Source organism: Pseudomonas sp. 30_B, from assembly GCF_017491605.1.
Taxonomy (GTDB): domain Bacteria; phylum Pseudomonadota; class Gammaproteobacteria; order Pseudomonadales; family Pseudomonadaceae; genus Pseudomonas.
Genome location: NZ_JAFGYY010000034.1, coordinates 1 through 40,706 on the forward strand (window position 1 = coordinate 1; position 40,706 = coordinate 40,706).

General features: G+C 66.5%; 37 protein-coding genes. 23 read left to right on the forward strand and 14 right to left on the reverse strand.

The window, feature by feature from the left end; all coding sequences use genetic code 11:
• The first annotated feature begins 35 nt into the window (after nucleotides 1-35).
• Together creD and J5M67_RS25035 are read left to right on the forward strand one after the other, a co-directional pair.
• Nucleotides 36-1,481 (forward strand): cell envelope integrity protein CreD, encoded by a 1,446-nt coding sequence (gene creD, locus J5M67_RS25030; protein WP_207888123.1) that lies wholly within the window; start codon nucleotides 36-38, stop codon nucleotides 1,479-1,481.
• A gap of 11 nt (nucleotides 1,482-1,492) precedes the next feature.
• Nucleotides 1,493-1,792, forward strand: coding sequence for a hypothetical protein (locus J5M67_RS25035; RefSeq protein WP_207888124.1), 300 nt, complete (start codon nucleotides 1,493-1,495; stop codon nucleotides 1,790-1,792).
• 272 nt (nucleotides 1,793-2,064) lie between these two features.
• Here J5M67_RS25035 and J5M67_RS25040 read toward each other — a convergent pair whose 3' ends face one another.
• Together J5M67_RS25040 and J5M67_RS25045 are read right to left on the reverse strand one after the other, a co-directional pair.
• Nucleotides 2,065-2,688 (reverse strand): glutathione S-transferase, encoded by a 624-nt coding sequence (locus J5M67_RS25040; RefSeq protein ID WP_207888125.1) that lies wholly within the window; start codon nucleotides 2,686-2,688, stop codon nucleotides 2,065-2,067.
• A 16-nt stretch (nucleotides 2,689-2,704) separates the two neighbouring features.
• Nucleotides 2,705-3,664 (reverse strand): lyase, encoded by a 960-nt coding sequence (locus tag J5M67_RS25045; protein ID WP_207888126.1) that lies wholly within the window; start codon nucleotides 3,662-3,664, stop codon nucleotides 2,705-2,707.
• Between the two features lie 80 nt (nucleotides 3,665-3,744).
• Here J5M67_RS25045 and J5M67_RS25050 point away from each other — a divergent pair, with 80 nt between their 5' ends.
• Entirely contained in the window at nucleotides 3,745-4,602 is an 858-nt protein-coding gene (locus tag J5M67_RS25050) for a protein phosphatase 2C domain-containing protein (protein WP_207888127.1), read from the forward strand.
• Nucleotides 4,603-4,837: 235 nt separating this feature from the next.
• Here the strand turns inward: J5M67_RS25050 and J5M67_RS25055 are convergent, their stop codons facing one another.
• From J5M67_RS25055 to J5M67_RS25065, 3 genes are all read right to left on the reverse strand, one after another.
• A complete protein-coding gene (locus J5M67_RS25055; protein ID WP_207888128.1) occupies nucleotides 4,838-7,234 on the reverse strand; it encodes a TonB-dependent siderophore receptor in 2,397 nt (798 codons plus the stop codon).
• A gap of 243 nt (nucleotides 7,235-7,477) precedes the next feature.
• Complete coding sequence (locus J5M67_RS25060) at nucleotides 7,478-8,440, reverse strand: FecR family protein (RefSeq protein ID WP_207888129.1); 963 nt, start codon at nucleotides 8,438-8,440, stop codon at nucleotides 7,478-7,480.
• Entirely contained in the window at nucleotides 8,437-8,955 is a 519-nt protein-coding gene (locus tag J5M67_RS25065) for an RNA polymerase sigma factor (RefSeq protein WP_207888130.1), read from the reverse strand. The genes J5M67_RS25060 and J5M67_RS25065 overlap by 4 nt, the downstream gene beginning before the upstream one ends.
• A 173-nt stretch (nucleotides 8,956-9,128) precedes the next feature.
• On the opposite strand from J5M67_RS25065, the gene J5M67_RS25070 reads away from it, so the two are divergent.
• Nucleotides 9,129-9,881 (forward strand): glutathione S-transferase family protein, encoded by a 753-nt coding sequence (locus J5M67_RS25070; RefSeq protein ID WP_207888131.1) that lies wholly within the window; start codon nucleotides 9,129-9,131, stop codon nucleotides 9,879-9,881.
• Here the strand turns inward: J5M67_RS25070 and J5M67_RS25075 are convergent, their stop codons facing one another.
• Nucleotides 9,882-10,757 (reverse strand): LysR family transcriptional regulator, encoded by an 876-nt coding sequence (locus J5M67_RS25075; protein ID WP_207888132.1) that lies wholly within the window; start codon nucleotides 10,755-10,757, stop codon nucleotides 9,882-9,884.
• 97 nt (nucleotides 10,758-10,854) lie between these two features.
• Here J5M67_RS25075 and pcaD point away from each other — a divergent pair, with 97 nt between their 5' ends.
• The gene (gene pcaD / locus J5M67_RS25080) at nucleotides 10,855-11,652 is read left to right on the forward strand and encodes a 3-oxoadipate enol-lactonase (RefSeq protein WP_207888133.1); all 798 of its coding nucleotides are present in this window, start codon (nucleotides 10,855-10,857) and stop codon (nucleotides 11,650-11,652) included.
• A 43-nt stretch (nucleotides 11,653-11,695) separates the two neighbouring features.
• On the opposite strand, the gene J5M67_RS25085 is transcribed toward pcaD, so the two are convergent.
• Together J5M67_RS25085 and J5M67_RS25090 are read right to left on the reverse strand one after the other, a co-directional pair.
• Nucleotides 11,696-13,225 carry an NCS1 family nucleobase:cation symporter-1 gene (locus J5M67_RS25085; RefSeq protein ID WP_207888134.1) on the reverse strand — a complete coding sequence of 510 codons (1,530 nt, stop codon included), beginning with the start codon at nucleotides 13,223-13,225 and terminating at the stop codon, nucleotides 11,696-11,698.
• A 557-nt stretch (nucleotides 13,226-13,782) separates the two neighbouring features.
• A complete protein-coding gene (locus tag J5M67_RS25090; protein WP_207888135.1) occupies nucleotides 13,783-15,960 on the reverse strand; it encodes a malate synthase G in 2,178 nt (725 codons plus the stop codon).
• A gap of 294 nt (nucleotides 15,961-16,254) precedes the next feature.
• On the opposite strand from J5M67_RS25090, the gene J5M67_RS25095 reads away from it, so the two are divergent.
• Both J5M67_RS25095 and J5M67_RS25100 read left to right on the forward strand, forming a co-directional pair.
• Nucleotides 16,255-16,704 (forward strand): N-acetyltransferase, encoded by a 450-nt coding sequence (locus J5M67_RS25095; protein ID WP_207888136.1) that lies wholly within the window; start codon nucleotides 16,255-16,257, stop codon nucleotides 16,702-16,704.
• Between the two features lie 13 nt (nucleotides 16,705-16,717).
• Nucleotides 16,718-17,236 carry a glycine cleavage system protein R gene (locus tag J5M67_RS25100; protein WP_207888137.1) on the forward strand — a complete coding sequence of 173 codons (519 nt, stop codon included), beginning with the start codon at nucleotides 16,718-16,720 and terminating at the stop codon, nucleotides 17,234-17,236.
• A gap of 658 nt (nucleotides 17,237-17,894) precedes the next feature.
• Here J5M67_RS25100 and rarD read toward each other — a convergent pair.
• The 6 genes from rarD to J5M67_RS25130 form a co-directional block, all read right to left on the reverse strand.
• A complete protein-coding gene (gene rarD / locus J5M67_RS25105; RefSeq protein ID WP_207888138.1) occupies nucleotides 17,895-18,782 on the reverse strand; it encodes an EamA family transporter RarD in 888 nt (295 codons plus the stop codon).
• A 296-nt stretch (nucleotides 18,783-19,078) separates the two neighbouring features.
• Complete coding sequence (locus tag J5M67_RS25110) at nucleotides 19,079-20,053, reverse strand: serine/threonine protein kinase (RefSeq protein WP_207888139.1); 975 nt, start codon at nucleotides 20,051-20,053, stop codon at nucleotides 19,079-19,081.
• A gap of 128 nt (nucleotides 20,054-20,181) precedes the next feature.
• Nucleotides 20,182-20,946, reverse strand: coding sequence for a TOBE domain-containing protein (locus tag J5M67_RS25115; protein WP_207888140.1), 765 nt, complete (start codon nucleotides 20,944-20,946; stop codon nucleotides 20,182-20,184).
• Nucleotides 20,947-21,039: 93 nt separating this feature from the next.
• The gene (locus J5M67_RS25120) at nucleotides 21,040-21,762 is read right to left on the reverse strand and encodes a ComF family protein (protein ID WP_207888141.1); all 723 of its coding nucleotides are present in this window, start codon (nucleotides 21,760-21,762) and stop codon (nucleotides 21,040-21,042) included.
• Nucleotides 21,763-21,786: 24 nt separating this feature from the next.
• Entirely contained in the window at nucleotides 21,787-22,080 is a 294-nt protein-coding gene (locus J5M67_RS25125) for a hypothetical protein (RefSeq protein ID WP_207888142.1), read from the reverse strand.
• 57 nt (nucleotides 22,081-22,137) lie between these two features.
• A complete protein-coding gene (locus J5M67_RS25130) occupies nucleotides 22,138-23,055 on the reverse strand; it encodes a LysR family transcriptional regulator (protein WP_207888143.1) in 918 nt (305 codons plus the stop codon).
• A 130-nt stretch (nucleotides 23,056-23,185) separates the two neighbouring features.
• Here J5M67_RS25130 and J5M67_RS25135 point away from each other — a divergent pair, with 130 nt between their 5' ends.
• The 16 genes from J5M67_RS25135 to J5M67_RS25210 all read left to right on the forward strand — a co-directional run.
• Nucleotides 23,186-23,944, forward strand: coding sequence for a 5-oxoprolinase subunit PxpA (locus J5M67_RS25135; protein ID WP_207888144.1), 759 nt, complete (start codon nucleotides 23,186-23,188; stop codon nucleotides 23,942-23,944).
• A gap of 71 nt (nucleotides 23,945-24,015) precedes the next feature.
• Complete coding sequence (locus tag J5M67_RS25140) at nucleotides 24,016-24,264, forward strand: acetyl-CoA carboxylase (RefSeq protein WP_207888145.1); 249 nt, start codon at nucleotides 24,016-24,018, stop codon at nucleotides 24,262-24,264.
• Nucleotides 24,265-24,274: 10 nt separating this feature from the next.
• Nucleotides 24,275-25,639, forward strand: coding sequence for an acetyl-CoA carboxylase biotin carboxylase subunit (locus tag J5M67_RS25145; protein ID WP_207888146.1), 1,365 nt, complete (start codon nucleotides 24,275-24,277; stop codon nucleotides 25,637-25,639).
• A 1-nt stretch (nucleotide 25,640) separates the two neighbouring features.
• Nucleotides 25,641-26,519 carry an allophanate hydrolase subunit 1 gene (locus J5M67_RS25150; RefSeq protein ID WP_207888147.1) on the forward strand — a complete coding sequence of 293 codons (879 nt, stop codon included), beginning with the start codon at nucleotides 25,641-25,643 and terminating at the stop codon, nucleotides 26,517-26,519.
• Nucleotides 26,509-27,486 carry a biotin-dependent carboxyltransferase family protein gene (locus J5M67_RS25155; RefSeq protein WP_207888148.1) on the forward strand — a complete coding sequence of 326 codons (978 nt, stop codon included), beginning with the start codon at nucleotides 26,509-26,511 and terminating at the stop codon, nucleotides 27,484-27,486. The genes J5M67_RS25150 and J5M67_RS25155 overlap by 11 nt, the downstream gene beginning before the upstream one ends.
• A 105-nt stretch (nucleotides 27,487-27,591) precedes the next feature.
• A complete protein-coding gene (locus tag J5M67_RS25160; RefSeq protein WP_243434873.1) occupies nucleotides 27,592-28,908 on the forward strand; it encodes a cytosine permease in 1,317 nt (438 codons plus the stop codon).
• A 151-nt stretch (nucleotides 28,909-29,059) separates the two neighbouring features.
• On the forward strand, nucleotides 29,060-30,118 hold the full coding sequence (gene bioB, locus J5M67_RS25165) for a biotin synthase BioB (protein WP_207888149.1): 1,059 nt from the start codon (nucleotides 29,060-29,062) through the stop codon (nucleotides 30,116-30,118).
• Between the two features lie 117 nt (nucleotides 30,119-30,235).
• Complete coding sequence (gene bioF, locus J5M67_RS25170) at nucleotides 30,236-31,441, forward strand: 8-amino-7-oxononanoate synthase (RefSeq protein WP_207888150.1); 1,206 nt, start codon at nucleotides 30,236-30,238, stop codon at nucleotides 31,439-31,441.
• Nucleotides 31,434-32,159, forward strand: a complete 726-nt coding sequence (locus J5M67_RS25175) for an alpha/beta fold hydrolase (protein ID WP_207888151.1) — start codon at nucleotides 31,434-31,436, stop codon at nucleotides 32,157-32,159. The genes bioF and J5M67_RS25175 overlap by 8 nt, the downstream gene beginning before the upstream one ends.
• Nucleotides 32,152-32,955 carry a malonyl-ACP O-methyltransferase BioC gene (gene bioC / locus J5M67_RS25180; protein ID WP_243434874.1) on the forward strand — a complete coding sequence of 268 codons (804 nt, stop codon included), beginning with the start codon at nucleotides 32,152-32,154 and terminating at the stop codon, nucleotides 32,953-32,955. The genes J5M67_RS25175 and bioC overlap by 8 nt, the downstream gene beginning before the upstream one ends.
• 192 nt (nucleotides 32,956-33,147) lie before the next feature.
• Nucleotides 33,148-33,831 carry a dethiobiotin synthase gene (bioD, locus tag J5M67_RS25185; protein ID WP_207888153.1) on the forward strand — a complete coding sequence of 228 codons (684 nt, stop codon included), beginning with the start codon at nucleotides 33,148-33,150 and terminating at the stop codon, nucleotides 33,829-33,831.
• Between the two features lie 74 nt (nucleotides 33,832-33,905).
• Complete coding sequence (locus J5M67_RS25190; protein WP_207888154.1) at nucleotides 33,906-34,136, forward strand: hypothetical protein; 231 nt, start codon at nucleotides 33,906-33,908, stop codon at nucleotides 34,134-34,136.
• Between the two features lie 308 nt (nucleotides 34,137-34,444).
• Nucleotides 34,445-36,250 carry a phenylacyl-CoA dehydrogenase gene (locus J5M67_RS25195; protein ID WP_207888155.1) on the forward strand — a complete coding sequence of 602 codons (1,806 nt, stop codon included), beginning with the start codon at nucleotides 34,445-34,447 and terminating at the stop codon, nucleotides 36,248-36,250.
• Nucleotides 36,251-36,430: 180 nt separating this feature from the next.
• Nucleotides 36,431-37,711 (forward strand): diguanylate cyclase, encoded by a 1,281-nt coding sequence (locus J5M67_RS25200; protein ID WP_207888156.1) that lies wholly within the window; start codon nucleotides 36,431-36,433, stop codon nucleotides 37,709-37,711.
• A 126-nt stretch (nucleotides 37,712-37,837) separates the two neighbouring features.
• Nucleotides 37,838-39,634, forward strand: coding sequence for an acyl-CoA dehydrogenase C-terminal domain-containing protein (locus J5M67_RS25205; RefSeq protein ID WP_207888157.1), 1,797 nt, complete (start codon nucleotides 37,838-37,840; stop codon nucleotides 39,632-39,634).
• Nucleotides 39,635-39,842: 208 nt separating this feature from the next.
• Nucleotides 39,843-40,706 (forward strand): acyl-CoA dehydrogenase family protein (locus tag J5M67_RS25210; RefSeq protein WP_207888158.1); only part of this gene is annotated, 864 nt, incomplete at its 3' end.

Consider the following 40,706-nt stretch of genomic DNA (forward strand, 5'->3'; position numbering starts at 1 on the left):
GCTCTCCCCGTCATTCCTCCACGGAGAGCCCTCCCATGAATCGCCAACTCGGCATCAAGCTCGGCGCCATCGCCCTGCTGATCGTCCTCCTGCTGATCCCCCTGCTGATGATCGACGGCCTGGTCGACGAGCGTCAGAACTACCGCGACGAGGTCCTGCAGGACATCGCCCGCAGCGCCAGTTACAGCCAGCAGCTCACCGGCCCGCTGGTGATCGTGCCCTACAGCCGCACCGTGCGTGCCTGGCGCCTCGACAAGGCCAGCCAGCAGCGCGTGCTGCAGGAGCGCGAGGTGCGCGGTCGCCTGTATTTCCTGCCGGAAACCTTCCTGCTCGACGGACAGATGCGCACCGAGCTGCGCCATCGCGGCATCTATGAGGCGCGCCTGTACCACGCCGAGAGCAAGGTCAGCGGCAGCTTCGTGCTGCCGGCCAACTACGGCATCGGCAGTGACCTGGACAGCTATCGCTTCGATGCGCCGCTGCTGGCGGTGGGCATCAGCGACGTGCGTGGCATCGAGAATGCGCCGAAGCTGAAGGTGGGCGACGAGCTGCGCGACTTCCAGCCCGGCACCCAGAGCCAGTTCCTCGGCAATGGAGTGCATGCGGTGCTGCCGTTCAAGGCCAGCGACCGCGAGCAGCGTTTCGACTACGCCTTCGACCTGTCGCTGCTGGGCAGCAGCCGACTGGACATTACCCCGGTCGGCCGCGACAGCCAGGTCAACCTGGTCTCGGACTGGCCGCACCCCAGCTTCGGCGGCGAGTTCCTGCCCACCGAACGCAGCGTCAGCGACCAGGGCTTCAGCGCGCGCTGGCGCACCAGCTTCTTCGCCACCAACCTGGAAGACCAGCTGCGGGGCTGCACCGCGCCGGCCCAGGCCGATGCCGCCCGCGCCGTGACGGCGGAAGACCCGGATGCCGTGCGCGCCGCGCCCGCCCTGTGCAACGAGTTCGGCAATCACCGCTTCGGCGTGGCGCTGGTGGACCCGGTGGATCAGTACCTGAAGACCGATCGCGCGGTGAAGTATGCCTTGCTGTTCATCGTCCTGACCTTCGCCGGCTTCTTCCTCTTCGAGGTGCTCAAGCGCCTGGCCGTGCACCCGGTGCAGTACGCCCTAGTGGGCATGGCGCTGGCGCTGTTCTACCTGCTGTTGTTGTCGCTCTCAGAGCATCTGGGCTTCGAGCGGGCCTACCTGATTTCCGCCAGCGCCTGCGTCGGCCTGATCGGCTTCTACCTCTGCCACGTACTCCACAGCCTCTGGCGCGGAGCCGGTTTCAGCGCCGGGCTCGCCGGGCTTTACGGGATGCTCTACGCACTGCTCAGCGCCGAGGATTACGCGCTGCTGATGGGTTCGCTGCTGCTGTTCGGCGTGCTCGGCGGGGTGATGGTGCTGACTCGCCGGCTGGACTGGTACGGCATCGGCAAACCGGCCCGCGACGACGAGTTGTCCTTTTCCCTGAACGACGTGCGCGTCGAGCGCTGAGGAGCATGGCCATGCCGAATCTGCTGCGTTTTTCCCTGTGCCTGCTGGCGGGGCTGATGCTTGCCGGCCTGTGTCTGCCGGTGCTGATGCTGATCGGCCGCTTCGACTGGATTGCATTGTTGATCGCTACCGGCAAGCCGCTTGCGCATCTCGCGCTGCTGTTGCCGGGCGGACTGTGGGAGCAGCTCAGCGGGGTGGAGGACGCCGCGCACAATCCCCATGTGCGCTCCTTCCTCGAATTGTGCGTGGGCGTTGGCCAGATGGGGTTGCTGCTGGCGCTGCCGCTCTATCGGCTGGGGAGAAAACCATGAGTGCCTGGTGTGGGTTGCGCGAGGAGCGCGATGCAGGGGGCCGGTTGGCGCGGCGGATTGCCGGGTTGTTCGGGCAGGTGATGGGATTGCGGGTGGTGCGTGATGAGCGATTTCAGCGTGGAGTGGTGCGTCGGGCGAAGGCAACTCGTAGCTTCTGGCGCGGGGCCTTCCCCCTCACCCCAACCCTCTCCCAGGGGGAGAGGGGGCTGGGCGGTGCCGGCTGGCGGGTGTGGAGTTCGCCGGTTCGCTCCGGTGAGATTGTGTGAGTGCTATCAAGCCGGCTCGGTGGCCTTCAGCGACGGCCGCTGGCTGACCTCGGCGAACCACTTCGCCAGCTGCGGGAACTCGGCGCGCCAGTCCCAGTGCGGCTGGCGGAAGTCCAGGTAACCCAGGGCGCAGGCCACGCCGATGGCGGCGACGTCGAAGCGCTCGGCCAGCTCGGCATGGGCCGGGCCATCGAAGTAGGCGAGGGTGCGGACGATCTTCAGCTGCTGGTTGTCGAGCCAGGTGTCCCAGTGCTTTTCCGGCGGACGCATGGCGGTCTCGTAGCGGATCAGCACGGCGGCATCCAGCACCGCGTCGGCCAGCGAGGCCAGGGTCAGGCGCCGCCAGCGCGCCGGGCCTTCGCGCGGGATCAGCGGTTCGCCGGCGTGCTGCTGGTCGAGGTATTCGAGGATCACCCGGCTGTCGTGCAGGGGCTGGCCGTCGGGAAGGTGCAGGGCGGGAATCTTGCCGGCGGGGTTGTCCCGCACCACGCCGGCGTCCGGCGCGATGGGGGTGTGGACGGCGGCTTGGAGTTCGACCCGGTCGAGCTGGCCGGTCTCGTGCAGCAGGACCATGACCTTGCGCACGAAGGGCGAGGCGGCGGCGTGGAACAGGATGGGACGGACGCTCATGGGTTCTCCTCGGCGTTCATTCGTGGATGACCACCAGGCGGTCGGTGCCGGATTCGGCACCCCAGACCTCGCCCGGTCGGCCCAGCAACTGGCGCACGTTGGCGTGCTCGCGGTCGCTCGGATAAGTGGTGAAGCGTTCGCTCTGCGGATCGAAGCGCAGGATCGCGTTGCTGGCGAAGTCGCTCAGCCAGACCTGGTCCATGGCGTCGACATAGAGGGCGTAGGGTTGCGGATGATCGCCCGGCAGCTTCCAGGTTTTCCACTGGTTGTTGTCCGGATCGAAGCGCGCCAGCTGACCGGCGCTCCACTGGCTGATCCACAGCCGCCCGACCGAGTCGGACCACAGCCGGCGCGGGCCGCTGCCGGCGCTGGGCGTATCGATGCGGGTGACCTTGTCGCCGACCGGGTCGATGTGGCCGAGGTAGTCGCCGGCCAGTGAGGCGTACCAGAGCTCGCCGTCGGGCGTCACGGCGATGCCGTACGGCCCCTTGCCCTTGGGCGCCGACCAGACCTTGAGTTCGCGGGTCGTGGGGTCGAGGCGGCCGTAGAAACCGTTCTGGCCGGTGAACCACAGGATGCCATCGTCATCGAATACACCGGTATTGAGGTTGGCCTTGGCCGCCTCCCTGGGCAGCGGAATGACCTCCACGCCCAGGCGCTCGCGGTCGACGTGGACGATGGCATTGAGCCCGCCGTCGGTGATCCAGGCGTCGCCATCGGGTCCGGCGACTACGCCGTGGGGCGCGGAGTTCTTGCCGAGGTCGACCTGCTCGCTGGCGCCGGTCTGCGGGTCGAGTCGGCCGAGTGCATGCGCGTGCTGCGCGGTGTACCAGACCTTGCCGTCGTCCGTGGGGGCGACATCGTGCGGGCCGGAGCCCTTGGGCAGGTCGAAGTACCTCACGCTGGCGGCCTCGGCGCCGCTGGCGAGCAGCAGGCCGGTGAGCAGCAAGGGCAGGGCGCGCAGGGTGGTGGACATGGGGCTCTCCTTGGCGGGTCCGGAATTGGCTGAGACTGTACGCCGAGCCTGGCGTTCAGCGATATGCAGGAGTGAAGCGCGTGACAACGATACAACTACTGGGGGCGGCGTGCCGCCAGGGTTCGCCGGTCAATGATGACGCCATCGGTTATACCGAGAGGGCGGCCTGGGTGCTCGACGGTGCCACCAGTCTGGGGCCGGGTCTGGTGGATGCGCAGAGCGACGCGCGCTGGCTGGCGCAATGTGCCAACGGCCATCTGCAACGCCTGCTGGAAGCGCAGCCGGGGTTGCCGACCGAGGATTTATTGCGGGCGCTGCAGCAGGGCATCGCCGCGGACTTCCGCCGTGACGCGGGCGTTGCCGCCACGCCGGAGCTGGACCTGCCCACGGCCTGCCTGAGCCTGCTGCGGGTACTGGACGACGGCGCGCTGGAACTGCTCAACCTGTGCGACAGCCGCATCCACCTGGCCTGGGACGATGGCCGTGTGGAGAGCTTCGGCGATACGCCGCTGGAGGCGCTGGACCGGCAATCGGTGGAGCGCTTGCTGGCGCTGCGCGAGAGGCACCCGGACTGGAGCCATGCGCAGCTGTTCCAGGCCAGCCGCGAATGGGTGCGGCGCAACCGGGCGCTGGCCAACACGGCGCAGGGCTACTGGGTACTCGACCCGACCGAGCGCTGGCTGCCACAGGTGCAGCGGCGGGTGATCGATCCCGTGCGGCTGAAGGCGTTCATGCTGGTCACCGACGGCTTCGACCGCTTGCTGGAGTTCCGCCGCTACGGGCTGGCGGGGCTGTTCGAGGCGCTCCCCGAGCGCGGCGTGGAAGCGCTGATCGACGAGCTGCGGGCAGTGGAGTCGGCTGATGGCCAGGCGCTGGAACATCCACGCCTGAAGATCCATGACGATGCGAGTGTGGTCTGGGGGGAACTGAGGCGCTGAGCGTTGCCCGGCAGCCGGCGGGATGGCGATTGCGTAGGAACAACTGTCTTCTTTCGGGCAAGTCCGTGCCTGTGCTTCCCCTCACCCCAGCCCTCTCCCAATGGGAGAGGGAGCTGTCCGTGCCGGCTGAGAGCGAGATTTCCTCCTGCACCGAACGGTCCCCTCTCCCTTTGGGAGAGGGTTAGGGTGAGGGCAGACCCGCGCTCAGGCGTTTTCCTGTAGGAGCGGACTCTCATCACCACTTGTACGTCAGGCTCGCCACCACCTTGCGCTGGTCGCCGTAGTAGCAGTAATAGCCGTCGCAGGTGGAGAGGTAGTCCTTGTTGAACAGGTTGGTCGCGTTGACCGCCACCGAGGCGCCGTCTAGGCCGCTGGAGAGCTTGCCCAGGTCGTAGTGCAGCGCCGCGTCGTACAGGGTGTAGGAGCCCACGTAGCCGTCGTAGGTGTTGGCCTGGTCGCCGTAGGTATCGCCCACGTAGCGCACGCCGTAGCCGACGCCGAAGCCGTCGAGGGTGCCGGCGTGCCAGGTGTAGTCGGCCCAGAGCGCCGCCTGGTTGCGCGGGATCAGCTGCAGGCGGTTACCGGCGTAGAGGCCCTTCTTCACCTCGGTGTCGGTGTAGCTGTAGCTGCCGACCAGCTTGAGGTTCTCGGTCAGGTTCGAGTTGGCTTCCAGCTCCAGGCCGGTGACCTTCACCTCACCGGTCTGGCTGGTGACGGAGACGCCGCCGACGTTGTCGGTGACGCTCACGTTCTTCTGCCGCAGGTCGTACACGGCGGCGGTGAGCAGGGTGTCGCTGCCCGGCGGCTGGTACTTCACCCCCAGTTCCCACTGCTTGCCTTCGGTGGGTTTGAACGACTCGGTGGCGGAGACGTCGGCGCCGCTGGCCGGCTGGAACGACTCGGCGTACGACAGGTACGGCGCCACGCCGTTGTCGAACAGGTAGCTCAGCGCCGCGTTGCCGCTGAACTGGCTGTCGGACTCGGAGTTGGTGGCGTCGCCCTTGTTGTGGAACCTGGTGCCGGTGTGCACCCAGTCCTGGCGACCGCCCAGGGTCAGGCGCCAGTTGTCCAGGGCGATCTGGTCCTGCACGTAGGCGCCGGTCTGGAAGATGTCCTGGTCATAGTCGTAGTACGCATCCGAGCGCGGCGGGCGGACGATGGGCTGGCCGTAGATCGGGTCGTTCACGTTGGTCGGCGGCACGTTGTAGCCGTAGATCGCCAGGTAGCTGGTATCGCTGCGGTTGTGGTCCAGGCCCAGCAGCACGGTGTGCCCGAGCGCGCCGGTCTGGAAGTCGGCCTGGAAATTGTTGTCCACCACGAACTGGGTGACGTCCTCGTCCACCGAGGTGCTGACGCGACTGAGGGTGCCGTCGTCGCTCACGGTGTCCAGGTAGCCGCCGGGGGTGAGGGCGTCGAAGGTCAGGTCGTTCTTCATGTAGCGCAGGTTCTGGCGGAACTGCCAGACATCATTCAGGCGATGCTCGAAGCTGTAGCCCAGCCACCAGGTGGTGCGGTCGTAGTTTTCCCAGTCCGGGTCGCCCAGATTCTTGTGGTGCGAAATGTCGCCGAAGGGGGCGTCGTACTTGGTGCCCTTGAGCGGCAGGAACTGGGTGGTGATGCCGGTATCGTCGCGGGTGAACTGGCTGAGGAAGGTCAGCTTGGTGTCGTCGTCCGCATTCCAGGTCAGGCTCGGCGCGAGGTTGTAGCGCTTGTCCGGGATGTGGTCGATCTGCGTGTTGCTGTCGCGCGCCACGCCGCTGACGCGGTAGAGCAGGCGGCCTTCGTCATCCAGCGGGCCGGTGCTGTCGAAATTGATCTGCTTGTGGTTGTAGTTGCCGCCCTGCAGCTGGACGGTGCTGGCCTGCTCCTCTTGTGGACGCAGGCTGGTCATGTCCAGCAGGCCGCCGGGCGGCGTCTGGCCGTAGACCGAGGACGCCGGGCCGCGCAGCGCGGCGACGCGCTCCAGGTCCCAGGTTTCCAGCTTCGGATTGGCGTAGATGCCGGTGGCCATCGGCAGGCCGTCGAGGAACTGGGTCGGCTCGAAGCCACGGATGCGCAGCCAGTCGGAACGGGTATCGCTGCCGAAGCTGCTGGCGACGGTGCCGGGCATGTAGCGCACGGCGTCGTCGATGTTCTGCACCGCGCGGTCCTGCATCTGCTCGCGGGTGACCACGGAGATCGACTTGGGGGTTTCCAGGATCGGCGTATCGGTCTTGGTGCCGATGCGCGAGCGGGTGGCGACGTAGCCGACCGCCGGGCCGTCCGGGTCTTCCTGGGCGGCGCTGATGGTGGTGGCGGACATCGACAGGGTGTCGCTCGGCTCCGGGCGCAGGCTGTAGCTGCCCGAGGCGCTTTCCACCAACTCCAGCCCGGTGCCCTGCAGCGCCTGGCGCAGTGCGCCGACGGTGTCGAAGCGACCTTGTACGGCATGGGCATTGCGGCCCTGGGCGAGCGCCGGGTCCAGGCTCAGGCTCAGCCCGCCTTCGGCGGCAATACGATTGAGCGTGCTGGACAGCGGACCGGCCGGCAGCTGGTAGTCGCGCTGGGCGTCGGCGGCAAAGGCGGGGGAGCCCAGCAGTATGGCTGTGGCCAGCAGGCAGGGGCGGAGCGAAAGGTCGAACGGGCGGCGCATGGACAACGACTCCTGAAAAAACGTTCTCGATGCCTCCTTGCCGAACGAGATTGGAAAAGTGATAGGGCCGGGTGTAAAAAAATTTTGAGCCCGCATTGGGGCCCGGTGTGTCGTAGGAGCGGACTCCGTCCGCGATAGGTCCGCATCGCGCCGGATACCATCGCGGACGAAGTCCGCTCCTACCCGAAATGTTGCGCGGGAGCGTGCCCTCTCTTCGGGATTCCCATGAAAACGCGGGTCACCTCAGCGGCGCGGCGCCACCCGCGACCACCAGGGCCCATGCCGCTCGATCCTCACCGGCAGGCTCGGTTCCAGCGAGCTGAGCGCCAGGTCGATGTTCTTCAGGGGGAAGCTGCCGGTGATGCGCAGGTCCGCGACCGCCGGATCGACGCCCAGGTAACCGGGGCTGTAGCGCGCCAGCTGGTCGACCAGATCGCCCAGGCGCACGTTGTCCACCACCAGCATGCCGTGGGTCCAGGCGTCGGCGGTGGCGCTGTTGGCCTCCACCGGGCCGAGGCCGTCGGGCCGCACACGCACGTGCTGGCCCTGGGCGATGACCTTCTCTTCCGTGCGCTGCTCAGGACGGGCGGCGACCGCCGATTGCAGCACGCTGAGCAGAGTGCCGTCGTTGCCGTCGCGCTCCACCAGGAAGCGCGTACCGAGGGCGCGCAGGCGGCCGTCGCGGGTCTCGACGATGAAGGGCCGGCTGTCGCCGTGGGCGGTTTCCACCATGATCTCGCCGGAGAGCAGGACGATGCGCCGCTCTCCGGCGTCGAAGCGTACGTCCACGGCGGTGCGGCTGTTGAGCTTGAGCAGGGTATTGTCGGGCAGACGCAGCTCGCGCTGTTCGCCGGTGCCGGTGAGCAGGTCGGAGAAGGCGTACTGCACAGGCAGATAGCGGTTGCCCACGCCGAGGGCCAGCGCGCCGACCAACAGCAGCGACAGGCCGCTGCCCGCGAGCCGGCGAACCTTCTGCCGCGCTTCCCGCGGCGAGCGCAGCAGGGCATTGCGTGCCGCCTTGGGCGCGGCGCCGGCGAGGCTGCGGTCGAGCATCCCCAGCTGGCTCCAGGCCCGTGCGTGTTCGCTGTGCTCGGCATGCCAACGGCTGAAGGCCGCCTCGTCATCCGGGCGCGTCTCGCCGGAGCCCAGGCGTAACTGCCAACTGATGGCCTCGTCGAGCACGCGCAGGGAAACCGGACCCTTCACGTCGGCGCTCCGTACAGTGCGATGTAGCACTGGCGCAGGCCCTGGGCGATGTACTGGCGCACGCGCGGCACGGAGACGCCGAGCTGTTCGGCGATCTCGGCATGGCCCAGGCCGTCTAGGCGGTTGAGCAGGAAGGCGCTGCGCGCGCGGGTGGACAGGCAGCCCAGCAGGCGGTCGATCTCGCGCAGGTCGGCGAGGATCAGGCAGTGCTCTTCCGCCGAAGGCTGCACGGCTTCGGGCAGGCGCTGCAGTTCTTCCAGGTAGGCCTGCTCCAGTGCCACGCGGCGCCAGTGATCCACCAGCAGGCCCTTGGCGACGGTCACCAGGAAGGCGCGGGGCTCGCGCAGCGACGGCAGCTCGCGGCGGCCGAGCACACGGACGAAGGTGTCCTGGCTCAGGTCTTCGGCTCGCTGCACGCAGCCCAGGCTGCGGTTGAGCCAGGCGGTCAGCCAGTCGCGATGATCGCGGTACAGCGCGCCCACGCGTTCGCCATTGCCCATCTGGATGGCTGACACCCGTTGCTCCCCCATTTCCCAGGTTGGGAATTAATTCAATAACGAGAACTATTCGCAAATGATCGCAGACTGCCGCCAGCGCTGCAATCACGCCTGTCGGCTTTTGTCGGCCGATCGCCAGCAAATCGACGGCGTTCTACAATCGATCCCCTGTCTTTCACCGGATCACCGTCATGCGCGAACCCTTGCTGATCATTGGCTCCTACCTCTCGCCCTACGTGCGCAAGGCGCTGGTCATGCTTGAACTCAAGGGCGTGGACTACCGCGTCGACTCCGTCGTGCCCTTCTACGGCAACGATGAATTCGAGCGCCTGAGCCCGCTGCGCCAGGTGCCGGTGCTGGTGGACGGTGAGCTGGTGCTCAACGATTCCTCGGTGATCTGCCAGTACCTGGAGGAGCGTTATCCACAGCCCGCGCTCTACCCGGCGGATATCGCCGACCGCGCCCGCGCGCGCTGGATCGAGGAGTTCGCCGACGCCCGCATGGGCCAGGTGGTGATCTGGCAGTTGTTCGACCAACTGGTGATCGGACGTGGCGTGTGGGGCCGCGAGCCGGACGCGGCGCTGCTGGAGAAGACCTACCAGCACGATCTGCCGGCGGTGTTCGATTACCTGGAAGCGCAGTTGCCGGAAAGCGGCTGGCTGTTTGGTGAGCTGTCTATCGCCGACATCAGCGTCGCCTGCTTCATGCGCAATGCGCAGTTCGCCCGCTACGAACTGGACGCCCAGCGTTGGCCGAAGCTGGCGGCGATGCTGGAAGCGGCATTCGCATTGCCGGCGTTCCAGAAACTCCACCAGTTCGAGCGCGCCATCGCCCGCACGCCGATCCTCCAGCAGCGCGAGGCGCTGCTGGCCGCCGGTGCGCCGGTCAGCGCGGTCAGCCACATGCGCGAGCAGCCGGTGCGCGGGCCGATGAGCCGCAGCTGATCAGGCGTCCCGCAGGAACTGCCAGAGCCGCTGCGCCACGGGGCCGTGGGTACGGTCGCGGCGGCGCGCGGCGACCAGCTCCTCGCGGCGGCCCGGCAGGTGCGCGCCGCTGAGGTCGCGCAGGCGGCCGTCCGCCAGTTCCTGCTCGATCAGATGACGGGGCAGGTGGCCCCAGGCCAGGCCATGCAGCACCAGTTCCTTCTTCATCGCCTGGTCCGGCACCGTGCATTGCGGCGCGCCATCGAGGGTGAAGTAGTCCACCGGTGGCGAGTGCCGGGCGCTGTCGCGCATCACGCATTGGGTAAGCGGGCGCAGGTGCTCGGGGTGGATGTCCTGGGTGTCCGGCAGAAGCGCCGGGGCGATCACCGGGATGAAATCGACCTCGCCCAGGTCGATCCATTCCAGGCGTGGGTCGGCCTTGTCCACGCGGTGCAGGATCAGGTCGGCCTCGTCATCCAGCAACCGCTCCAATGGGCCGCTGACGCTTTCGAAATACAGTTGCAGGCGTGTCTGCGCTTCCCCGGCGAAGAATCGTGCGAGTGTTTCCAGTAACGCCGGGCGCGGGCAGAAATCGCCGAGGACCACGCGCAATTCGCTTTCTTCTCCGGCCGCCAGGTGTGCGGCGTGGTCACGCAGGTTGCCCAGCTCGCGGAGCAGGCCCTGGGCGCGGCGGTGGAAGGATTCGCCGGCGGCGGTCAGGCCGACGCGGTAACCGCTGCGGTCGAGCAATGCGAAGCCCAGTTGCCGCTCCAGCCGGGCGACGGCGGCGAAGATCGCCGGGTGCGAACGGTGCAGTTGCTGCGCTGCGGCCTGGAAGCCGCCGGCCTCGACGACCGCAGCGAAACATTGCAGGTCGTGCAGGGTGAAGTCGTGCATGTCAGCTTTCCTGACAAAGTAATTAATATCTTTGTAATTTCTTCGGAATCCCCCCGCAACTAACTTCGTCTCCACATTCACTCGAGGAGACGCTCCCATGAGCTCGCTGCACTATCTGACCACCCGCGACAACGCCCGCATCGCCTACCGCCTCGATGGCGCCGCCGAGCGGCCGCTGCTGGTGCTGTCCAATTCCATCGGCACCGACCTGCACATGTGGGACGGGCAGATCGCTGCACTGACCGAGCACTTCCGGGTGCTGCGCTACGACGCTCGCGGCCACGGCGCATCCAGCGTACCGCCGGGGCCTTATTCGCTGGCGCGGCTGGGCGAGGATGTGATCGAGCTGCTGGATTCGCTGGGTGTGCAGCGCGCGCACTTCCTCGGCCTCTCCCTCGGTGGCTTCGTGGGGCAGTGGCTGGCGCTGAATGCGCCAAAGCGTATCGAGCGGCTGGTGCTGGCGAATACCTCTGCATGGCTTGGGCCGCAGGACCAGTGGGATGCGCGTATCGCCGAGGTACTGGAAGCCGAAAGCCTGCAGGGCACCACTGCGACTTTCCTCGCCAACTGGTTCCCGGCGTCCTGGCTGGAGCCATTGCGCCCAGAGGTTGAGCCGTTTCGCGCCACCCTGCTGGCGACCAACCGGCACGGGCTGGCCGGTTCCTTCGCCGCCGTGCAGGAAACCGATCTGCGCAGCGCGTTGCGGGATGTCCGCCTGCCCACGCTGGTGATCGCCGGGCAGTTCGACACCGTTACTGCCGCCAGCCACAGCGAGCTGATCGCCGAAGCGATTCCCGGCGCGCGCCTGTTCACGCTGCCGGCGGTGCACCTGTCGAACATCGAGTTTCCCCGCGAGTTCGAGGGCGCGGTGCTGGATTTCCTGCTGGCGCCCTGAACGAAAAAGGCCGCCCGCAGGCGGCCTCTGTCTTGTCGGCAGATCAGTGGTGCGCCGCATCCACCGCGATGGGCTCACCGGAAACGTCCGCATAGCCGCGCTTGCGGTCGGCCAGGGCATAGTGGATCAGCGCGCCCAGGCCGGCGCCGAAGAACCAGGAGAACTGCGACAGCGCATCGAATGCCGGCACCAGCGCCAGCACGATGGCGATCAGCGCGGCCGGAATGAACGCCGCCACGGCGCGCAGGTTAACCCCGCCCCGGTAGTGGTAGGCCGCCTCGCGGCTCTCGCTGTACAGCTCCGGCAGGTTCACCCGGCCACGGCGCACCAGGTAGTAGTCGGTGACGATGATCCCGTACAGCGGGCCGAGCAGGGCGCCCAGGCCGCCGAGGAAATACACGATCACCGCCGGGCTGTTGTACAGGTGCCAGGGCAGGATCAGCACCGAGATGGTGGCGCTGAGCAGGCCGGCGCGACGGAAGTTCAGCAGGTTCGGCGCCAGGTTGGTGAGCACGTACGCCGGGGCGACGAAGTTGGCCATGATGTTCACCGCCACGGTGACGATCAGGAAGGCCAGGCAGGCGAGCACCAGGCCCGCAGTGTTGGGAATGGCGGCGACAATCTCGGTCGGGCCCTGCACCAGCTTGCCGTCGATGCTGAACTGCGCGCCGGCGAGCACCACGGCGATCAGCGCAAAGCCTAGCATGTTCACCGGCAGCCCCCAGAAGTTGCCGACGCTGATGGTGCGGCGGTCCGGGCAGTTACGGGTGAAGTCGCAGAAGTTGAGGATCATGGTGCCGTACAGCGAGACCCACAGCGCGGCGGCGCCGAAGACCTTCAACCACATCGCCGAACCGGTCGGCGCATTGCCGCTGGACCAGGAGATCGACAGGCCGCTGCGCCAGTACATCCAGCCCGCCAGGGAGGCGAAGGCGACCAGGATCACTGGGCCTGCGAAGGATTCGTAGCGGCGCACCATCTCCATGCCATAGGCGAAGATCACCAGCTGCACGCACCAGATGCCGAGGAAGGTGATCCAGCCCAGGGTGGAGAGGCCGAGGATCGAGTCCTGGTCGTAGGGCTTGAGGTCCGGAGCGATGGCGGTGAGCAGCACGCGCAGGACTACCGAGGCGAGGTAGGTCTGGATGCCGAACCAGGCGATGGCGATCACCGCGCGGATCAGCGCCGGCACCTGTGCGCCATGGATGCCGAAGCTGATCCGGCACATGACCGGGTAGGGCAGGCCGGTCTTCTGGCCCATGTAGCCGGACAGGTTCATCAGGCCGTAGATCACCAGCGCGCCGAGGGCGAAGGCGGCGAGGATCTGCGCACCGCTCATGCCGAGGGCGAACAGCCCGATGGCGAAGGAGTAGTTGGCGATGTTGTGCACATCGTTGGTCCACAGCGCGAACAGGCTGTAGCGCCCCCAGCTGCGGCCCTGGGCCTTGGTCGGCGCGAGGTCGGCGCTGTACAGGCGCGGGCTTAGGGTTGGCGCAGCGTCGCTGGTGGGCGCCGCGCTGTCGACAGGTTGGGTGGGGGCAACGCCGGACAGATGAGAGGGGCTGGAATTCATGGGCTGCTCGGTTTTTGTGTGCACGGCTTTTTGGGTTTGTATCCAAAAGCCAAATCCATGCCAGTGTGCGGCGAGCGCTTCCCGGTTCTTCGCTACTCCCGCGCTTTGATCAGCCGAAAGCCCCGATTTGGTGCGGCCTGCAGGGCTGTCTAAATGGGAAGGAATTTATTTTCCAAGATTTATCATTGACTTATAGGTCAGGTTTTGTGGCATGCGCTGAGTGTGTGGATGGGGATTTTGTACACAAAAATTGTGCACAAGCGTTACCTGTGAAATTTTTTGATGGCTGGAAGGCATCGCGGACGGAGTCCGCTCCTACAGGGAAACACGGCCTCGCGTAGGAGCAACTGTCTTGTCCCGGATAATCCGTGCCTGGGCCGTCCCCCTCACCCCAGCCCTCTCCCCCTGGGAGAGGGCTAGGGTGAGGGCAGGCCCGAGTACAGGGCTATCTCGTAGGAGCGGACTTCGTCCGCGATGGGGGGGAGTACGGCACAGCCAATCTGCGCCCATAAAAAAACCGCCCCGAAGGGCGGTTTTCTCATCGCAGCGCGAAGTCCTTACAGGCCGTTCTTGGCCTTGAATTCGCGACGGCGACGGTGCAGGACCGGCTCGGTGTAGCCGTTGGGCTGCTTGGTGCCTTCGAGGACGAGTTCCAGCGCAGCCTGGAAGGCCACGTTGTCATCGAAGTTCGGCGCCATCGGGCGGTACAGCGGGTCGCTGGCGTTCTGCTTGTCCACCACCGCGGCCATGCGCTTGAGACTTTCCAGCACCTGCTCCTGGGTGACCACGCCATGGCGCAGCCAGTTGGCCAGCAGCTGGGCCGAGATACGCAGGGTGGCGCGGTCTTCCATCAGGCCGACGTCATTGATATCCGGCACCTTGGAGCAGCCGACGCCCTGGTCGATCCAGCGGACCACGTAGCCGAGGATGCCCTGGGCGTTGTTGTCCAGCTCGTTCTTGATCTCTTCCGCGCTCCAGTTGGTGTTCTGGGCCAGCGGAATGGTCAGGATGTCGTCCACCGAAGCCGGTGCGCGCTTGGCCAGTTCGGCCTGGCGGGCGTACACGTCGACCTTGTGGTAATGCAGCGCGTGCAGGGTGGCGGCGGTCGGCGACGGAACCCAGGCGGTGTTGGCGCCGGCCAGCGGGTGAGCGATCTTCTGCTCGAGCATGGCGGCCATCAGGTCGGGCATGGCCCACATGCCCTTGCCGATCTGCGCCTTGCCCTGCAGGCCGGTGGCCAGGCCGATGTCGACGTTGCTGTTCTCGTACGCGCCGATCCACTTCTCGGTCTTCATGGCGCCCTTGCGCACCATGGCGCCGGCTTCCATGGAGGTGTGGATTTCGTCACCGGTGCGGTCGAGGAAGCCGGTGTTGATGAACACCACGCGCTCGGCGGCGGCCTTGATGCAGGCCTTCAGGTTGATGGTGGTGCGGCGCTCTTCGTCCATGATGCCGACCTTCATGGTGTTGCGCGGCATGCCCAGCACGTCTTCGACGCGGCTGAAGATCTCGGCGGCGAAGGCCACTTCTTCCGGGCCGTGCATCTTCGGCTTCACCACGTACATCGAGCCGGTGCGGCTGTTCTTGCGGGTGGTGTTGCCCTTGAGGTTGTGCAGCGCGATCAGGCCGGTGAACAGGCCGTCCTGGATGCCTTCGGGGACTTCATTGCCCTGGGCGTCGAGGATCGCCGGGTTGGTCATCAGGTGACCGACGTTGCGCACGAACAGCAGGGAGCGGCCGTGCAGGGTGATCTCGGAACCGTCGGCCTTGGTGTAGACGCGGTCCGGGTTCATGGTCCGGGTGAAGGTGCTGCCGCCCTTGGTCACGGACTCGGCCAGGTCGCCTTTCATCAGGCCCAGCCAGTTGCGGTAGACCACGACCTTGTCGTCGGCGTCGACGGCGGCGACCGAGTCTTCGCAGTCCATGATGGTGGTCAGCGCGGACTCCATCAGCACGTCTTTCACGCCGGCGGCGTCGGTCTGGCCAACCGGGGTGGTCGGGTCGATCTGGATTTCGAAGTGCAGGCCGTTGTGCTTGAGCAGCACGGCCTTCGGCTTGGCGGCGTCGCCCTGGAAGCCGATGAACTGCGCGGCGTTCTTCAGGCCGGTTTCGCTGCCGTTCTTCAGGGTCACGACCAGCGCGCCGTTCTTCACCGTGTAGGCGGCGGCGTCGACGTGGGAGCCGGATTCCAGCGCGGCGGCTTCATCGAGGAAGGCGCGGGCGAAGGCGATCACCTTGTCGCCACGGACCTTGTTGTAGCCCTTGCCCTTCTCGGCGCCGTTCTCTTCGCTGATCACGTCGGTGCCGTACAGTGCGTCGTACAGCGAGCCCCAGCGGGCGTTCGAGGCGTTCAGGGCGAAACGCGCGTTCATCACCGGCACCACCAGCTGCGGGCCGGCCATGCGGGCGATTTCTTCGTCGACATTCTGGGTGCTGGCCTGGAAGTCAGCCGCTTCCGGCAGCAGGTAACCGATTTCCTGCAGGAAGGCCTTGTAGGCGACCGCATCGTGCGGCTGACCGGCGCGGGCCTGGTGCCAGCCATCGATCTTCGCCTGGAGGTCGTCGCGCTTGGCGAGCAGGGCTTTGTTCTTGGGTGCCAGATCATTGATCACGGCTTCCACACCTGCCCAGAACTTGCCGGCGTCGACGCCGGTGCCGGGAATGGCTTCGTTGTTTACGAAGTCGAACAGGACTTTGGCGACCTGCAGGCCACCGACTTGAACGCGTTCAGTCATTGCTTGCCTCACTCTGCTCAGGACCAGCTCAGGACACAGGCAAAACGCCTTGTAGTCCGAGCCGCGGAATACTACATGATGCCATGGGAAAAATCAGTGGGCTTGCGTCGCGGTTAGACCAAAGTACGCATCTCAGTCACGTAGCAGGTAATATGTTCGCAAAGTTTCCATGGGTTGTTCCAGATAAATCTTAAAACTGTATACGAATGGCGTGCCAAGGTACCTGTGGCACCCCGTCGCAGCCAGCTCCACGTGCCCTGCCTATACTGGTTTCTCCGCCCTGGAGGATCCTGCATGTCCGTGACACTTGCCACCCCCGCCGATCTCGACGATCTGGTGCCGCTGTTCTCCGGCTACCTCGATTTCTATGCAGTGCCCGCACCGCATACGACGATCCGTGGCTTTCTCCAGGCGCGCATCGAACAGGGCCAGTCCACCGTGTTCATTGCCCGCAGTCCCGATGGCCTGGCCGTGGGCTTCGTCCAGCTCTATCCGTTCTTTGCCTCGCTGATGCTGCAACCGGCCTGGCTGGTCAGCGACCTTTACGTGATGCCCGCCGCGCGCCGCGACGGTTACGGCGAAGCACTGATGAACGCCGGCCGTGCCCATGCCGAAGCGACGGGCGCCTGCGGCCTTATGCTGGAAACGGCCAAGACCAACCGCGCCGGTCAGTCGCTCTACGAGCGCCTGGGCTACCAGCGCGACGAGAAGTTCTACACCTACTGGCTGGATCTTTCCGCCTGACGGAGGCTGCCCCATGGATCACCTCGTTCTCACGGTCATCGCCCCGGACCAGCCGGGTCTGGTGGAACGCATCGCCCAGTGCATCGCCGCACACGGCGGCAACTGGCTGGAAAGCCGCATGTCACGCATGGCCGGGCAATTCGCCGGCATCCTGCGGGTGGCGGTTCCCGCCGAGGGCTACGACGAACTGGTCGAGGGCCTGCAGGGGCTGTCGGTCCACGGCATCCGTGTGCTGCTGGCGGAGAGCGGTATCGAACCGTCGTGCAACTGGAAGCCGATCCATCTGGATCTGGTCGGCAACGATCGCCCCGGCATCGTCCGCGATATCACGCGTCTGCTCACCGAACATGGAGTCAACCTCGAGCGCCTGACCACTGAAGTCCTGCCGGCGCCGATGAGCAGCGAGCCGCTGTTCCACGCCGAGGCGCTGCTGGCGGTGCCGCTGACCCTGCCGCTGGAAACCTTGCAGGAGCGCCTGGAGGAGCTGGCGGATGACCTGATGGTGGAGTTGAATTTCCACAGCGGGGATTGATCCGCCAACCCTTCGTTTCCCATTTGTGGGTAAGTCTGTGGGCTCTCTGTGATTGGATTTGCAGAGGGCCCATGTTCATTGGGCTGCAGGCTTCATCGCTTATCCACGCGCCGCAGCGGTGCTGTGCACAGATCGCGTGGATCGCTCCGTGAGCTTTCTGTTGATAACTCTCTATGGGCCAGTGATGGCGGTGCCTGTAGGGATTTGCTCGTTTTCTGAACGGCTCCTTCGCTCCTGGCGTACCGCCGAATGAAAAAAGCGCGCTGGCCCGTGGCTGTGCACAAAACCTTTGGATGAGTCTGTGGAAAGGCCGTTGGTAGATGGCTGAAAGCCTTTGTTGGCGCGGTCTGTGTGGAATTGTCCACGGACTGACCGGAAAGCCTCGGATGACTCACAGCATACGGGGATGAGCCTGTGGAAAAGCGCTGGAAATATCGCTGTATCCCCGGTTTTCCGTGGCTTTGCGAGGTTTGATCGAAAAATGATCGAAAGCGATGCAGGCGAACAGCTCAGTCAGCGCTACGTCGGCAGGGCTGGGGATAAGAAGCCGAGCGAGGCGCTTATCCCCGTTTGTGCGGGATGGGGCTGTGGATAGTCTGGTGGCTGCTTGCTGCAAGCCCCAATTCGCGGGGCTTACAGCGATGCGGTCAAAAATCGATCAATTGCCGCGGGAGAGGCGATACCAGATGTCCAGGCTGTACACCACCAGCGCCAGCCAGATGCAGCCGAAGGACAGCAGGCGGGTGCTGTCCAGGTGCTCGCCGAACAGGAAGATGGCCTGCAGCAGCACCAGGGTCGGTGCCAGGTATTGCAGGAAGCCCAGCGTGGCGTAGGGCAGGTGGCGTGCGGCGGCGTTGAAGCACACCAGCGGCACCAGGGTGATCGGGCCGGCAGCGGCGAGCCAGATGGCGTCCTTGGTGGTCCAGAAATCCGCGTGCACGCTCGGGCCGTCGGCGAACAGCACCAGGTAGCCGATCGCCAGCGGCAGCAGGATCCAGGTTTCCACCACCAGCCCCGGCAGCGCAGCCACCGGCGCCTGTTTGCGGATCAGCCCGTAGAAGCCGAAGGTCAGCGCCAACGCCAGCGACACCCAGGGCAGGCTGCCCAGTTGCCAGAGCTGCTGGGCCACGCCCAGCGCAGCGAGCCCCACGGCGACCCACTGCAGCGGGCGCAGGCGTTCGCGCAGGATCACCAGGCCCAGCAGTACGTTGATCAGCGGGTTGATGTAGTAGCCCAGGCTGGCCTCGATCATGTGGCCGTTGTTCACCGCCCAGACATAGACCAGCCAGTTGCTGGCGATCAGCAGGCCGCTGGCGGTGAGCACGGCGATGCGCTTGGGGTTCTCGCGCAGTTCGCGCCACCAGCCGGGATGTTTCCACACCAGCAGGAGCAGGGCGCCGAATACCGCGGACCAGATGGCGCGGTGGGTGATGATCTCCAGCGCGGGAATACGTTCGAGCAGTTTGAAGTAGATCGGGAAGAGCCCCCAGATGACATAGGCAGTCAGGCCCAGGGCATAGCCCCGGCGGGGATTGGCGGTAGCCATGGAACATCCTTGGTTAGGCAGCTAATGAGTGGCTGGCTAATTCTAGGGTGCGAGTCGGGGCTTGTCTGTGCTGCTGCGGTGGATGACGCAGGTGCGTCTTCGAATATGCGTAACGTTGGCGTTACGGTACGACTCCGGAACCTTGTAGGAGCGCCCCATGGGCGCGATCGCGGGCATGGCCCGCTCCTACGGTTAGCGGAGGCTTGAGCGTATTGCGGACGGAGTCCCCGCATATGCGTGTAGGAGCGGACTCCGTCCGCGATCCGGCCATCAGGCCGGCAAGCGAATGCCGGCGATCAGAACAACCGCAACGGCTCCTCATCCAGCGCCGCCAGCTGTTCGCGCAGCACCAGCACCTGATCGCCCCAATACCGCTCGCTGCCGAACCAGGGGAAGCTCGGCGGGAACGCCGGGTCGTCCCAGCGCCGCGCCAGCCAGGCGCTGTAATGCATCAGACGCAGGGCGCGCAGGCCTTCGATCAGCGGCAGCTCGCGCGGGTCGAAGTCGTGGAACTCCTGGTAGCCGTCGACCAGTTCCGAGAGCTGCCCGAGGCGCTCCTGGCGCTCGCCGGCAAGCATCATCCACAGGTCCTGCACGGCGGGGCCCATGCGGCAGTCGTCGAGGTCCACGACGTGGAAGGTCTCGTCGCGGCACAGCAGGTTGCCGGGGTGGCAATCGCCGTGCATGCGGATGGGCGTGTAGCTCACCCGCGCGTAAAGCTCGTCGATCTTCTTCAACAGGTCGCAGGCCACTGACTCGTAGGCCGGTAGCAGGCTTTTCGGAATGAAGTTGCCTTCCAGCAGGGTCGCCAGGGACTCATGGCCGAAGTTCTGCGGCGTCAGCGCTTCGCGGTGCTCGAACGGACGGTTCGCGCCCACGGCGTGCAGGCGGCCGAGCAACTGGCCCAGGCGATAGAGCTGGTCGAGATTGCCCGGCTCCGGTGCGCGGCCGCCACGGCGGGGGAACAGGGTAAAGCGGAAGCCGGCGTGCTCGAACAGGGTCCTGCCCTCGTGGACCAGCGGCGCCACCACGGGCACTTCGCATTCGGCCAGCTCGGCGGAGTAGGCGTGTTCTTCGAGGATCGCCTCGTTGGTCCAGCGGCCCGGGCGGTAGAACTTGGCGATCAGCGGTTCGCTGTCTTCGATGCCGACCTGGTAGACGCGGTTCTCGTAGCTGTTGAGCGCGAGCACGCGGGCGTCACTCAGGAAACCGATGCTTTCCACCGCATCCAGAACCAGGTCGGGAGTGAGGTCGGAGAAGGGATGAGACATGGCGACGATCCGGGCAGTGTACAGGCCGCCTAGTGTACCCCCGCGAGCGGTTTGCCTCAGCGCCTGTTTCCACGGGCCCGGCATCGGCTTCTGCAGGGGCTGCAGTGCGGCCGATGGGGCTGGGAAAGCTAGAGCGGCGTGCCGAGGATCACCTGGGCCGGGGAGAACTGCGCGCGGACCTGGGCGCCAGGCTTCAGGCGCAGGATCTCGATGCGTTCCGGATCGGTCAGGGCGCAGAGCATCTGCCCGCTGGGCAACTGGATGCGCACTTCGCTGGGACCGTCGTCGGCCTCGCGGATGTCGTCGATGTGGCCTTCCAGCGCGTTCAGTCCGTCCGGGCAGGGAATGTGCGGCAGGTCGACGTACAGCCAGCCGGCCTTCATCAGCGCGACCACCGGCTGGCCGTCGCGCAGCTCCAGCTTCTCGGTGCTTTCGCGGGTGACCCGCGCCTGGATGCGCGAGCCGCCGGGCAGCTCGACGCACACCAGGTCATTGAGCCCGGCGGGTTCGATGGCGCAGATGTGTCCGTGCAGCTGGTTGCGCGCGCTGGTGCGCATCATCAGGCGGCCGATCAGTTCCAGGTCGGCCTGGTGCTCGACGTTCTCGACGATGTGCTCGCGCAGGGCTTCCAGGCGCTGGTAGAGCGCCAGCAGGCGTTCGCCGTCGGCGGTCAGGCGTGCGCCGCCGCCGCCCTTGCCGCCGACGCTGCGTTCCACCAGCGGGCGGTCGGAGAGGTTGTTCAGTTCGTCGATGGCGTCCCAGGCGGTCTTGTAGCTCATCCCGGCGGCCTTGGCGGCGTGGGTGATCGAGCCGAGCTGGGCGATCTGCGCGAGCAGGGCGATGCGTTGCGGGCGGCGGGTGACGTGCTGGGTCAGCAGGCTGAGGGTGGTCATGGTTTCGCGAGTGCTTATTGGTATGCGGCGAGGCTCCTTCGCTCGCCGGCAAAAGGCAAGGGAAAATTGCCCGGAATGTCGACGAGCGGTCGTCTATTCCGGGGCCGGCGTGCGCGCCAGGCAGTAGACGTCGACCCGCCTCGCGCCGGCCTTGTGCAGCTCGCGGGCGATGAACTGGGCGGTGGCGCCGGTGGTCAGCACGTCGTCCACCAGGGCCAGGTGCTGGCCTTCGATCCGCGCGCCAGCGGCCACGGCGAAGGCCCGGCGCAGGTTGCGTTTGCGCGTGGCGGCGTCCAGGCCCTGCTGCGCCGGAGTGTCCTGAATGCGCCGCAGCGTCCGGTTATCCACCGGCAGGCCCAGCGGTTCGGCCAGCCAGCCGGCCAGCAGGGCGGCCTGGTTGAAGCCGCGCTGGCGCTCGCGTTGGCGCGACAGCGGCACGGGCAGCAGGCGATCCGGGCGCGACAATCCCTCGTCGAAGGCGTGCGCGAGATGACGCGCCAGCAACTGCGCGAGCAGCCGTCCGAAGGGGGCGTTGGCCTGGTGCTTGAAGCGGGTGATCAGGGCGTCGACGGGGAAGCCGTAGCGCAGCGGCGTTTCGACTCGCTGGAAAGCCGGCGTGCGACGCAGGCATTGCCCGCAGGTGAGGCCGGCGACCGGCAGCGGCAGGGCGCAGATCGTGCAGTGCCCGGCGAGCCATGGCAGGTCGTCATCGCAGCCGGAGCAGAGCGGCAGGGCAGGGTGCTCTGCCAATCCGCCGCACAACAGGCACTGCACGCGAGGGCGCCACCACACCGGGCGCCATTGCAGTAAGCGCATTCCACCCCTCCATGGGGGCAGGTATCAGTGGATCAGCCAGCTCAGGACCAGCAGCCCCAGCACCGTCCAGATCAGCCCGCCGAAGATCGAGCGCCGCAGGAAGGCGCGGATGCCACTGTAGAGCAGCAGCAGGCCGAGGAAGAGCAGGACGAAGCTGAAGATCGAGACGTCGATTCCGACGGCGCGTGCCAGGCCGTGGAAGAAATCGTCCATGGCGCGCCAAAGGCCGCCGAGCAGTCCCGACAAGAGGTCGACGATGAAACGGATGGCCTTGCCGACCATCTGGCCGAGGCTGTCGAAGAATCCTTCTGTTCCCATCTGGGTAATGACTCCTGAATGTCCTGATGGATTGGAGCGTTGGAGTACGCGCCGGGTTCAGCGGCGTGTACTGCTCAGTTGCGGGGCGAGGAAAGACTGCCGGAAGTATTCGCGGAACGCCTTCATGGCCTGTGTCATTCCGCGCTCACGGTGCCAGGCCAGGCCCACGCTCATCGAGGGGACCGGGTCGACCAGACTCAGGGTTTCGATGCGTTTGCCTTCCAGCGACCAGGGGCGGTAGACCAGGTCCGAGAGGATAGCCACGCCGGAGCCGTTGGCGACCATGCTGCGCACCGCTTCCACCGAACTGGTGCGCAGGATCACGCGAGGCTCCTGTCCGCTGGCCTGCCAGTAGCGCATCGACGACTCACCCGCCTCATCGACCGTGAGCATGATGTAGGGCTCGTCGGCGACATCCGCCAGCGCCACCGCCGGGCGCTCGGCCAACGGATGACGAACCGGCAGCCAGAGCCGGCGGGTGGAGCTGAACAGCGTTTCCGAGGCGACCTGCGGTTCGGTCAGGTTGCCGGTCAGCACCACGGCCATGTCGTAGCGGCCATCGAGCAGCCCCTGCTCGATGTCCACCCGCTCCTGCTCGTGCAGGTGCAGGCGCAGGTCCGGGTACCACTGGGCCAGGCGCTGCAGGTGGTGCGGCAGGAAGTAGCCCATCACGGTGTAGCTGGCGGCGAGGTTCAGGCTGCCGTTGAGCTGGGTGTCGGGCAGCGGGCTGTTCAGGGCGTCATCCACGCTGCGCAGGATCGAATAGGCGTGGTTGAGGAAGTGCCGGCCGTTGTCGGTCAGCGTCATGCCCTGGGCTGTGCGGGTGAACAGCGCGGCGCCGAGCAGGCTTTCCAGTTCCTGGATCGCACTGGTGACCGCCGACTGCGAAATGTGCAGGTTCACCGCCGCCTGGGAAATCTGCCCGACCTCCGCGGTGGCGACGAAATAGCGCACCTGGCGCAGGGTGAAAGCCATGGGAATCGCTCCGACAGGTATCGATTTTTCAGAATCAAGTCTATCGGATAATAAATCTACCCAATACCGGCGTCGCGACTTAACGTCACCTCACTGACCTTGCGCATTCCAATACAGAGGCCACGCGGTGATGAAAACAGTCGATCTCAATTCCGACATGGGGGAAGGCTTCGGTCCCTGGACCATTGGCGATGGCGTGGACGCGGCGATCATGCCGCTGATCAGCAGCGCCAACATCGCCACGGGTTTTCACGCCGGTGACCCGAACATCATGCGTCGCACCGTCGAACTGGCCCTCGAACACGGCGTCGGCATCGGCGCCCATCCCGGTTTCCGCGACCTGGTCGGCTTCGGCCGCCGGCACATCAACGCGCCCGCCGTCGAACTGATCAACGACATGCTCTACCAGCTCGGCGCCCTGCGTGAATTCGCCCGCCTGTACGGTGCGCGGCTGCAGCACATCAAGCCCCACGGCGCGCTGTACATGCACCTGGCGCGCGACGAGCAGGCGGCCCACGCATTCGTCGAAACGCTGCAGCGCATCGACCCCGAGCTGCTGTTGTTCTGCATGCCCGGCTCGGCCACCTGGCGCGCCGCCCAGAAGCTGGGCCAGCCGACGGTGCGCGAGTTCTATGCCGATCGCGACTACGACAACAGCGGCTCCATCGTCTTCATCCGCCGGGTGACCGCACTCGATCCGCAGGCGGTCGCGGCCAAGGTGCTGCGGGCCTGCCAGGAGGGGCGCGTACGCACGGTGGAGGGCGACGACATCGAGATCGCCTTCGACTCGGTCTGCATCCACAGCGACACGCCCGGCGCGCTGGCGCTGGTCCAGGCCACCCGCACAGCCCTGCTGGGCGCGGGCATCGCCATCAAGGCGCCGCGCTGAGCGCTCCCCGCGTCGCGGGAACACTTCTTACTGCATCTGCCATCCATACATTCGAACAATGAGGAACAGTCATGGCCGAACATAACGTGCAGTCGCCCTTGCCGGGCACTTTCTACCGCAAGCCGACGCCGGATGCCCCGGTCTACGCCGAGGTCGGCCAGCGGGTCGAGCCCGGCAGCGTGATCGGGCTGGTCGAGGTGATGAAGCAGTTCTCCGAAGTCCACGCCGAATGCGCCGGCACGCTGCAGGCCTTCCTGGTGGAGGACGGCGACCCGATCGAGCCGGGACAGGAACTGGCGACCATCCGCGTCGACGCTTGAGGACCGGGCCATGCTGAAGAAATTGCTGATCGCCAACCGTGGCGAGATCGCCGTGCGCATCATCCGCGCCGCCCGGGCCCTGAGGATTCCCACGGTCGCCGTGTGCAGCGAGGCCGATGCCGATTCGCTGGCCGCGCGCCAGGCCGACGAGGTCCGGATCATCGGGCCGGCCCGTGCCGACCGCAGCTACCTGAATGCCGAGGCCTTGTTGCAGGCCGCGCGGGAAACCGGTGCGGACTCGATCCATCCCGGCTACGGCTTCCTCTCCGAGAATGCCGATTTCGCCCAGGCGGTGGTGGCGGCCGGGCTGGTCTTCGTCGGCCCCGATGCGCAGACCATTCGCCGCATGGGCGACAAGGCCGAGGCACGGCGTACCGCCATGGCCGCCGGGGTGCCGGTGGTGCCGGGTTCGCCCTGCGAGCTGGACGATATCGACGCGGCGCTGCGTTGTGCCGGGGACGTTGGTTATCCACTGCTGATCAAGGCCTCCGCCGGCGGCGGCGGACGCGGCATCCGCATCGCCCATGATGCCGACGAGCTTCGCCGCGAGTTCCCCATCGCCCAGCGCGAAGCCCTGGCGGCCTTCGGCTCCGGCGCGGTGTACCTGGAGCGCTTCATCCGCCAGGCGCGGCACATCGAGGTGCAGATTCTCGGTGACGGCGAGCGCGCGGTGCATCTGTTCGAGCGCGAGTGTTCGCTGCAGCGGCGCCGGCAGAAAGTCTTCGAGGAGGCGCCTTCCGCCGCCCTGAACGACAGCCAGCGCGCGGCGCTCTGCGCCAGCGCGGTACGCCTAGCCCAGAGCCTGGGCTATCGCGGAGCGGGTACCCTGGAGTACCTGTTCGATGCGCACAGCGGCGAGTTCTTCTTCATCGAGATGAACACCCGCATCCAGGTCGAGCACCCGGTCAGCGAAATGATCACCGGCATCGACCTGGTCCAGGCCATGCTGCGCATCGCCGGTGGCGAGCCGCTGGCGCTGCGCCAGGAAGACATTCGCCTGAACGGCGCTGCGCTGGAAATGCGCATCAACGCCGAAGACCCGGCACGCAACTTCTTCCCCTGTCCCGGCGTGGTGGAGAGCCTGGGCTGGCCACAGGGCGAGGGCGTGCGGGTGGACAGCCACCTGTACCCCGGTTATCGCGTGCCGCCTTACTACGACTCGCTGCTGGCGAAGATCATCGTCCACGGCAAGGACCGCGAGGAAGCCTTCGAGCGCGCCCGGCGTGCGCTGGAGCACACCGAGCTGACCGGCATGGCGACCACCTTGTCGTTGCACCGCTGGCTGCTGGCCGATGCGCGCGTGCAGGCGGCGCAGTTCGATACCGGTACCCTGGAAACCTGGCTGGCCGAGCGTTCGGCCGCGGCGGAGGTGTGACATGCACGAGCAGATTCGCTACAGCTTCGGCGGCGACGAGCACCTGTTCGCCGAGGTCGCCGAGTCCATGTCGCTGGAGGCGTTCTTCCGCGGCATGGCCGTCACCCGGGCGATCGAGCAGCAGGCGATCCCCGGCGTGCTCGATGTGTGCCTGGCCAACGCTTCGTTCCAGGTGCGCTTCAATCCGGACCTGATCGCCCCGCAGGCGCTGCTCGAACGGGTGCGCGAGCTGGAATCGCAGGCCACCACCGAACGCCGTATCCAGACCCGGATCATCGAGATCCCGGTGCTGTACAACGACCCCTGGACCCACGAGACCCTGATGCGTTTCCGCGATCGTCACCAGGACCCGGACTCCACCGACCTGGAGTACGCCGCGCGGGTCAACGGCTACCAGGACGCCCAGGCTTTCATCGAGGCCCACAGCGGCACGCCGTGGTTCGTCTCCATGGTCGGCTTCGTCGCCGGCTTGCCGTTCATGTACCAGATGGTCGAGCGCGAACGGCAACTGCAGGTGCCCAAGTACCTGCGTCCGCGCACCGACACGCCGAAGCTGACCCTCGGTCATGGCGGCTGCTTCGGCTGCATCTATTCCGTGCGCGGCGCCGGCGGCTACCAGATGTTCGGCGTCACCCCGGCGCCGATCTATGACCCGCAGCAGAGCCTGGGCTACCTGAAGGACTCCATGGTGTTCTTCCGTGCCGGCGACATCGTGCAATTCAAACCCATCGACCGTGCCGAATACGACCAGGCGCTGGCGGAGGTGGAAGCCGGCAGCTTCGATCTGCGCATCCGTCCGGTCGAGTTCGACCTCGACGCCTTCCTCAACGACCCGCAAGGCTGCAAGCAGCGCCTGCAGGAGGTGCTCCATGTCGCTTAAGGTGCTCAAACCCGGCCTCGCCACCTCGGTCCAGGACGGCGGCCGCGAGGGTTATTACCACCTGGGTATTCCGCCCTCCGGTGCGCTCGACCAGTACGCGCTGCGCGCCGCCAACCTGCTGGTGGGCAATCCGGCCGCCGCGGCGGTGCTCGAATGCACGCTGCTCGGCCCGCAGCTGGAATTCCAGCGCGATGCGCTGGTGGCCGTCTGCGGCGCCGCCATGACGCCGCGCATCGAGGGTGCCGAGATGCCGCTGGACACCGCCTTCCGGGTGCGTGCCGGGCAGGTGCTGGGCTTCGACTTCATCAAGGCCGGGGCGCGTGGCTACATCGCCATCGACGGCGGCATCGACGTGCCCGAGGTGCTGGGTAGCCGTTCCACCTATGGCCTGGGCGCCATCGGCGGGTTGCAGGGCCGGCGCCTGCAGTCCGGCGACGAGCTGCCCCTGGGTGCGCCTCACGGGCATGGGCAGGAAGGCCTGGCCTTGCCGCGCTCGCTGCAGATCGACGTAGGTGGCGAGGTCAGCCTGCGGGTGGTGCCCGGCCTGTATCACCACCGCCTGACGGCCCGGGCCGCCGAGCAGTTCTTCGCCGACACCTGGACCGTCGGCTCCGAGGCGGACCGCACCGGCTACCGCTTCAAGGGCGGCACGCCGCTGGCCTTCGAGCCGCGCGAGCAGCCGTTCGGCGCCGGTTCCGACCCGTCGAACATCGTCGATGCCTGCTACCCGATCGGCTCGATCCAGGTCCCCGGCGGGCTGGAGCCGATCATCCTGCACCGCGACGCGGTGTCCGGCGGCGGCTACGCCACCATCGGCACGGTGATCAGCCCGGACCTCAACCGCATGGCGCAGATGCAGCCCAACCAGAAAGCCCGTTTCGTCGCCATCACCCTGGAGGAAGCCCTGGCGGCGCGGCGCCGATACAACCAGCAACTGGAAAACCTGAACCGCTTCTTTCTTGCCTAGCCAATAACAACGCCGCGGCGGCGCGATTTCCGGTGGCACCTTCCAGGGCGCCGCCGCGGCTTCCTGCTGCCGTTCGCCAAGCCCTCATCTTGCGGAGAAACCAAGATGGCAAGTCTGTCGCAGCATCCCGAAGTCGATCCTTCCGCTTCCTCTGTTCCCAGCCATGCCCGGATGGGCCGGCTTTCCCTGAGCATGGCCTGGTGGGCCGTGTGCAGCGCCATGTTCTACATCGTCGTGGGCGCCTCGCTGGCGCTGGCCTACGGCGCACGCAACGCGATCCTTGGCATGTTGCTGTCGGTGGCATGCTACGGCCTGATCAACGCCGTGATCAGCCGCTACGCCATTCGCACCGGACTTTCCGTTGCGCTGTTCTCGCGCGTTCTGTTCGGCAGCGCGGGCGCGTCCCTGGCGACCCTGATCTTCTTCTCCACGGCGATCTACTATGCGGTGTTCGAAGGCTCGGTGATCGCCGTGGCGCTCAACCACCTCTATCCCGGCGTGTCCTATTCGCTGGCGGCGCTGCTGGTGGTGCTCTATAGCGTGCCGTTGATCTTTGGCGGCGTGCAGCATTGGCTGGACCGCTTCAATGGCGTGCTGCTGCCGTTCTACCTGTTCGGCCTGCTGGCGGCGGTGGCGCTGTCCATCTCCGCGTACGGCTACCAGCCGCAGTGGCTGGATTTCGGCCCGGCGAATCCGCCGACCGGCGGCTGGTGGGATTGCTTCACGGCCTACATGGGCGTCTGGGTGCTGATGATGTTCACCTTCGACTACGCCCGCTTCGGCAAGCCGGAAGACGCCGCCTGGCACGGGCGCTGGAACTTCGGCATGCCCTTCTACCTGGTGACCTTCCTGCTCAACGGCATGGCCGGCATCTACCTGGCCAGCAGCATTCCGCAGGAGGGCGCGCTGAGCGAGGTCACCGTGGTCCTGGCGATCCTCAAGCTGATGGGGATCTGGGGGCTGCTGTTCGTCTGGGTGACGCAGACCCGGATCAACACCGCCAACTACTACCTGGCGACGGTGAACATGCAGGCGTTCTTCGCCGAGGTGTTCCGCCTGCGCGCTTCCAGCCTGGTCTGGGCGGTGGTGGTCGGCGCGGTGGTCTATGCGCTGATGCTGGCGGACGTTTTCGCCTGGCTGCTCAAGGCGCTGGCCTGGCAAGGCGTGTTCGTGGTGGCCTGGGTCGGCGTGGCGCTGGCGCACATCCTCGGCAGGGCGTCGCTGCCTGCGGGGGAGCCGGCGCGGCTGAACCCGCTGGGGCTGGCCGCCTGGTTCTGCGGTGCACTGCTGGGCTTCGGGTTGATGGAGGCGGGCGGTAGCCTGCAGTCGTTCTCCGCACCGCTGACCTTCCTGGTCTCGGCCGGGGTCTACGCCGGGCTGTGCCGCCGCCGCATGAGTCAGCCGAGCGTTGTATCGGGGTGATTATTTATTGATCACTTGTCAACCTGTGTCGAGAGAGTGGTTGACAGCGTCACAGGTCCACATATGATGCCTTGAGCCTGATTCCCCCGGTGGCGCGCCGCCGGGGCACCTTAGACAAGAGGCGCCCCCAAGCGTCGAAGGACTTTTGCCGATGAGTGCCACCGCAGCCCAAGTAACCCGCCACGACTGGACCCTTGCCGAAGTCCGTGCCCTGTTCGAACAGCCCTTCAACGACCTGCTGTTCCAGGCGCAGACCGTGCACCGCGCGCACTTCGACCCGAATCGCGTGCAGGTTTCCACGCTGCTGTCGATCAAGACCGGCGCCTGCCCGGAAGACTGCAAATATTGCCCGCAGTCCGGCCACTACAACACCGGCCTGGACAAGGAAAAGCTGATGGAAGTGCAGAAGGTGCTGGAGGCCGCGGCGGAAGCCAAGGCCATCGGCTCCACCCGCTTCTGCATGGGCGCGGCGTGGAAGCACCCGTCGGCCAAGGACATGCCCTACGTGCTGGAAATGGTGAAGGGCGTTAAGAAGCTCGGCCTGGAAACCTGCATGACCCTCGGTCGCCTGGACCAGGAGCAGACCAAGGCCCTCGCCGAAGCGGGCCTGGACTACTACAACCACAACCTCGATACCTCGCCGGAGTTCTACGGCAACATCATCACCACCCGCACCTACGGCGAGCGCCTGCAGACCCTGGCCTACGTGCGCGAGGCGGGGATGAAGATCTGCTCCGGCGGCATCCTCGGCATGGGCGAGTCGGTGGACGACCGCGCCGGCCTGCTGATCCAGCTGGCCAACCTGCCGGAGCACCCGGAGTCGGTGCCGATCAACATGCTGGTGAAGGTCAAGGGCACTCCGCTGGCCGAAGAGAAGGACGTCGATCCGTTCGACTTCATCCGCACCCTGGCCGTTGCCCGCATCCTGATGCCGAAATCCCACGTGCGCCTGTCCGCCGGCCGCGAGCAGATGAACGAGCAGATGCAGGCCCTGGCCTTCATGGCCGGCGCCAACTCGATCTTCTACGGCGAGAAGCTGCTGACCACCAAGAACCCGCAGGCCGAGAAGGACATGCAGCTGTTCGCGCGCCTGGGCATCAAGCCCGAGGAGCGCGAGGAGCACGCCGACGAAGTGCACCAGGCCGCCATCGAACAGGCGCTGGTGGAACAACGCGACTCCCAGCTGTTCTATAACGCGGCTTCGGCCTGATCTGCTTTTCGTAGGAGCGAGCTTGCTCGCGAACGTTTTTCCCGACTAAACCGGCGCCGGGCGGTTCGCGAGCAAGCTCGCTCCTACAAAAGCTATGCCGCCAACACGGGGTTGCGTATGCCTTTCGATCTCGCCGCCCGCCTGGCCCAGCGCCGGGCGGACGATCTCTACCGCCAGCGCCCGCTGCTGGAGAGCCCGCAGGGGCCGGATGTGGTCATCGATGGCCAGCCGATGCTGGCCTTCTGTTCCAACGATTACCTGGGCCTGGCCAGTCATCCCGAGGTGATTGCGGCCCTGCGCGCCGGTGCCCAGCGCTGGGGCGTGGGCGGTGGCGCCTCGCACCTGGTCAACGGGCACTGCGGCCCGCACCACGAGCTGGAGCTGGCGCTCGCCGAGTTCACCGGCCGCCCGCGCGCGCTGCTGTTCTCCACCGGCTACATGGCCAATCTCGGCACCGTCACGGCCCTCGTCGGCAAGGGTGACAGCGTGCTGGAGGACCGCCTCAACCACGCCTCGCTGCTGGATGCCGGCCTGCTCTCCGGCGCGCGCTTCTCGCGCTACCTGCACAACGACGCCGCCAGCCTTGCTTCCCGTCTGGACAAGGCCGAAGGCAATACGCTGGTCGTCACCGACGGCGTGTTCAGCATGGATGGCGACCTCGCCGATCTGCCCACCCTTTGCGCGACGGCTCGAAAGCAGGGCGCCTGGATGATGGTCGATGACGCCCACGGCTTCGGCCCGCTGGGCGCGACCGGCGGCGGCATCGTCGAACACTTCGGCCTGGGTATCGATGATGTGCCGGTACTGGTCGGCACCCTCGGCAAGGCCTTCGGCACTGCGGGGGCCTTCGTTGCCGGCAGCGAGGAGCTGATCGAGACGCTGATCCAGTTCGCCCGTCCCTACATCTACACCACCAGCCAGCCACCGGCGGTGGCCTGCGCCACGCTGAAGAGCCTGGAGCTGCTGCGCGCCGAGAACTGGCGCCGCGACCACCTGAACGCGCTGATCGCCCGCTTCCGCGCCGGCGCCCAGGCCATCGGCCTGAGCCTGATGGACAGCCCGACGCCGATCCAGCCGATCCTCATCGGTGGCAGCCGCCAGGCCATGGCCCTGTCGGCGGAGCTGCGCGAGCGCGGCATCCTGGTTGGCGCCATTCGCCCGCCCACCGTGCCGGCCGGCACCGCGCGCCTGCGCGTGACCCTGTCCGCGCTGCACAGCGAAGCCCAGGTGGATCGCCTGCTGGTGGCGCTGGCCGAAGGCTGGCAGCGGGTGTCGTCTAGCCTTCTGGCAGAAATCGATGCCGAGGAGGGCGATGATGCGTGACCAACTGATCCTGCTGCCCGGCTGGGGCCTGGGCAGCGCGCCGCTGGAGCCGCTGCGCGATGCGCTGCTGGAACAGGCGCCGCACCTGAACGTGCAGATCGAGCCGCTGCCGACCGATGCCGACCCCAGCGTCTGGCTCGACGAGCTGGACGATAACGTCGCCCATGACGCCTGGATCGCCGGCTGGTCGCTGGGCGGCATGCTCGCCGCAGAACTGGCGGCGCGCCGGGGTGAGTCCTGTCGCGGGCTGGTCACCCTGGCCAGCAACCCCTGCTTCCGCCGCCGCGAGGATTGGCCCGAGGCCATGGCGAACGAGGTGTTCGAGGACTTCTTCGAAGCCTTCCTGCTGGAACCGCAACTGGTGCGCAAGCGCTTCACCCTGCTGGTCAGCCAGGGCGCCCGTGACCCGCGCACGCTCGCGCGGCAACTACAGGTGGCTTTGCCGCAGCTGGATGCCGAGGGTCTGACCGCCGGTTTGCAGCTGCTCGGTCAGCTGGATACCCGCACCGCGCTGAGGCGTTACCCCGGTCCGCAACTGCACCTGTTCGCCGAGAACGATGCCCTGGTGCCGGCCTCCGCCGCCGACGCTTTACTGGAATGGCTGCCGGACGTCGAGGTCAGCCGGGTGTCCGGCGCCAGCCATGGACTGCCGCTGGAGCAGCCGGACGAAACCGCCGCCGCCATCCTGAGATTCATCCATGAGGGCGACGATGCCTGACTGCAGTCACAGCGTGCTGCCTGACAAGCGTCAGGTGGCCGCTTCCTTCTCCCGCGCCGCCGAGACCTACGATGCGGTGGCCGACCTGCAGCGCGCGGTCGGCTCGCAGCTTCTGCAGCAACTGCCGGACGAGCTGGCGCCGCAGCGCTGGGTCGACCTCGGCAGCGGCACCGGCTATTTCACCCGCGCCCTGGCGGCGCGTTATCCGCAGGCCCACGGCCTGGCTGTCGATATCGCCGAAGGCATGCTGCGCCATGCCCGCGAGCTGGGCGGCGCGGAGCACTTCGTCGGCGGCGATGCCGAGCACCTGCCGCTGCGTGACGGCGCCTGCGACCTGTTGTTCTCCAGCCTGGCGCTGCAATGGTGTGCGGACCTGCCGTCGGTGCTGAGCGAAGCGCGCCGGGTGCTGCGCCCCAATGGCGTGCTGGCCTTCAGCAGCCTGTGCGTCGGCACCCTGGGCGAACTGCGCAGTGCCTGGGAGGCGGTGGACGGCTTCGTCCATGTGAACCGCTTCCGCGCCTTTGAGGACTACCAGCGGCACTGCGCCGACAGCGGGTTGGAGGTGCTGGAGCTGCGCACCGAGGACCGCGTCCTGCATTTCCCCGACCTGCGCAGCCTGACCCACGAACTCAAGGCGCTCGGTGCGCACAACCTCAACCCCGGCCGGCCCGACGGCCTGACCGGGCGCGAGCGGGTGCGCGCGCTGATCGCCGCCTACGAACGCTTCCGCCAGACCCAGGGACTGCCTGCCACCTACCGGGTGGTCTACGCCGTCCTGCGCAAAAACTATTCTTGATAGGAGCGGACCTTGTCCGCGATGGCCATTGAGTCAATGGCTGATCCCGGGCGCAGTCCGCTCTTACGTTGTCTTCTGGGTCCCCGCGTTCGCGGGGATGACGCAAGGGAATGCGAATCTCACCCCGTCACTCCCGCGAACGCGGGAGCCCAAAAAGACAGTTGCTCCTAGGTAAAGCTCCAGAGGAACGCCATGTCCCACGCCTACTTCATCACCGGCACCGACACCGAGATCGGCAAGACCACCATCGCTGCCGGCCTGCTCCATGCGGCGCGACTGGCCGGATTGTCCACGGCGGCAGCCAAGCCGGTGGCCTCCGGTTGTGCGAAAACGCCCGAGGGACTGCGCAACGAGGACGCGCTGGCGTTGCTGGGCGAATGCAGCCTGCCGCTGGCCTACGACCAGGTGAACCCCTTCGCCTTTGCGCCTGCCATCGCGCCGCACCTCGCCGCGCGGGAGAAGGGCGTGAAACTGCAGGTCGAGTCGCTGGCGCCGGCCGTGCGTTCGGTGCTGCAACTGGGCGCCGACTTCACGGTGGTGGAAGGGGCGGGCGGTTGGCGTGTGCCATTGTCGGGGGAGGAGAGCCTGTCGGACCTGGCAATCGCCCTCGACCTGCCGGTGATCCTGGTGGTCGGCGTGCGCCTGGGTTGCATCAACCACGCGGTGCTCAGCGCCGAGGCGATACAGCGTGACGGCCTGCAACTGGCCGGCTGGGTGGCGAATATCGTCGATCCGACGACCTCGCGCCTGGAGGAGAACCTGGCGACCCTGGCCGAGCGCCTGCCGGCGCCCTGCATCGGCCGCGTGCCCCGGCTGTCGCCGGCGACGCCCGCAGGCGTCGCAGCCCACCTGGACCTGAGCATTCTCGATCTGTAACAACGCCTGGCCGGGCGGGCGGAAGTCTGCTTGAATGGTGGCCATTGGCTGCCTTTGTCCTGGGAGACGCACCGATGGAAATCTCCGCTAATGCATTTGCCGCGGGCTTGAGCTCGGTCCAGAGCGGCCAGCAGCGCGTCGATCAGGCAGGCGCCCGGATTGCCAGCGGCAGCAATGGCGCAAGCGAAGCCCTGGCCGATCACCTGGTGGACCTGCGCCGCGGCCAGCACGAGGTCGAAGCCGGCGCCAAGGTCATCCAGGCCGCCGACGAAACGCTCGGCACCCTCATCGATATCCGCGCCTGACGGTCACTTTCCCTCCGTATCTTCTTTCCGCTCCGCCGGCTGTCCTCGCGACACGCCGGCCGCTCTGCCATGGGCTTTAATCAATGTCAGGACGGCGGGGCGACAGCGCTCCGGTAGTAGCCCTGCGAGCGTGACCGGGTGGTCGGTCTGCATGCTTGACAAGGGTATGGCGTAAACGTATGTTTCAAACGCCTGTTTGACTGTTTGGATGCGTGCGCGCACCGACTGGGCGGCCGGGAACGATCCCGCACTGCGACCGCAACGACCGGTCGCCCATTAACCAGAACCCTTCGTAGAGGTTTACCGCTATGCCTGATTACAAGGCCCCCTTGCGTGATATCCGTTTCGTTCGCGACGAGCTGCTGGGCTACGAAGCGCACTACCAGAATCTGCCGGGCGCTCAAGACGCCACTCCGGACATGGTCAATGCCATCCTCGAAGAGGGTGCGAAGTTCTGCGAACAGGTAATCGCTCCGCTGAACCGCACCGGCGACCTGGAAGGCTGCAAGTGGAGCCCGGAAGGCGTGAAGACCCCGACCGGCTTCAAGGAGGCCTACCAGCAGTTCGTCGAAGGCGGCTGGCCGAGCCTGGCCCATGACGTCGAGCACGGCGGCCAGGGCCTGCCCGAATCCCTCGGCATGGCGATCAGCGAGATGGTCGGCCAGGCCAACTGGTCCTGGGGCATGTACCCCGGCCTGTCCCACGGCGCCATGAACACCCTGCACGCCCACGGCACCCCGGAGCAGCAGCAGACCTACCTGACCAAGCTGGTTTCCGGCGAGTGGACCGGCACCATGTGCCTGACCGAGCCGCATTGCGGCACCGACCTGGGCATGCTGCGCACCAAGGCCGAGCCGCAGGCTGACGGCACCTACAAGGTCACCGGTACCAAGATCTTCATCTCCGCTGGCGAACACGACATGGCCGACAACATCGTCCACATCGTGCTGGCCCGCCTGCCCGACGCCCCGCAGGGCACCAAGGGCATCTCGCTGTTCATCGTGCCGAAGTTCCTGCCCAACGCAGAAGGCGGCGTAGGCGAGCGCAACGCCGTTTCCTGTGGCTCCATCGAGCACAAGATGGGCATTCACGGCAACGCCACCTGCGTGATGAACTTCGACGCCGCTACCGGCTTCCTGATCGGCCCGCCGAACAAGGGCCTGAACTGCATGTTCACCTTCATGAACACCGCTCGCCTGGGTACCGCCCTGCAAGGCCTGGCCCACGCCGAAATCGGTTTCCAGGGTGGCATCGCCTACGCTCGCGAGCGTCTGCAGATGCGTTCGCTGACCGGCCCGAAAGCCCCGGAAAAAGCCGCTGACCCGATCATCGTGCACCCGGACGTGCGCCGCATGCTGCTGACCGCCAAGGCCTTCGCCGAAGGCAACCGCGCCATGCTGTACTTCGCCGCCAAGCAGGTGGACATCGTGCAGCGCAGCCAGGACGAAGAAGAGAAGAAAGCCGCTGACGCGATGCTGGCTTTCCTCACTCCGATCGCCAAGGCGTTCATGACCGAAGTGGGCTTCGAAGCTGCCAACCACGGCGTGCAGATCTATGGCGGCCACGGCTTCATCGCCGAGCACGGCATGGAACAGAACGTCCGCGACAGCCGCATCTCCATGCTGTACGAAGGCACCACCGGCGTTCAGGCCCTCGACCTGCTGGGCCGCAAGATCCTGATGACCCAGGGCGAAGCGCTCAAGGGCTTCACCAAGATCGTGCACAAGTTCTGCCAGGCCAACGAAGCCAATGAAGCCGTGAAGGAATTCGTTGCCCCGCTGGCCGCGCTGAACAAGGAGTGGGGCGAACTGACCATGAAGGTCGGCATGGCTGCCATGAAGGACCGCGAGGAAGTGGGTGCCGCTTCGGTGGATTACCTGATGTACTCCGGCTACGCCGCCCTGGCTTACTTCTGGGCTGACATGGCGCGCCTGGCTGCCGAGAAGCTGGCTGCCGGTACCAGCGAAGAGGCCTTCTACCAGGCCAAGCTGAAGACCGCGCGCTTCTACTTCCAGCGCATCCTGCCGCGCACTCGCGCGCACGTTGGCTCCATGCTCTCCGGCGCCGGCAACCTGATGGACCTGGCCGAGGAAGATTTCGCCCTCGGTTACTGATCAGCTGTCAGTTACTGACGAGGGGACGCTTTGCCGTCCGTCTGCTGAACAGGAAAAAGCCCGCCATTCGGCGGGCTTTTTCGTGCCTGTCATCACGCAAATATCTTCGGAAGGTGCCATCATTACGCCACTTGCCGGCCCGCCGATCCCGAGCCCGGCGCCAATCCATCGGACCCCCTTGTGCGACCCACGGCCCCCTACCGGCTCAGCCACTTCCTCACGCCTCTGCTGCTGATTCCGGCGGGCGTCGTTGCCGGCTCCCTGGCCGAACTGTCCGAATTCTTCATCTCGCTGTTCAACGTCCTGCCGACCCTGTTGCTGCTGCTCGGTGGCGGCCTGTGCATGGTCTACGGCCGCCAGCGCCAGCTGTTCATGCTGGGGGTGGTGTACATCGCCTATTTCCTGCTCGATACCCAGGTGGACTACTACCGCGCCCAGCACGCGACGCGGCCGGACGCGGCGCTGGTGTTCCACCTCTGCTGCGTGTTGCTGCCATTGCTCTACGGGATGTACGGCATCTGGCAGGAGCGCATGCAGCCGCTGCAGGACCTGCTGGCCCGCGGCGTCGTGCTGCTGATCGTGGCAGCGGTGGCCACCGCGCTGGCGCAACGCTTTCCGCAGGGCTTGGCGGAGCTGCTCAGCGATGTCTACTGGCCGTCGCTGCACGGGCGCTGGATGAGCCTGGCGCAGCTGTCCTATTTCGGCTTCGTCCTCGCCTTCATCGCCCTGGTGGCCGCCTACGTGCGCCAGCCGCGGCCGCTGCATGCCGCGCAACTGGTGGGGTTGCTCGGCCTGCTGTGGATGTTGCCCAAGGTGTTCATCCTGCCCCACGCGCTGACCGTGATGACCAGCCTTGTGATGCTCAACCTGGCCTGCGCGGTGGCCCACGAGGCGTACCAGATGGCCTTCCGCGACGAGCTCACCGGCCTGCCGGGGCGCCGTGCGCTGAACGAGCGCTTCGAGCGCTTGGGCCAGCAGTACGTGCTGGCGATGGTCGACGTGGACCACTTCAAGAAATTCAACGACAGCCACGGCCACGACGTCGGTGACCAGGTGCTGCGCATGGTTGCCAGCCAGTTGCGGCGCACGGGCGGGGGCGGCAAGGCTTACCGCTACGGTGGCGAGGAGTTCACCCTGGTGTTCGCCGGCAAGTCGGTTGAGCAGTGCCTGCCGCACCTGGATGCCGTGCGGCAGTCCATCGAAGGCTATGCGATGCAACTGCGCGACCGTGGCAATCGACCCAAGGACGACCGTCAGGGTCGTGGCAGGCGCAGCGGCAGGGAAGCGCAGTCGGTCTCGGTGACCATCAGTGTCGGCGTTGCCGAGCGCGACGGCGAACGGCGCAACCCGGAAGAGGTGATCAAGGGTGCCGACCAGGCGCTGTATTCGGCCAAGAGCGGCGGCCGCAATCGTGTGGCGGTGCATGGGCAGTCGCACCGGGGCGCGGTGCGTACCGGCTGAGCACGGCGTCGCGGGTACTTATGGCGACGCATTCAGCAGGTGCAGCGTGATTGTCCGGGTGGTCATGCGCCGTTAGGTTCGAGGTTTCCGCGCCGCTCTGGCGCTCGAACCGAACGGAGATTCGCGATGCCCGAGTACAAGGCCCCCCTGCGCGACGTGCGCTTCCTCACCGACGAAGTCTTCGACTTCACCGGCCGCTACGCAACCCTCGGCGCCACTGACGCCACCCCGGACATGTTCGCCGCCATCCTCGAGGAAGGCGCCAAGTTCTGCGAGCAGGTCATCGCCCCGCTGAACCGTTCCGGTGACGAGGAAGGCTGCCACTTCGACAACGGCGTGGTGACCACGCCCAAGGGCTTCAAGGAAGCCTTCGCGCAGTACGTCGAGGCCGGCTGGAACGGCGTTTCCAGCGATCCGGAATACGGCGGCCAGGGCCTGCCGCCGTCCCTCGGTCTGCTGGTCAGCGAGATGATCGGCGCGTCCAACTGCTCCTGGGGCATGTACCCCGGCCTGACCAAGGGCGCCATGGCCGCGATCCATGCCCATGGCACCGCCGAGCAGAAGAGCACTTACCTGCCGCGCCTGACCAGCGCGGTCTGGACCGGCACCATGTGCCTCACCGAGCCGCATTGCGGCACTGACCTCGGCATCATCAAGACCCGCGCCGTGCCCAACGCCGACGGCAGCTATGCGATCACCGGCACCAAGATATTCATCTCCGCCGGCGAGCACGACATGAGCGAGAACATCATCCACCTGGTCCTGGCCAAGCTGCCCGACGCCCCGGCCGGAACCAAGGGCATCTCGCTGTTCATCGTGCCCAAGTTCAACCTCGATGCGAACGGCGAGGTGGGCTCCCGCAACGCCGTGGCCTGTGGCTCCATCGAGCACAAGATGGGCATCAAGGCTTCCGCCACCTGCGTGATGAACTTCGACGGCGCCCGCGGCTTCCTCATTGGCGAAGCCAACAAGGGCCTGGCCTGCATGTTCACCATGATGAACCACGCGCGCCTGGGCACCGGCATGCAAGGCCTCTGCCTCGGCGAGACCAGCTACCAGGGCGCGGTGCGCTACGCCCAGGACCGCCTGCAAATGCGTTCGCTGACCGGCCCGAAGGCGCCGGAGAAGCCCGCCGACCCGATCATCGTCCACCCGGACGTGCGCCGCATGCTGCTGACCATGAAGGCGTTCAACGAAGGCAACCGCGCGCTGGCCTACTTCACCGCGCAGCTGCTGGACATCGAGCACCTCTCCCAGGACGCCGAGGAGCGCGAGCGCGCCGCCAACCTGCTGGCCTTCCTCACGCCGATCTGCAAGGCCTTCATGACCGAGACCGGCCTGGAAGTCACCAACATCGGCATGCAGGTGTTCGGCGGCCACGGCTTCATCCGCGAGTGGGGCATGGAGCAACTGGTGCGTGACTGCCGCATCGCGCCGATCTACGAGGGCACCAACGGCATCCAGGCGCTGGACCTGCTGGGTCGCAAGGTCCTCGGCAGCCAGGGCAAGCTGCTGATGGGCTTCACCAGGCTGGTCCACCAGCTCTGCCAGCAGCACGCCGAGCACCCGCAGCTCAAGGCCCAGGTCGCCCAACTGGCGGCGCTGAACAAGCAGTGGGGCGAGTTGACCCAGAAGGTCGGCATGGCCGCCATGAAGAACCCGGACGAAGTCGGCGCCGCCTCGGTGGACTACCTGATGTTCTCCGGCTACGTCACCCTCGGCTACTTCTGGCTGCGCATGGCCCTGGTCGCCCAGCAGAAGCGGGAGGAGGGCGCCGGCGAGGCGGCCTACTACGAGGCGAAGCTGGCGACGGCCGAGTTCTACTTCAGCCGCCTGCTGCCGCGCGCCCTGGCCCACGTGGCAGCGGTGGAAGCCGGTTCCGACGTGCTGATGCGTTTGTCGGCCGAACAGTTCGCCCTGTAAATCGCGCGCCAGACGAGAGGGCCCGCCGTGTGCGGGCCTTTTCGCCTCGGCTACATTTCGTGACCAATATATATTTGTGCAGTCACAACATGACGCTTAAAGTCTGAAAAGTTGTTGGAGTAGACTCCGGCGGCGTACCTTCGCGTACCTCCTATTCTGATACCGCTGGCTGGCTGATCAGCCGTCGTTTTCGTTCGAGGATTTATCCATGGCTGACTACAAAGCTCCCCTGCGTGACATGCAATTCGTCCTCAATGAGGTCTTCGAGGTTGCCAAGCTCTGGGCAGAACTGCCGGCGCTGGCCGAGACCGTCGACGCCGAGACCGCCAGCGCGATCCTCGAAGAGGCCGGCAAGGTCACCGGCGGCGTCATCGCCCCGCTGAACCGCAGCGGCGACGAGGAAGGCTGCAGCTGGAGCGCAGAAGGCGTGAAGACCCCGGCCGGCTTCCCCGAGGCCTACCGCACCTACGCCGAAGGCGGCTGGGTGGGCGTGGGCGGCGCGCCGGAATTCGGCGGCATGGGCATGCCCAAGGTGATCGGCGCCCAGGTCGAGGAAATGGTCAACTCGGCCAACCTGTCCTTCGGTCTGTACCCGATGCTGACCGCCGGCGCCTGCCTGTCGCTGAACGCGCACGCCAGCGAAGAACTCAAGGCCAAGTACCTGCCGAACATGTACGCCGGCGTCTGGACCGGCTCCATGTGCCTGACCGAACCGCACGCCGGCACCGACCTGGGCATCATCCGCACCAAGGCCGAGCCGCAGGCCGACGGCAGCTTCAAGATTTCCGGCACCAAGATCTTCATCACCGGCGGCGAGCACGACCTGGCCGAGAACATCATCCACCTGGTGCTCGCCAAGCTGCCTGACGCGCCGGCCGGCTCCAAGGGCATCTCGCTGTTCCTGGTGCCGAAGGTGATGGTCAATGACGACGGCTCCCTGGGCGAGCGCAACGCCGTGTCCTGCGGCTCCATCGAGCACAAGATGGGCATCAAGGGCTCCGCCACCTGCGTGATGAACTTCGACGGTGCCACCGGCTGGATCGTCGACGCGCCGAACAAGGGCCTGGCCGCC

Coding starts and splice junctions, on each gene's coding strand:
- creD (WP_207888123.1), top strand. CDS start 36: ATGAATCGCCAACTCGGCATCAAGCTCGGCGCCATCGCCCTGCTGATC.
- J5M67_RS25035 (WP_207888124.1), top strand. CDS start 1,493: ATGCCGAATCTGCTGCGTTTTTCCCTGTGCCTGCTGGCGGGGCTGATG.
- J5M67_RS25040 (WP_207888125.1), bottom strand. CDS start 2,688: ATGAGCGTCCGTCCCATCCTGTTCCACGCCGCCGCCTCGCCCTTCGTG.
- J5M67_RS25045 (WP_207888126.1), bottom strand. CDS start 3,664: ATGTCCACCACCCTGCGCGCCCTGCCCTTGCTGCTCACCGGCCTGCTG.
- J5M67_RS25055 (WP_207888128.1), bottom strand. CDS start 7,234: ATGCGCCGCCCGTTCGACCTTTCGCTCCGCCCCTGCCTGCTGGCCACA.
- J5M67_RS25070 (WP_207888131.1), top strand. CDS start 9,129: ATGCGCGAACCCTTGCTGATCATTGGCTCCTACCTCTCGCCCTACGTG.
- J5M67_RS25075 (WP_207888132.1), bottom strand. CDS start 10,757: ATGCACGACTTCACCCTGCACGACCTGCAATGTTTCGCTGCGGTCGTC.
- pcaD (WP_207888133.1), top strand. CDS start 10,855: ATGAGCTCGCTGCACTATCTGACCACCCGCGACAACGCCCGCATCGCC.
- J5M67_RS25085 (WP_207888134.1), bottom strand. CDS start 13,225: ATGAATTCCAGCCCCTCTCATCTGTCCGGCGTTGCCCCCACCCAACCT.
- J5M67_RS25090 (WP_207888135.1), bottom strand. CDS start 15,960: ATGACTGAACGCGTTCAAGTCGGTGGCCTGCAGGTCGCCAAAGTCCTG.
- J5M67_RS25095 (WP_207888136.1), top strand. CDS start 16,255: ATGTCCGTGACACTTGCCACCCCCGCCGATCTCGACGATCTGGTGCCG.
- J5M67_RS25100 (WP_207888137.1), top strand. CDS start 16,718: ATGGATCACCTCGTTCTCACGGTCATCGCCCCGGACCAGCCGGGTCTG.
- rarD (WP_207888138.1), bottom strand. CDS start 18,782: ATGGCTACCGCCAATCCCCGCCGGGGCTATGCCCTGGGCCTGACTGCC.
- J5M67_RS25110 (WP_207888139.1), bottom strand. CDS start 20,053: ATGTCTCATCCCTTCTCCGACCTCACTCCCGACCTGGTTCTGGATGCG.
- J5M67_RS25115 (WP_207888140.1), bottom strand. CDS start 20,946: ATGACCACCCTCAGCCTGCTGACCCAGCACGTCACCCGCCGCCCGCAA.
- J5M67_RS25120 (WP_207888141.1), bottom strand. CDS start 21,762: ATGCGCTTACTGCAATGGCGCCCGGTGTGGTGGCGCCCTCGCGTGCAG.
- J5M67_RS25125 (WP_207888142.1), bottom strand. CDS start 22,080: ATGGGAACAGAAGGATTCTTCGACAGCCTCGGCCAGATGGTCGGCAAG.
- J5M67_RS25130 (WP_207888143.1), bottom strand. CDS start 23,055: ATGGCTTTCACCCTGCGCCAGGTGCGCTATTTCGTCGCCACCGCGGAG.
- J5M67_RS25135 (WP_207888144.1), top strand. CDS start 23,186: ATGAAAACAGTCGATCTCAATTCCGACATGGGGGAAGGCTTCGGTCCC.
- J5M67_RS25140 (WP_207888145.1), top strand. CDS start 24,016: ATGGCCGAACATAACGTGCAGTCGCCCTTGCCGGGCACTTTCTACCGC.
- J5M67_RS25145 (WP_207888146.1), top strand. CDS start 24,275: ATGCTGAAGAAATTGCTGATCGCCAACCGTGGCGAGATCGCCGTGCGC.
- J5M67_RS25150 (WP_207888147.1), top strand. CDS start 25,641: ATGCACGAGCAGATTCGCTACAGCTTCGGCGGCGACGAGCACCTGTTC.
- J5M67_RS25155 (WP_207888148.1), top strand. CDS start 26,509: ATGTCGCTTAAGGTGCTCAAACCCGGCCTCGCCACCTCGGTCCAGGAC.
- J5M67_RS25160 (WP_243434873.1), top strand. CDS start 27,592: ATGGCAAGTCTGTCGCAGCATCCCGAAGTCGATCCTTCCGCTTCCTCT.
- bioB (WP_207888149.1), top strand. CDS start 29,060: ATGAGTGCCACCGCAGCCCAAGTAACCCGCCACGACTGGACCCTTGCC.
- bioF (WP_207888150.1), top strand. CDS start 30,236: ATGCCTTTCGATCTCGCCGCCCGCCTGGCCCAGCGCCGGGCGGACGAT.
- J5M67_RS25175 (WP_207888151.1), top strand. CDS start 31,434: ATGCGTGACCAACTGATCCTGCTGCCCGGCTGGGGCCTGGGCAGCGCG.
- bioC (WP_243434874.1), top strand. CDS start 32,152: ATGCCTGACTGCAGTCACAGCGTGCTGCCTGACAAGCGTCAGGTGGCC.
- bioD (WP_207888153.1), top strand. CDS start 33,148: ATGTCCCACGCCTACTTCATCACCGGCACCGACACCGAGATCGGCAAG.
- J5M67_RS25190 (WP_207888154.1), top strand. CDS start 33,906: ATGGAAATCTCCGCTAATGCATTTGCCGCGGGCTTGAGCTCGGTCCAG.
- J5M67_RS25195 (WP_207888155.1), top strand. CDS start 34,445: ATGCCTGATTACAAGGCCCCCTTGCGTGATATCCGTTTCGTTCGCGAC.
- J5M67_RS25205 (WP_207888157.1), top strand. CDS start 37,838: ATGCCCGAGTACAAGGCCCCCCTGCGCGACGTGCGCTTCCTCACCGAC.